This is a genomic window from Mediterranea sp. An20, assembly GCF_002160055.1.
Lineage (GTDB): Bacteria > Bacteroidota > Bacteroidia > Bacteroidales > Bacteroidaceae > Bacteroides > Bacteroides avicola.
The window spans coordinates 230,685-288,355 of the sequence record NZ_NFJV01000001.1 but is presented as its reverse complement, the minus strand read 5'-3'; the positions used below and the strand labels follow the sequence as shown (position 1 = coordinate 288,355).

General features: G+C 53.4%; 49 protein-coding genes (1 of these 49 only partly in view). 22 read left to right on the top strand and 27 right to left on the bottom strand.

Going from position 1 to position 57,671, the window contains the following annotated elements; translation table 11 throughout:
• Positions 1–428 precede the first annotated feature (428 nt).
• From B5F34_RS01200 to B5F34_RS01190, 3 genes are all read left to right on the top strand, one after another.
• Positions 429–1,379: a cation diffusion facilitator family transporter gene (locus B5F34_RS01200; RefSeq protein ID WP_087334187.1), complete on the top strand. Its 951-nt coding sequence runs from the start codon at positions 429–431 to the stop codon at positions 1,377–1,379.
• Positions 1,380–1,489: 110 nt separating this feature from the next.
• Complete coding sequence (locus B5F34_RS01195) at positions 1,490–2,500, top strand: NAD(P)-dependent oxidoreductase (protein ID WP_087334185.1); 1,011 nt, start codon at positions 1,490–1,492, stop codon at positions 2,498–2,500.
• The gene (locus tag B5F34_RS01190; RefSeq protein ID WP_087334183.1) at positions 2,491–3,477 is read left to right on the top strand and encodes a phosphatase PAP2 family protein; all 987 of its coding nucleotides are present in this window, start codon (positions 2,491–2,493) and stop codon (positions 3,475–3,477) included. Before B5F34_RS01195 ends, B5F34_RS01190 begins: the two co-directional genes overlap by 10 nt.
• 136 nt (positions 3,478–3,613) lie before the next feature.
• On the opposite strand, the gene B5F34_RS01185 is transcribed toward B5F34_RS01190, so the two are convergent.
• The 6 genes from B5F34_RS01185 to B5F34_RS01160 all read right to left on the bottom strand — a co-directional run bounded on the left by B5F34_RS01185 (position 3,614) and on the right by B5F34_RS01160 (position 9,072).
• Positions 3,614–3,925, bottom strand: a complete 312-nt coding sequence (locus B5F34_RS01185) for a hypothetical protein (protein ID WP_087334181.1) — start codon at positions 3,923–3,925, stop codon at positions 3,614–3,616.
• Positions 3,926–4,034: 109 nt separating this feature from the next.
• On the bottom strand, positions 4,035–4,703 hold the full coding sequence (locus tag B5F34_RS01180; RefSeq protein ID WP_087334179.1) for a hypothetical protein: 669 nt from the start codon (positions 4,701–4,703) through the stop codon (positions 4,035–4,037).
• A gap of 28 nt (positions 4,704–4,731) precedes the next feature.
• The gene (locus B5F34_RS01175; protein ID WP_087334177.1) at positions 4,732–6,165 is read right to left on the bottom strand and encodes a hypothetical protein; all 1,434 of its coding nucleotides are present in this window, start codon (positions 6,163–6,165) and stop codon (positions 4,732–4,734) included.
• 68 nt (positions 6,166–6,233) lie between these two features.
• The gene (locus B5F34_RS01170; protein WP_140392927.1) at positions 6,234–6,956 is read right to left on the bottom strand and encodes a hypothetical protein; all 723 of its coding nucleotides are present in this window, start codon (positions 6,954–6,956) and stop codon (positions 6,234–6,236) included.
• Between the two features lie 88 nt (positions 6,957–7,044).
• Positions 7,045–8,148: a carboxypeptidase regulatory-like domain-containing protein gene (locus tag B5F34_RS01165; protein ID WP_087334173.1), complete on the bottom strand. Its 1,104-nt coding sequence runs from the start codon at positions 8,146–8,148 to the stop codon at positions 7,045–7,047.
• Between the two features lie 33 nt (positions 8,149–8,181).
• Positions 8,182–9,072: a DUF5683 domain-containing protein gene (locus B5F34_RS01160; protein WP_140392926.1), complete on the bottom strand. Its 891-nt coding sequence runs from the start codon at positions 9,070–9,072 to the stop codon at positions 8,182–8,184.
• Positions 9,073–9,829: 757 nt separating this feature from the next.
• Between B5F34_RS01160 and B5F34_RS01150 the strand changes: the two genes are divergently transcribed.
• Positions 9,830–10,513, top strand: coding sequence for an MIP family channel protein (locus B5F34_RS01150; RefSeq protein WP_087334290.1), 684 nt, complete (start codon positions 9,830–9,832; stop codon positions 10,511–10,513).
• 95 nt (positions 10,514–10,608) lie between these two features.
• On the opposite strand, the gene B5F34_RS01145 is transcribed toward B5F34_RS01150, so the two are convergent.
• From B5F34_RS01145 to B5F34_RS01130, 4 genes are read right to left on the bottom strand one after another with little or no spacing between them, the layout of a single operon-like run.
• Positions 10,609–12,237, bottom strand: coding sequence for a S41 family peptidase (locus B5F34_RS01145; RefSeq protein WP_087334167.1), 1,629 nt, complete (start codon positions 12,235–12,237; stop codon positions 10,609–10,611).
• 33 nt (positions 12,238–12,270) lie between these two features.
• Positions 12,271–12,732: a pantetheine-phosphate adenylyltransferase gene (gene coaD / locus B5F34_RS01140; RefSeq protein ID WP_087334165.1), complete on the bottom strand. Its 462-nt coding sequence runs from the start codon at positions 12,730–12,732 to the stop codon at positions 12,271–12,273.
• Positions 12,729–13,577, bottom strand: coding sequence for a RhuM family protein (rhuM, locus tag B5F34_RS01135; protein WP_087334163.1), 849 nt, complete (start codon positions 13,575–13,577; stop codon positions 12,729–12,731). Before rhuM ends, coaD begins: the two co-directional genes overlap by 4 nt.
• A 33-nt stretch (positions 13,578–13,610) precedes the next feature.
• On the bottom strand, positions 13,611–15,557 hold the full coding sequence (locus B5F34_RS01130) for a DNA topoisomerase IV subunit B (protein WP_239448728.1): 1,947 nt from the start codon (positions 15,555–15,557) through the stop codon (positions 13,611–13,613).
• Positions 15,558–15,891: 334 nt separating this feature from the next.
• Here B5F34_RS01130 and B5F34_RS01125 point away from each other — a divergent pair, with 334 nt between their 5' ends.
• The gene (locus B5F34_RS01125) at positions 15,892–18,045 is read left to right on the top strand and encodes an alpha-galactosidase (RefSeq protein ID WP_087334161.1); all 2,154 of its coding nucleotides are present in this window, start codon (positions 15,892–15,894) and stop codon (positions 18,043–18,045) included.
• Between the two features lie 132 nt (positions 18,046–18,177).
• Here B5F34_RS01125 and B5F34_RS01120 read toward each other — a convergent pair whose 3' ends face one another.
• The 3 genes from B5F34_RS01120 to B5F34_RS01110 form a co-directional block, all read right to left on the bottom strand.
• The gene (locus tag B5F34_RS01120) at positions 18,178–19,314 is read right to left on the bottom strand and encodes an N-acetyltransferase (RefSeq protein ID WP_087334159.1); all 1,137 of its coding nucleotides are present in this window, start codon (positions 19,312–19,314) and stop codon (positions 18,178–18,180) included.
• Positions 19,315–19,775: 461 nt separating this feature from the next.
• Positions 19,776–20,714: a metallophosphoesterase gene (locus B5F34_RS01115; protein WP_087334157.1), complete on the bottom strand. Its 939-nt coding sequence runs from the start codon at positions 20,712–20,714 to the stop codon at positions 19,776–19,778.
• 152 nt (positions 20,715–20,866) lie between these two features.
• Complete coding sequence (locus B5F34_RS01110) at positions 20,867–23,674, bottom strand: TonB-dependent receptor (RefSeq protein ID WP_087334155.1); 2,808 nt, start codon at positions 23,672–23,674, stop codon at positions 20,867–20,869.
• 358 nt (positions 23,675–24,032) lie between these two features.
• On the opposite strand from B5F34_RS01110, the gene B5F34_RS01105 reads away from it, so the two are divergent.
• The 10 genes from B5F34_RS01105 (at position 24,033) to B5F34_RS01065 (ending at position 33,323) form a co-directional block, all read left to right on the top strand.
• Positions 24,033–25,169, top strand: coding sequence for an N-acetyltransferase (locus B5F34_RS01105; protein WP_087334153.1), 1,137 nt, complete (start codon positions 24,033–24,035; stop codon positions 25,167–25,169).
• A 56-nt stretch (positions 25,170–25,225) separates the two neighbouring features.
• On the top strand, positions 25,226–26,452 hold the full coding sequence (locus B5F34_RS01100; RefSeq protein ID WP_087334151.1) for a beta-ketoacyl-[acyl-carrier-protein] synthase family protein: 1,227 nt from the start codon (positions 25,226–25,228) through the stop codon (positions 26,450–26,452).
• Between the two features lie 89 nt (positions 26,453–26,541).
• Positions 26,542–26,790 carry an acyl carrier protein gene (locus tag B5F34_RS01095; RefSeq protein WP_087334149.1) on the top strand — a complete coding sequence of 83 codons (249 nt, stop codon included), beginning with the start codon at positions 26,542–26,544 and terminating at the stop codon, positions 26,788–26,790.
• Positions 26,756–27,226, top strand: coding sequence for a beta-hydroxyacyl-ACP dehydratase (locus B5F34_RS01090; RefSeq protein WP_239448726.1), 471 nt, complete (start codon positions 26,756–26,758; stop codon positions 27,224–27,226). Before B5F34_RS01095 ends, B5F34_RS01090 begins: the two co-directional genes overlap by 35 nt.
• A gap of 107 nt (positions 27,227–27,333) precedes the next feature.
• On the top strand, positions 27,334–27,708 hold the full coding sequence (locus B5F34_RS01085; protein WP_087334147.1) for a hypothetical protein: 375 nt from the start codon (positions 27,334–27,336) through the stop codon (positions 27,706–27,708).
• A 127-nt stretch (positions 27,709–27,835) separates the two neighbouring features.
• The gene (locus B5F34_RS01080) at positions 27,836–29,326 is read left to right on the top strand and encodes an NAD(P)/FAD-dependent oxidoreductase (RefSeq protein WP_087334145.1); all 1,491 of its coding nucleotides are present in this window, start codon (positions 27,836–27,838) and stop codon (positions 29,324–29,326) included.
• 28 nt (positions 29,327–29,354) lie between these two features.
• On the top strand, positions 29,355–30,083 hold the full coding sequence (fabG, locus tag B5F34_RS01075) for a 3-oxoacyl-ACP reductase FabG (RefSeq protein WP_087334143.1): 729 nt from the start codon (positions 29,355–29,357) through the stop codon (positions 30,081–30,083).
• Between the two features lie 87 nt (positions 30,084–30,170).
• Entirely contained in the window at positions 30,171–30,305 is a 135-nt protein-coding gene (locus tag B5F34_RS18040) for a hypothetical protein (RefSeq protein WP_255376940.1), read from the top strand.
• A complete protein-coding gene (locus tag B5F34_RS01070; RefSeq protein ID WP_239448724.1) occupies positions 30,302–30,733 on the top strand; it encodes a thioesterase family protein in 432 nt (143 codons plus the stop codon). Before B5F34_RS18040 ends, B5F34_RS01070 begins: the two co-directional genes overlap by 4 nt.
• Before the next feature lie 4 nt (positions 30,734–30,737).
• Positions 30,738–33,323, top strand: a complete 2,586-nt coding sequence (locus B5F34_RS01065) for a DUF5686 and carboxypeptidase-like regulatory domain-containing protein (protein ID WP_087334141.1) — start codon at positions 30,738–30,740, stop codon at positions 33,321–33,323.
• Between the two features lie 222 nt (positions 33,324–33,545).
• Here the strand turns inward: B5F34_RS01065 and B5F34_RS01060 are convergent, their stop codons facing one another.
• From B5F34_RS01060 to B5F34_RS01040, 5 genes are all read right to left on the bottom strand, one after another.
• Complete coding sequence (locus B5F34_RS01060) at positions 33,546–34,256, bottom strand: CDP-alcohol phosphatidyltransferase family protein (RefSeq protein ID WP_087334139.1); 711 nt, start codon at positions 34,254–34,256, stop codon at positions 33,546–33,548.
• 107 nt (positions 34,257–34,363) lie between these two features.
• Positions 34,364–35,578 carry a class I SAM-dependent methyltransferase gene (locus tag B5F34_RS01055; protein WP_087334137.1) on the bottom strand — a complete coding sequence of 405 codons (1,215 nt, stop codon included), beginning with the start codon at positions 35,576–35,578 and terminating at the stop codon, positions 34,364–34,366.
• A gap of 59 nt (positions 35,579–35,637) precedes the next feature.
• Positions 35,638–36,759, bottom strand: a complete 1,122-nt coding sequence (gene dprA / locus B5F34_RS01050; protein WP_087334134.1) for a DNA-processing protein DprA — start codon at positions 36,757–36,759, stop codon at positions 35,638–35,640.
• 27 nt (positions 36,760–36,786) lie between these two features.
• Entirely contained in the window at positions 36,787–37,191 is a 405-nt protein-coding gene (locus tag B5F34_RS01045; protein ID WP_087334131.1) for an acyl-CoA thioesterase, read from the bottom strand.
• Between the two features lie 19 nt (positions 37,192–37,210).
• Positions 37,211–38,488, bottom strand: coding sequence for a peptidase U32 family protein (locus tag B5F34_RS01040; protein ID WP_087334285.1), 1,278 nt, complete (start codon positions 38,486–38,488; stop codon positions 37,211–37,213).
• 77 nt (positions 38,489–38,565) lie between these two features.
• Here B5F34_RS01040 and dusB point away from each other — a divergent pair, with 77 nt between their 5' ends.
• Positions 38,566–39,588, top strand: coding sequence for a tRNA dihydrouridine synthase DusB (gene dusB / locus B5F34_RS01035; RefSeq protein WP_087334128.1), 1,023 nt, complete (start codon positions 38,566–38,568; stop codon positions 39,586–39,588).
• A gap of 594 nt (positions 39,589–40,182) precedes the next feature.
• Here dusB and B5F34_RS01030 read toward each other — a convergent pair.
• The 3 genes from B5F34_RS01030 to B5F34_RS01020 are packed head-to-tail and all read right to left on the bottom strand — an operon-like array spanning position 40,183 to position 43,659.
• Positions 40,183–40,938 (bottom strand): succinate dehydrogenase/fumarate reductase iron-sulfur subunit, encoded by a 756-nt coding sequence (locus tag B5F34_RS01030; protein WP_087334125.1) that lies wholly within the window; start codon positions 40,936–40,938, stop codon positions 40,183–40,185.
• A 34-nt stretch (positions 40,939–40,972) separates the two neighbouring features.
• A complete protein-coding gene (locus B5F34_RS01025) occupies positions 40,973–42,919 on the bottom strand; it encodes a fumarate reductase/succinate dehydrogenase flavoprotein subunit (RefSeq protein WP_087334123.1) in 1,947 nt (648 codons plus the stop codon).
• Between the two features lie 50 nt (positions 42,920–42,969).
• The gene (locus B5F34_RS01020) at positions 42,970–43,659 is read right to left on the bottom strand and encodes a succinate dehydrogenase/fumarate reductase cytochrome b subunit (RefSeq protein ID WP_087334121.1); all 690 of its coding nucleotides are present in this window, start codon (positions 43,657–43,659) and stop codon (positions 42,970–42,972) included.
• A gap of 198 nt (positions 43,660–43,857) precedes the next feature.
• Between B5F34_RS01020 and B5F34_RS01015 the strand changes: the two genes are divergently transcribed.
• Together B5F34_RS01015 and B5F34_RS01010 are read left to right on the top strand one after the other, a co-directional pair.
• Positions 43,858–44,460, top strand: coding sequence for a phosphatase PAP2 family protein (locus B5F34_RS01015; RefSeq protein WP_087334119.1), 603 nt, complete (start codon positions 43,858–43,860; stop codon positions 44,458–44,460).
• Positions 44,461–44,469: 9 nt separating this feature from the next.
• Positions 44,470–44,859 (top strand): hypothetical protein, encoded by a 390-nt coding sequence (locus B5F34_RS01010; protein ID WP_087334117.1) that lies wholly within the window; start codon positions 44,470–44,472, stop codon positions 44,857–44,859.
• A gap of 75 nt (positions 44,860–44,934) precedes the next feature.
• Here B5F34_RS01010 and B5F34_RS01005 read toward each other — a convergent pair whose 3' ends face one another.
• The 3 genes from B5F34_RS01005 to B5F34_RS00995 form a co-directional block, all read right to left on the bottom strand.
• Positions 44,935–46,710 (bottom strand): right-handed parallel beta-helix repeat-containing protein, encoded by a 1,776-nt coding sequence (locus B5F34_RS01005; RefSeq protein WP_087334283.1) that lies wholly within the window; start codon positions 46,708–46,710, stop codon positions 44,935–44,937.
• Between the two features lie 58 nt (positions 46,711–46,768).
• A complete protein-coding gene (locus B5F34_RS01000; RefSeq protein WP_087334114.1) occupies positions 46,769–48,328 on the bottom strand; it encodes an arylsulfatase in 1,560 nt (519 codons plus the stop codon).
• Positions 48,329–48,590: 262 nt separating this feature from the next.
• The gene (locus tag B5F34_RS00995) at positions 48,591–49,064 is read right to left on the bottom strand and encodes a PepSY-like domain-containing protein (RefSeq protein WP_162609264.1); all 474 of its coding nucleotides are present in this window, start codon (positions 49,062–49,064) and stop codon (positions 48,591–48,593) included.
• 378 nt (positions 49,065–49,442) lie between these two features.
• Between B5F34_RS00995 and B5F34_RS00990 the strand changes: the two genes are divergently transcribed.
• The 3 genes from B5F34_RS00990 to B5F34_RS00980 all read left to right on the top strand — a co-directional run bounded on the left by B5F34_RS00990 (position 49,443) and on the right by B5F34_RS00980 (position 54,129).
• Positions 49,443–50,018, top strand: a complete 576-nt coding sequence (locus B5F34_RS00990; protein WP_087334110.1) for an XRE family transcriptional regulator — start codon at positions 49,443–49,445, stop codon at positions 50,016–50,018.
• 64 nt (positions 50,019–50,082) lie between these two features.
• Entirely contained in the window at positions 50,083–51,729 is a 1,647-nt protein-coding gene (locus B5F34_RS00985; protein WP_087334107.1) for an AMP-binding protein, read from the top strand.
• A 75-nt stretch (positions 51,730–51,804) separates the two neighbouring features.
• On the top strand, positions 51,805–54,129 hold the full coding sequence (locus B5F34_RS00980; RefSeq protein WP_087334105.1) for a glycoside hydrolase family 20 protein: 2,325 nt from the start codon (positions 51,805–51,807) through the stop codon (positions 54,127–54,129).
• Positions 54,130–54,258: 129 nt separating this feature from the next.
• Here B5F34_RS00980 and B5F34_RS00975 read toward each other — a convergent pair whose 3' ends face one another.
• The 3 genes from B5F34_RS00975 to B5F34_RS00965 form a co-directional block, all read right to left on the bottom strand.
• Complete coding sequence (locus B5F34_RS00975) at positions 54,259–54,483, bottom strand: winged helix-turn-helix domain-containing protein (protein WP_087334103.1); 225 nt, start codon at positions 54,481–54,483, stop codon at positions 54,259–54,261.
• A 134-nt stretch (positions 54,484–54,617) separates the two neighbouring features.
• Positions 54,618–55,106 carry an S-ribosylhomocysteine lyase gene (locus B5F34_RS00970; RefSeq protein WP_087334101.1) on the bottom strand — a complete coding sequence of 163 codons (489 nt, stop codon included), beginning with the start codon at positions 55,104–55,106 and terminating at the stop codon, positions 54,618–54,620.
• Between the two features lie 238 nt (positions 55,107–55,344).
• Positions 55,345–56,064, bottom strand: a complete 720-nt coding sequence (locus B5F34_RS00965) for a 5'-methylthioadenosine/adenosylhomocysteine nucleosidase (protein ID WP_087334099.1) — start codon at positions 56,062–56,064, stop codon at positions 55,345–55,347.
• A gap of 161 nt (positions 56,065–56,225) precedes the next feature.
• Between B5F34_RS00965 and B5F34_RS00960 the strand changes: the two genes are divergently transcribed.
• Positions 56,226–57,671, top strand: the 5' portion of a protein-coding gene (locus B5F34_RS00960; RefSeq protein WP_087334097.1) for a YfhO family protein. 1,071 nt of this gene lie beyond the right edge of the window; only the first 1,446 of its 2,517 coding nucleotides appear in the window; the start codon lies at positions 56,226–56,228; its stop codon lies beyond the right edge, outside the window.

Below are 57,671 nucleotides of genomic sequence, written 5' to 3'. Positions count from 1 at the left end.
AATACGCTGCTTTGTATGGACAAGGTTGTGAAAGATGCGTGAAGGATGTATCCTTCACATCAATTCCTTGTGTTTCAGGTGTTTGAATGACGGTGAAGGCGTGAAGACTGTTTGGAGGAAAAATATTCAAGGAGGGGTGAAACCTCGGACAGGTGGCTGGAAACAGGGCGATGCATAGAAAATGCATACAGGCAGATGCCTGAAAAACTGAAAGTGAAGGTTGACTTTCTAAAGTGGATGTTTATGCCGCTAATTCTTAGGTTTACACTGCCAACCCTTAGGTTTACACTGCCCAAAAAGCTGTTTCGTGCAGATGCCGGTGGGTGCAGAGGCGGCGTTATTGTCAAAAACGCCCTGAAACCGTACCATGCAAGGCAGAATATGCTATCTTTGCACCGTCTTTATGAAGTAAAGGAGAAAAAGGACGTATGGATACAGAGAAAGTGCAAACTGAGGAAAACACCCGGCGCGAGCGGGAAATCTACCGGGTGACGCTGTCGGGCAGCGTGGTCAACTTTGTGTTGCTGCTCTTCAAATTCTTTGCAGGCATCGTGGGCCACAGTGCGGCGATGATTGCCGATGCCGTGCATTCGCTGTCGGACTTTGTGACGGACATCATCGTGCTGGTGTTCGTGCGCATTTCTTCCAAGCCGGAAGATGAGGGGCACGACTATGGTCACGGCAAATACGAAACCCTGGCTACCGCCCTCATCGGCCTCTGTCTTTTTGTGGTGGGAGTAGGCATCTTCTGGAACGGGGCACAATCCATCTGGCACGTCATCGGAGGGGGCACGCTGCCCGAACCGGGCATGCTGGCACTGGCAGCAGCCGTCATCTCTATCGTATCGAAGGAGATACTCTACCAATACACCGTCTATGTAGGACGCAAAGTGCAGTCGCAGGCCGTGGTGGCCAATGCCTGGCATCACCGCAGCGATGCGTTTTCGTCTATAGGCACTGCGTTGGGCATCGGCGGTGCCATTCTGTTGGGCGACAGCTGGCGGGTGCTCGACCCCATTGCCGCCGTTGTCGTCAGCTTCTTTATCGTGAAGGTATCGGTCAAACTGCTGGTGCCTTCGCTGAACGAGTTGCTGGAGAAATCATTGCCTGCCGAGGTGGAGAACAAAATCAACGGGATTGTCCTCTCATACCCCGGCGTCACTTCGCCCCATCATCTGCGCACTCGCCGCATAGGCAACAGCTATTCCATCGATTTGCATGTGCGCATGGACGGGCAGTTGTCTCTGGAGGAAGCTCACCGGCGCGCCACAGCCATCGAGGACCGGCTGCGTGAGGAGTTTGGCAAGGGGACATATATCAGCATTCATGTGGAACCGATTAAAAGCAATCCCCTTACCGGAGAGAGCGGCACCAGATAAAATAGCATGCAAACAGAGAGCTGAGGGTATCGGCATGGAAACGCGGTTGTCATGCTGCATCAGGGAACTTCCTCGCTTGAATAAATGATATTCAACCGTTACTTAGACAAATGAAGAAAAGTATTCTTATCACCGGCGCGAGCGGCTTTATCGGCAGTTTCCTCGTGGAGGAAGCCCTTCGCCGAGGCTTTGACACATGGGCAGGCGTGCGCCGCACAAGCAGCCGGGTTTATCTGACGGACCCGCGCATCCGTTTTATCGAACTGGACATGGGCCACCGCGATGTGCTGGAAAAACAACTGATGGAGCACCGCCGCACGGAGGGATGCTTCGACTACGTGGTGCATTGCGCCGGTGCCACCAAGTGCATCGACCAGGCAGACTTCGACCGGGTGAACCACGTGCAGACGTGCAACCTGGTGGACATGCTGGTGGAGTGCGGCATGACACCCCGGCAGTTTATCTTCATCAGCACGCTCAGTGTGTTCGGGCCTGTGCATGAACGCGACTATCGCCCCATCACCGATGCCGATACCCGCCTGCCCAATACCGCCTACGGACGCAGCAAGCTGAAAGCCGAACAGTATCTGGAAAGTCTGGAAGCGTTCCCCTACGTCATCTTCCGCCCGACCGGTGTCTACGGCCCCCGCGAGCGCGACTACTACGTGATGGCGCAGAGCATTGCCCGCCACATGGACGTGGCTGCCGGCTTCTGCCGCCAGGACCTGACCTTCGTCTACGTGGCCGACGTGGTGCAGGCCGTCTTCCTGGCCATCGACAAGGGAGTGGAGCGCCGTGCCTATTTCCTGTCTGACGGACAGGTGTACAGCAGCCGCACTTTCTCCGACCTTATTATCCGCGAACTGGGAAATCTGTGGGTTCTTCGCCTGAAGTTTCCTTTGTTTGCGTTAAAATTCGTATCTTTGTGCGCCGAATGGGGAGCGAAGCGCCGGGGAAAGACCAGCACGCTCAACCGCGACAAGTATAACATAATGAAACAACGCAACTGGCGATGCGACATCACCCCCGCTGTCCGTGAACTGGGTTATGCCCCTGCTTACGACTTGGACCAAGGTGTGCGCCTGACCATTGCGTGGTATAAGGAAAATAAATGGCTTTAGACATCTTCAAGCGTGTAGAGACCTACAAGGGACTTTTTGCGATAGAGAAAATATCTCTGATATATAACCTGCTGACATCTGTGCTGATAGTCTTCCTTTACGACCGGATGGACCATCCCGACCAGATGCTGTGGGACCGTGCGCTCATTGCCCTTGTCACTTTCGTACTGATGTATCTCTACCGGCTGGCTCCCTGTAAGTTCTCGGCCTTCGTGCGGGTGGTCATACAGATGTCTCTGCTTTCCTACTGGTATCCGGACACGTTTGAGTTCAACCGCCTTTTCCCCAACCTCGACCATGTGTTTGCCGCGGCCGAGCAGGCGTTGTTCGGTGGACAGCCAGCCATCTGGTTCAGTCATTGCCTGCCGCAGATGTGGGTAAGCGAACCGATCAACTTGGGCTATTTCTTCTATTACCCCATGATGCTCATCATCGTGTTGTGGTATTTCATCTGCCGTTACGACCTGCTGGAGAAGATATCCTTTGTCATCATCACCTCGTTCTTCATCTACTACCTCATCTATATCTTCGTGCCCGTGGCAGGTCCCCAGTTCTATTTTCCCGCTATCGGTGCCGACAACGTATCACAGGGTATCTTTCCGGCCATAGGCGATTATTTCAACCATCACCAGGAGTTGTTGCCCGGTCCCGGCTACGAGCACGGCTTCTTCTACAGCCTGGTAGAGAGTTCGCAGCAAGTGGGTGAACGTCCCACGGCCGCCTTCCCCAGTTCGCACGTAGGCATCTCCACCATCCTGATGATTATGGCGTGGCGCGGCAGCCGCTGGCTCTTTGCCTGCCTGATGCCGTTCTACCTGCTGCTGTGCGGTGCTACGGTCTATATCCAGGCACACTACGTCATCGATGCCATCGCCGGGTTCTTCTCTGCTTTTGTGCTTTATTGGGCGGTGACTTGGATGTTTAAGAAGTGGTTTGCGCGGCCGGGGGTGTGGACGGGGTATCCGGTGGTGGAGTAGGCCATTGGCATAAACCTAACAGGCATTCATGAAACAACGCGCGGACTATGCAGGCTGGTTCCGGCATAATCCGCGCGAAAATAAAGTGGGCAGTTTTAACGAGATTGTCGCTAAATGGCTGTCATAAGGTTTGCTCTCAGCTCAGGAAAGTCAAGGCTGCGCCTACCACTGCCACGATGATAATGATGCCGATGAGCGACACTACCAGTCCGGCAATGGCCAGTCCTCGTGGCTGTTTGAACACCCCGATGAACGAGAAAAGAAGTCCCAGGAACCAGATGATGAAATTAAGGACAGGCGCCCAACTTAGAATAAGCGCAGCTAAGGCAAGGATGAAACCTGCTGTACCCAATCCGTTGCTCTTGCGGGTTTCCTGGTTCACGATAACTGTTTGGTGAGTACCTCCGGTCTGTTGTTCGGTTGAACTCTGAATTTGGTTTTCTTCCATGGTGTAAGAATTTTAGTACCCTCTCCGTCCTCATAGGGCATTGTTATGAATAGATAGGCAAGCGCAGGACGGCAATGGCAGGCATTGGCGCTTGTTTGTGACATGTATCTTAATAATAGGTGATGCTGCGGGTTTCAATGAAAGGTGGATCGGTTTGGGTGGAGGTTTCCTCTGTATTATCCACGTGATTATACATTACAATTTCCCAAGTGCGGTTGACTTCACGTTGGAGCCAGTTTCCTTCTTTGTCAATTTCCAAGTAGGAAAATCGGCAGGTGAAAATATCCTGGCCATCTTCATAGCTGGCTGTGTATTTCATTTCAGAAGGATGTTTGTCTTCGCCGTCATACTTGTATTCTTCCACGATAGGCATCATACCATCAAAATGGAGATAGCGGACGACCCGTCCTTGTGCATCGAAGACATATTCCCTATCCATTTCTTCGTACCCGTTATGCTTTGCAATTACTCTTAAGGTGTCTTTGGAGCGGATTACCTGATAATGTCTGGCATAGTTGCTCCAACGCGAATCAGAGGTAATGTAGAGTTCGGGCGTAAGATAAATATAATCGGTCTCCGCATCGACTAAGACAGCTTCTTGTCTCAGTATGGAGCCTTCGGGAGAAAAGGTAGTGGTGTACATGCTGTCCGTCACACTCTTAACCTTGCCATATAGGTTCATTCCTCTCCGGTCGCTGATTTCCGGGCGGGAATCTTCGCAGGCTGCAGCCAGCAGGCAGAGTAAAATAAGAAATATAGGTTGTTTGAGCTTGTTCATACGTTTGGTATTTTATAGTGGTTTATCATTAAAAAAGAATGGCTAAGAACTGAAAGTTGTCAACATTGCACATGCCGTCGAATGCACCGACTATCTCAAACGAGAATTTTTCGCCTGCCTTGCCGTTCGGGAAGAAATAAGACCCCACGCTGGTCAGTTTTATTTTCCCTTCCTCTTTCACGCCGATAGTGACACTGCAATTGGACATACTCTGCTGGCAGTCTTTCAGGAAAGTGCCGCTGATGGTAAAGGCATATCCCCCGTTCTTATGTCCGGTGCATACCACTTTCTCCACCTTCCAATAGCTTGGGTTTTGTGCATCGAAAGCCACAGAGCCTTTCAGTTTGGAAGGGACAGGCGCAGGCTTTGTCTGGGAGGCACGTGCGCTTTCCTGATGCGTCTCTTCCGGATAATAGGAGATGTTGCGCGTGATGGTCAGTCGCCAATATTCAACAGAGTCCGAACCTTCCGGCAGTGTCTGGGGGACGTAACGAAACGTCCAATAGTGGCCGATGAAGCTGGTGCCTGCATCAGGAGTGGTTGTCATGTGCTTCTTTGTCCAGTTGCCCTGACCGTCATATTCATATTCAAAGTCAACGACTGCCTGGTTAGTTACTTCATACGGATAGACGGTCTCATCGTACGACCAGCGGGCGATGTCTCCCTGCTCGTTGTATTCATAGCGGCTGGTGCTGAAAATGGAGTCGATTATCCCGCGGGTTTCTTCGGTGGGCACGGACATATATTCCAGCTTGGAGATTCGTCCCTGCCGGTCGTAGAAAGGACGGATGTTCCGTCTGCCGGTCATTTCATGGGGAAGAGCGGTATTGCCGCACTCGATATGAGTGATGGTGCCGTTGTCATCCAAGCCAAGCGTCACAGATGCCTTGCCGCGAATGGTGGATATGGATGTGCATTGTCCGGTTTTGTTGTAGCCATATTCCTGTTCGTTAGGATAGGATTCTTCTTGGCTAAAGGCGCGGCGCAAGGGTTTGCCATCCTGGCCGAATTCATACTTGTCAAAGGCAGATATGCGATGTGTCCACTTGCTGCGGCGTCCTTCCACGAAATCTTGTCCATAATCGCTGCGCTCCACATAACCGCTATCGTTATAGTGGAACCTCCAGAAATCGCGGTTGTAATTCTGAGAATAAGGGTTGGGGCGATGAATGTCGGTCCATTCGGTCAATCTGCCGTCGCGGTCAAAAAGCCAACGCACCAACGGACCGTTGTCGTAAGTCACTTCTTTTACTTTCCCTTTTAAACCTAATTTGGTCCAATCATCGGGATAGTTCAGGAAATCGGGAATACAGAATGCTTCCCAGCCCTTTTCCGTTGTTGGGTCCAGGTAGTTGTGAACAGGCGGGGTAGCCAGACCATTGCTGCTTCCTCCCTCATGGTTGCATGAGGTAAAGAGCGTCAATGCAAAGGCCACAGCCATCAAAAGAATCTGCTTTTTCATTGTACTTCTATTTTTCAGTGAATATTATTCTCTTCCATATACCGTTTTGCCTCCTCTTCATCCTTCACTCATACCGTTTTAGTATTTGTCTTTTCGGGAGCTGAGTTCTGTTCCAGCAATCGCTGTTGTTTCCCAGAGGTAACGGCAAAGACAATCCAGCCGTAAATCACAAAAGGAAGGTGGATGAAGAGCAGCAAGCTGGAGATGAGATAGAGCCACGATCGCATTTTCTCTGTCTCGGCCGTAGGCATGAATCCTTCTATGGAACCTGCAGTTGCCGGTTCGGTGCCCATCCGGAGGAAAAGACAGGCTCCGGTCAGCAGGCTGGCAGCAATGACATATTCTTTGTAGTGGGCAAGGAAGCGATAACCTATGACGGTCCATGCAGCGATGCAGGACACCAGGCTGGCGATGAAAGCCAAATGGAAACCGATGCCAAGATGTTTGACCAAATCAAGGAACCGTTCGACATCTTTGGTCGTAGAGCCGAGTATGACCAATTCAAGGACGCAGATAAACAACGGAATACTGTTCATATAGAAGGCTCCTACGTTGGTTTTCAACAGCCACTGCCAAAGAACGTTGATGCCGCCCAAAGTGACAATTCCTAAAGGTATCAGAGATGCTAAAGGCATTTTATCAGCCAGTGAGGCCAGTTGATAAGCCGCTGCGGCAAACGATATGGAGGAATCAGAACCCAGAATCGAGACTTGTGCCCAAGGCAGAAAATAGGCTACGAAAACGACGGTGGCGCATACGCCCTGCAGAACGGATATATTTTTTTCTTTCATTGTAAGTGTGGTATTAGTGGGTTGGCGGTGAGGGAATGCCAGGGGGAATGCCGGCATCCCCTCACCAGTTTGTCTGTTTGTTTTTAAGCTATTCCCAGCGGATGCCTTGGAACGTCATGCGATCCGTAGCCGCCTTCCAGGGTTGCGAACTGGAGATGACCCAATCCCAGCGCTGCAGGTATTCGGCTTCGTCTTTCACATCGGGGATGACCACGCGGCACTTGTAGCTGACGCCCTGCAGCAGGGTGACGGCATTGCCGGTGGTGACGAACGAATCGGAATCGCCTACGTAGATTTCCGTGTAGCTGCCTCGGTAGGTATTGCCTTTGTCATCGATGGCGTTGCAGTCGGCGCGGTTGAACCATACCTGCCAGTCTTCGCCTTGGTTGGTCAGCGTAAATTGCAGTTCGACGGTGCCGGCAAATTGGGTGCAGGACAGGAACTCAAGTTCAATGTCCGGGTCGCACGAGATTATCTTGTCACATGTGCCGGCGGGTTCCTCTTCGTCTCCTCCCTCGTCTGGATTCTCCTCATCGCCGTCGCCGTCCGGTTCCTGCGGTTCGCCGGCTTGCACACTGACAGCCAGGCTCATCGACTCACCGTCGCCCTCTACCAGCAGGTTGGTGCTGACATCTTCCGTGATTTGCGTACGGTCTACGGTCACCACCACGGCACTGTTCTTGCCTTGTCCTGTGGTGCCGCTGGCCGGGTTCACACTAATCCAGGCATCTGTCTTCTGTATGCTCCACGACACATCACCCGATGAGCCAACGTTCATCACCTCAAAAGTCTTCGACGATTCTTCGGGTGCGAAGGTCAGGCTTTGTGTGTTCAGTCGGATGCGTGCCTCGCCCCGTTCCAGCACCATGTCGCCCGAAGCTTGCTGGCCTGCCACCACATTGATGCGTTTTGAGTTGGTCTTATAGCCGCTTTTGGATACCTGTACGGTGTATTGTCCCGGCTCCACGCTGCCGAATTCAAAACGTCCGTCGCTTCCCGTGTTGGCGGTCAGCCCGCCGGGATTGAGCGAAATGTGCGCGCCCGATACAGGTTCGCCGTTGTCGGCATCGTTCACAATGCCATAAATGCTTCCGGTGGTGTCCACCACGTCTTTGGCACAGCCCGTCAGGGCCAGTACCAGCACCAGACAGCACAATTGGGCTGCCGGGAGCCATTTCCTGAATAAGTTCATTTTGATGGATGGTTAATGATGATTATTGTTTGTTTAGAAGTTGACAGCCAGCCCGATACCGTTGCAGTCGCCGGCCACGGGTTGCAGGCTGAGGTAGACGCGTTTCTGGGTGACGGCCCGTTTGCGCCCGTTGGCCACCAAGGCATCTACTAAGTTGTAGACATAGAGTGCGGCGGCGGCTCCGATGCACACGTTGCGTATGTTGCACCAGTTGTCGGCGCGGTTGTTGTAGGTCTGCTGGTGCTGAGGCTGTTCAATCATCTTCTTGATGTATGAGCTACGCAGGTTTTCGGACACGATGATACCCGCAGCCAGCACGGCTTCGCCGCCCAGTATGCCCAATCCCTTGGCAGTGCTGCCCTTATACATTTGTCCCCAGCCGGGGATGATGAGCGAGCGCCACAGACCGCGGGCGCCGTATTTGCGGGTGAACCGCAGGCGGTCGAATTCGGGTTGTGCCGTGTCTGCCACCCCAAAAAGCATGTAACAGTGGTAACGCAATGCACCGTCAGGGTATCGGACACACTCCCAGTATTCGTCGTAGCAGGTGGTGGTGATGCTGACTTCCTCTCCTGCCACATTGTAGTGGTAGGTGAATACGGAACGGGAGTCTATTTCTCCGTTGGTCTGTACTTCGCGAATATCCTGTGTGCCTCCGCCGCTCACTTTCCAGGTGCGTTCCACATCTTCGGAGAGAACCACCAGGCATTGGCGCCGTGCCTCGTCGAGGGTATTTCCTTGCGCTTCTACAGTGCGGTAGTGAAAGGTGGCGTTGGTCGGGCGGGGAGTCTTGTCCGAGAGCCAGGCAGGACGCATTTTTTCCGACTGGCGCACAGTCTTCTGTGCAGATGCGGATGATGGACAGAACATTCCTCCTGCGAAAAGGCAGAGAAACAGCATCAGGGAAACCATTCGTTTTTTCATGTCTGAAATGTGTACCTATAGTCTCCCCCGATTCGGCTTTACTTGTGAGAAAATAAAAAAGGCATGGGAGTCTGTACTTCTGCTTATCCCGACTTCAGGCTCTCGCATTGCCCATCTACGAGGATAAGCAACGCAGCTAGCCCACGCCGAGATGAATATGCACTACACCATACCTAAGCATAGTGTTTGAACTATACATCTCCATGGACGCTTCCGTTGCCCTATCTTCTTGGAGATTCAAACTTGCGAGATTTGAAGTCAGAAGATAGCGTCTGGTAAACGCCTTCTTTGTTTGTAAGAAACATGACCTCTCGCTATACCCACCGGCCAGCTGGATGTCTGCGCAAAGTTAAATACTTTTATTTAAGATGCAAAGAAAAAATGTAAAAAATTGTTTTCATGTCACGCCTCCTGCCTTCACCGTTTTTCTGAAATGTGAAGTTGCTGGACCGTCTGTTTCTGTGTCTGTGGCGTATGGGGAGGGGTGAGACAGAGAAGGGGGCTTTTGACGTTTCTTTCTTATACCTTAGCAGCCGCCTGCCTGTACCTTGGGAGCCGGCTGCTTATCCCTTGGGAGCCGCCGCCGTCAGTCAGAGAGGAAAGACTGCCTTCTTTTCCCTGCGACCCTGTCCGGAAGAGCCGGTGTGGTTAAAAGGGAGCCGGTTGGGTTTCTTGCATATAAAATGCAAGCAGATTGAACAATTTGCCTGATAATTTTGTATATTTGAAGCGTACAAACTTTAAAATCATCAGGCTTATGAAAAAGTATTTAGCTGAAATGGTGGGGACTATGGTCCTTGTATTGGTGGGTTGCGGCAGTGCCATCTTTGCAGGCAACGCAGCAGGCGCAGTGAGCGCAGGTGTAGGAACGCTGGGCGTGGCTTTGGCCTTCGGCCTGGCTGTGGTAGCTATGGCTTATACCGTCGGAGGCATCTCCGGATGCCACATCAATCCGGCCATCACGTTGGGGGTGTGGCTGTCCGGCCGCATGACGGGCAAGGATGCCGGTATGTATATGCTGTTTCAGGTGATAGGCGCCGTTATTGGTTCGGCTTTGCTTTGGTTGCTGGTATCTGCCGGGACGCACAACGGACCGACGGCTACGGGCAGCAATTCGTATGCCGACGGCATGATGTTGCAGGCCTTCATTGCCGAAGCGGTGTTTACGTTTATCTTTGTCCTGGTGGTGCTGGGCACGACAGACAGCAAGAAAGGTGCCGGTAATCTGGCCGGGCTGGCCATTGGTCTGACACTGGTCATTGTGCATATTGTCTGCATTCCCATCACCGGCACATCGGTCAATCCGGCGCGCAGCATCGGTCCGGCTTTGTTCGAGGGCGGAGTAGCCTTGTCTCAGCTTTGGCTCTTCATTGTGGCTCCGTTTGTGGGAGCGGCAGTCAGCGCGTTGGTGTGGAATGCCATAGGCAATGAAAAGAAATAGCCTTTCTGCCTGAAAGGGGTGTTTAGTGATGAGGCCCGGCGGGGTGTAGTGCCTGCCAAAGACCGCTCATCACTAAACACGCCGTAGGGCATTGCTCATTCTATACTTATAGGTGTAAGTGCGGAGCGTGTCATGATTCGCTCGTACTCCCCTTCGTTCAGCACCTTCAGTGCCTGCTGCACGGTGCGGTCGGTGGTGTTCATCACCTGGAAATATTCACTCATGTCCCACAAGTCGCGGGCGATAAGAGCTTTCAGTTGGGTTTTCAGTAAGGGCAGGGAGTGTTCATACTGTTTCTCGTCGAACGTTACTTTTTCTTTTTCCGCCAGCGCCAGCACCTCGTCCATAAAATCGTTGTCTATCTTGAATTTTCTGTCGAAGGTCTTGAAATCTTTGTACTTCTTCTTCAGTTCCTGGCGGTGCTGCTCTATGTAGCCCGTGGTGCTGCGGATGACGACCCCTTTGGCCACCAGATTGCGGTGCCAGTCGGTGTAGAGCGTCGTGTCGATGGGCACGAAGAAGTCGGGCATGATGCCTCCTCCTCCATAGACAGTGCGCCGCAGCCGCTTGGTGCGGTACTTCAGCGAGTCGGGGAAGTGGATGCTGTCGGCGTGCATCAGTTCGCCGTGGTTGAAGCGGTCCAGCAGGTCGCGGTGGTACTGCTCCAGCATGTCTTCGCCGTTCTTGGCAGAGGTGTCGTAGGGTTTCTGTATGCAGCGTCCTGCTGGAGTGTAATAGCGTGCCACGGTAAGGCGTATCATCGAGCCATCGGGCAGGTCGATGGGGCGTTGCACCAATCCCTTTCCGAAAGTGCGGCGGCCGACAACCACACCACGGTCCCAGTCCTGTATGGCTCCTGTCACGATTTCGCTGGCCGAAGCCGAATACTCGTCAACCAGCACCACGAGGCGTCCGGCGGTGAGGCGTCCGTTGCCCTGCGCCAGGAAGTTGCGTCGCCGTTCAGCCCGTCCTTCAGTGTAGACAATAAGCTCTTTCTGGCTCAGAAACTGGTTGGCCAGGTCGATGGCGGCATTCAGGTAGCCTCCGCCGTTGCCTTGCAGGTCGAGGATGAGGTCTTTCATGCCCTCTCTTTGTAGTTTCGTCAGAGCTTTGGCAAATTCCTCGCCCGTGGTGGCGGCAAAGCGGTTGATGCGGATATAACCGATTTGGGGTTGAATCATATAGGCGGCGTCGAGGCTGAAGATGGGAATCTTGTCGCGCTTCACGTTGAAAAGCAGCGGGTCGGCCACGCCGCGCCGCATGACGGTAAGGTTCACTTTCGTGCCTTTGGGACCGCGCAGCCGCTTCATGATGTCGTCGGTGCTCATCTTGACGCCGGCAATGACCGTGTCGTTCACCGCGGTGATGCGGTCGCCTGCCAGGATGCCCACCTTCTCCGACGGTCCTCCGCTGACGGGCTGTATGACCAGCAGCGTATCTTCTATCATCTGAAACTGTATGCCGATGCCATCGAAGTTGCCTTGCAGCGGTTCGTTCATGGCTTTTACTTCTTCGGCATTGTTGTACGTGGAGTGCGGGTCCAGCTGAGCCAGCATCTCGATGATGGCACTTTCCACCATCTTGTTCTCGTCCACGGAGTCAACATACAGGCGGCTGATGGCGAACTCGGCCATCTGGAGTTTGCGCAGAGGCATGTTACTTTGCGCCAGGGCTTGCCATCCGAAAGCGGCAAGGCACAGGATAGATGTGATTATCTTTTTCATCAGGTCTGATTTTATGATTCGTTGTTCGTTTTCTCATTCTTGATTGAGCTGCATTCCCTCCGGCACAAACTGGCTGATGTCTTTGCCGAAGCTCAACAGTTCGCGCACAATGGTGGAACTGACGCACGTCAGTTCCGGCTCGGTGAAGAGCAGGATGGTCTCAATGCCCGTCAGCTTGCGGTTGATGTCGGCAATGGTTTCTTCGTATTCGAAGTCGCGCACCGTGCGTATGCCGCGTACGATGAGGTTGGCCCCCACCTGGCGGGCGAAGTCGGTGGTCAGCCCGTCGTAGGCCTCGACCGTGATGCGCGGTTCGTGCCTATAATAGTCGGCAATCATTCGTTTGCGCTGTTCCAAGGGGAAGTGCGTGTGCTTGCTTTCGTTGATGCCGATGGCGATGACGATTTCGTCGATGAACGTCAGCGCGCGGCGGACGATGGAGGCATGTCCGGCGGTGAAGGGGTCGAACGTGCCGGGGAAGATGGCTCGGGTCATATGCTTTCGGTTGTTTTCTGAAGTAATTCGGTGGAAGTCAAGTGCATTTTGGAGAAGGCAAACAGTTTTTTACCTAAATCTTTCAAGGATGCCCCGATGTGATACACTTCGTCGTCAATCAACAGGAAACGGTCATGTACCTTTGTGCAGATGTGCACATCAATGGGGGTATATTGTGTATTGTGGCGTTCCAGGTCAAGTCGCAGTTCTTTGTTCATTCTCCCTGTATATATGGCGGCGGTGACCCCTCTCTTTCGTTTGTCGAGCAAAGTCAGTACCGATTCGTCCACATAATTGTCTATCAAAACGACGGAACACCTGGCCGATTTAATCAGGTTAGAGGCAAAAACGTAGGCGTCGAATATCTGTCCGTCGAAGAAAATTCCTTCTACTGGCGGAAGCGCTGTGTGTATGAAGAAAGCTATTTGCTCTTCTGTCTTGCTTACCCGTTGTTCCAACCTCTCCATGCGTGTATTGAACGAATAACCTTTCAGCAGGTATTCTTTCAGGATTTTGTTGGCCCACTGGCGGAATTCGATGCCCCGCCGGGTATTTACCCGGTAGCCTACGGAGATGATAACATCAAGATTGTAATACGTGCGGTTGCGCATGATTTGCCTTCCTCCCTCGCTTTGAACTGTTCGGAATTTCCGAACAGTTGCAGCTTCGGTCAGCTCCTTTTGTTCGTAGATATGCTTGATGTGCTCGCTGATATTGGCTTTGCTGGATTGGAAAAGCTCTACAAGCTGGGCTTGCGTCAGCCACACCGTTTCATTCTCTATGCGGACTTCCAATTTGACTGTCTCGTCGGGCTGGTATATGATGATTTCATTCAATTCTTTCATGATTTCGGGCGTTGTAGTTGGCTGATGGGTCGGTCAGGCATTTTCCTCCTGCACCAAATCTTCTTCAATCACCAGGTTGTGTATGATGAAGTTCTGGCGTTCCATGGTGTTCTTGCCCATGTAGAACTCCAGCATTTCCTTGACCGAGTCTGTCTTGCGTAGGGTGACCGGCTCCAGGCGCATGTCCTTGCCGATGAAGTGTCGGAATTCGTCGGGTGAGATTTCTCCCAGTCCTTTGAAGCGGGTGATTTCCGGGTTGGGTCCCAGCTCGCCGATGGCGCGGATGCGTTCTTCTTCGGTGTAGCAATAGGTGGTCTTCTTCTTGTTGCGCACGCGGAACAAGGGTGTTTGCAGGATATATACGTGTCCCTTCTTGATAAGGTCGGGGAAGAACTGGAGGAAGAACGTAATCATCAGCAGGCGTATGTGCATGCCGTCCACATCGGCATCCGTCGCCACGATGACCTTGTTGTAGCGTAGTCCTTCCATGCCGTCTTCGATGTTGAGGGCGGCCTGCAGGAGGTTGAACTCTTCGTTTTCGTACACCACCTTCTTGGTCAGCCCGTAGCTGTTCAGCGGTTTACCCCGCAGCGAGAATACAGCCTGTGTGTTGACGTCGCGGCTTTTGGTGATGGAGCCACTGGCGGAATCGCCCTCGGTGATGAAGATACACGACTCTGCCTCCTGCTCCTTGCCTTTGCCGTCGCTCAGGTGGTAGCGGCAGTCACGCAGCTTGCGGTTATGCAGGTTGGCTTTCTTGGCACGTTCGCGGGCCAGTTTTGTGACACCGGCTATGGCTTTGCGTTCTTTTTCCGAATCCTGTATCTTCTGCAGCATCACTTCGGCCACCAGCGGGTTCTTGTGCAGGTAGTTGTCTACCTCGGTCTTCACGAAATCGCCCACATACTTGTTGATGGTCGGTCCGGCGGGTTTGTTTTCCTGCGGGATGGCAGGCCACATGTTGTTGCTGCCCAGCTTGGTTTTGGTCTGGCTCTCGAACATCGGCTCTTCCACGTTGATGGCGATGGCAGCCACCAGTCCGTTGCGGATGTCGGCGTAGTCGAAGTTCTTGTTATAGAATTCCTTGATGGTACGTGCCAAGTGCTCTTTCAGGGCCGACTGATGCGTGCCGCCCTGTGTGGTGTGCTGTCCGTTGACGAAAGAGTAATACTCCTCGCCATATTGGTTGGTATGGGTGAAGGCAATCTCGATGTCCTCGCCCTTGAGGTGGATGATGTCGTAGAGGCCCTCGCTGGTCATGTTGTCCTTCAGCAAGTCTTCCAGGCCGTGGCGTGAGAGGATGCGCTGTCCGTTGTAGACAAAGGTCAGCCCCGTGTTGAGGTAAGTATAATTGCGCAACAGGTTCTCCACGAACTGGTTCTGGAAACTGAAGTTCACGAACAGCGTATCGTCCGGTTCAAAGTAGATGTAGGTACCGGTCTCCTCGTTACTTTCCTCGGTGATGTCGCTTTGCAGCACGCCCCGTTCGAAGATGACGTCGCGCACCTTTCCGTCGCGGTAGCTGCGCACCTCAAACCTCTTGCTCAGGGCATTTACCGCCTTGATGCCCACGCCGTTCAGCCCCACACTTTTCTTGAACGCCTTCGAGTCGTATTTGCCGCCCGTGTTCAGCTTGCTCACCGCCTCCACCAGCTTGCCTTGCGGAATGCCTCGCCCGTAGTCGCGCACGCTGACGCGGCGGTTGTCTTCGATGTTTACCTCGATTTTCTTGCCTGCGCCCATCTTGAACTCGTCGATGCTGTTGTCTATCGTTTCTTTCAGCAGCACATAGATGCCGTCGTCGCTTTGCGCGCCGTCGCCCAGTCGTCCGATGTACATGCCAGAGCGGACACGGATGTGCTCCATGTCGTCTAAGTGTCGGATGTTCTCCTCGGTGTAATCTACGGCGGGCTGTTGTGCGTCCGGCGTGTTGTTTTCTTCGTCCAGCGGAAGTGTCAGGTTGTTTTCGGGTGTATCCATAATCTCAAGTCGGCAATTTGGCACAAAGATAGTGAAAATTTCGATAGGTTGGTTGCTGGCGGGTGTTTGCACTTCGTAAGAAATTGCCAGGCGCTAAGCAGTACATTGCCAAGCGCTCAGCAGACTATTGCCAGGCGCTGGGAAGCAGGGTGCTTATATATTGGAAGTAAATGCTTGATTGATAGCAGGATATACGCCTTTTGAATGCCCGTGGAAAAGGGAAGTCGGGAGGTCGGGCTGGTGCCAGGTATCGGTCCATCTCTCCAGGTTTTGCGATGTCGGTTGTTTTCTTTATATTTGTACCCTTGTATGTATCACCCTTTAAAAGCAGATTATGCGAAAAGTTATTTTATTGTGGATGTGCCTGTTGGGTATGTCTTTGTTGAGGGCCGCAGACAGACCTTTCATTCGGATTGAGACAAAGACGGCAAGTCTGATTTACCGTGTGGTTGCTGACGGCCGCCTCTATCAGTGTTATTTGGGCAAGAAACTGACGCACGAGGCCGACTTGGTGCATCTGCCGGCAGGTACGGAAGCTTATCTGACACATGGGATGAAAGATTATTTCGAGCCAGCCATCCGGGTGCTGCACAACGACGGCAACCCTTCTCTGGCACTGAAATACAAGTCGCATGAGCAAAAGGCGCTTGCGCCGGATGTCAATGAGACGGTCATCACGTTGGAAGACGAGCAATATCCGGTGACCGTAAAGCTGCATTACACGGCCTACGTGGCCGAGAATGTCATCCGGACTTATGCCGAAATCTGCCATGCGGAGAAGAAGCCGGTGACGCTCTACAATTATGCTTCTGCCATGTTGCACCTGGACCGTGCGGCGTATTATCTGACGGAATTTTCCGGCGACTGGGCTTCGGAGGCTCATGCCCAGGAACAGCCCCTGGCGTTTGGCAAGAAAGTGCTGGATACGAAGTTGGGCACCCGGGCTTCCATGTTCTGTTCGCCATTCTTTGTCTTGTCTTTGGACGGTCCGGCCAGTGAAAATGCCGGCGATGTGTTGGTCGGCACGCTGGGATGGACAGGTAACTTCCGTTTCACTTTCGAGGTGGACAACGAGCAGAAATTGCGCCTGCTGGCAGGTATCAACCCGTATGCTTCGGAATATGAGCTGAAGCAGGGCGAAGTGTTCCGCACCCCCGATTTCTACTTTACCTACAGCACCGATGGCATGGGGCAGGCATCCCGAAACTTCCACGACTGGGCCCGCAACCACCAACTGAAAGACGGAGGCAAGACTCGTATGACGCTGCTCAACAACTGGGAGGCTACCTATTTCAACTTTGACGAGCAGAAGCTCGTAACGCTGATGGATGATGCTGTCCGTCTGGGGGTGGATATGTTTTTGCTGGACGACGGGTGGTTTGCCAACAAGTATCCGCGCAGCAGCGACAAGCAGGGCTTAGGCGACTGGCAGGAGACGACCTCCAAACTGCCTCACGGCATCGGCTTCCTGACGGATGAGGCCAAAAAACGAGGCATTAAGTTCGGCATCTGGATTGAACCGGAGATGGTGAATCCCAAGAGCGAACTCTATGAACGGCACAAGGACTGGGTGATACATCTGCCCAACCGCGACGAGTATTATTTCCGTAACCAGCTGGTGCTCGACCTGAGCAATCCGGAGGTGCAGGATTATGTGTTCGGCGTGGTGGACGGCCTGCTGACTAAATATCCTGACATCGCTTTCTTCAAATGGGATTGTAACAGTCCGATTACCAACATCTATTCTGTGTATCTGAAGGACAGGCAGTCGCACCTGTATATAGATTATGTGCGCGGGCTTTATCGGGTGCTCAACCGCATTCAGGCTAAATATCCCGACCTCCCCATGATGCTCTGTTCGGGTGGCGGCGGACGTTCCGACTACGAGGCTTTGCGGTATTTCACAGAATTCTGGCCCAGTGACAACACAGACCCCATAGAGAGACTGTTTATCCAATGGGGATTCTCCCAGGTCTTTCCCGCCAAAGCCCTATGTGCGCATGTCACGACGTGGAACAGCGGGACAAGCGTGAAGTTCCGCACCGATGTGGCCATGATGGGCAAGCTGGGATTCGACATCAAGCTGTCCGACCTAAATGAAAAGGAAACAGAATTCTGTCAGGGTGCCGTGCAGAACTACAATCGCCTGAAACCGGCTATTCTGGAGGGCGACCTCTACCGGCTGGTATCTCCCTATGCAGGCAACCATACCTCGTCCATGTATGTAACCAAAGACAAGAGCCGGGCTGTGGTGTTTGCCTTCGATATTTATCCTCGTTATGCGGAAAAGACACAGCCCGTGCGCTTGCAGGGTATAGAAGCTGATAAGATGTATCGCGTGCGGGAAATCAATCTGATGCCCGGTGTGCAGACTTCATTGCCGGCCGACGGCAAGGTCTTTTCCGGTGAATACCTGATGACGGTGGGGTTGCCCCTGTTTTCTACCAGGAAGCTGAGCAGCCGGGTAGTGGAGGTGGTGGCTGAGTAGGAGCATCTCCATCGGGAGCGTGTCGGGCAGGCACCTCGCTTCCCGGCACAAGTAAAGGCTGATATGGCACCGGGGCAGATTGTGCTGCCGGTAGCCATATCAGCCTTTGGCTTAGGATGTAGTAGAGGGATGTTACTTTATCTCTTTTATAAACGCCCGTCGGCGCTTGTGCTGTTCCGTCTTGAAATACTCCCACTGCGCCTGTACCTTGCCGTTCAGTTCCAGTTCGGGATTGCTCTCGGCGTATTCGAAGCCTAATTGCTGGTAGACGGGGATGAGGTCGGAGAACAGCAGGGCGTTGACTCCCTTGTTCTGGTATTCCGGCTTGACGGCCACTAACAGCAGGTCGAGGATGTGCGAGCGTTTCTTAAAGAACAACGCCTTAATCAGGTGGTACCAGCCGAAGGGAAGCAGTCGTCCGTGTGATTTCTGCAGGGCGCGCGACAGTGAGGGCATGGAGATGCCCACTGCCACCAGCTTGTCGTCGGCGTCGGTGACGAGGGTCACCATGCGCAGGTCGAGGATGGGGAGGTACATCTTGACGTATTGGTCTATCTGTCCTTGGGTCAGGGCAGAGTAGCCATAGAGGGGCTTATAGGCTTCGTTCACCAATTCGAAGATAGACTGTCCGTATTCCTGAGCCAGTTTCTTGCCCGACTTGTATTTCTTTATCTTCAGGTTATACTTGCGCTGGATTAGTTCGGAGATACGTTTGTGCTTGTCGGGGATAGCATCGGGAATGTATATCTTATACTCCACCCAGTCGGCGTCTTTGCTGAATCCTAAGCGTTCGATGTGCGGGAGATAGTAGGGGTAATTGTAGATGGTGGACATGGTGCCCAACTGTTCGAACCCTTCTACCAGCAAGCCTTCGCCGTCCATGTCGGTGAAGCCGAGCGGACCCTGTATATGGGTCATGCCCCGTTCCTTGCCCCATTGTTCAACGGTGCGGATAAGCGCCTCAGACACCTCTGTATCGTCTGTGAAGTCTATCCAGCCGAAGCGCACTTCTTTTTTGTTCCAGGTCTGGTTGGCACGATGATTGATGATGGCTGCCACGCGTCCCACCAGCTTGCCACCCTTGTAGGCCAGAAAGTAGTCAGCCTCGCAGAATTCGAAAGCAGCATTCTTCTTCTTGTTGAAGGTGTTGAGCATATCATCATAGAGGTCGGGCACGGAATAGGGGTTGTGCTTGTATAATTCATAATTGAAGCGGATGAACCGTTTCAGTTCGCGCCGGTTGGAAACTTTCTTAATTGTTACAGCCATGTTGTTTATGATGTCTATTTGGCGGCAAAGATACAGTAAATCGTTAGGATGTGGAAGAATTGCGGGGCTTTTTTTGGCATTTTTTCATGTTTTTCCCTTGTTTGGGTCATGTTGGGCAAGCCTTCTTGTGCAGACACTTACGTTGGTAGAAATAACTTCTTATTTATACGGTGCCGGCTTCCAAGGTATCAGAAGTTTGTTGCTGATACCTTGGAAGCCGGCTTTTTATACCTTAGAAGTAGACATGTGGTAATTTGTTGAAAGATAGCAGGTTGCGTTTCGTTTGGCGAAAGCTCCATGTCATCTGCCTGCGAGGGGGCTGGTTCTGTGCTTCCCGTGCCGGGCCTTGAGCCCTGGAAGGGAGGAAGTGCCCAATCTGTATTCCATCTTCTGTCCTGGCACAACCTCCCCCTTGAAAAAGAAGCAATAATCAGACGGGATTTCCCGCAAGTTTTGTCTGTCTATTTTGTGCGTGTGATTGTATGCAATACCTTCCCGTGCTTGTCTATCATGCGCAATTCCAATGTCTTGGGTGTGGCAGAAAGGATGGAGAAGCCAGGTTCGCTGCTACAGAACACGGTACCTTCGACAGGTTGCACCTTGCGGCTGAGCGAACCGGACGAGTTCGTGATGTAGTCGATGTCGCTGCCCGGCATGCGGATGTGCTGGAAGTTGTGGATGTGTCCGTTGATGTACATATCCACCCGGTGACGGCGCAGGATGGTGTCTACACGTTGCTGCAAATTGAGTCGCTCAATCTCGTCTTTGTCCGTATCGGCGTAGATGGGATGGTGTCCGACCACAATGACCCAGTCTTCCTGCGCTGCAGCCAGGGTTGCATCGAGCCATTGCAGCTGAGTGTCGATGTCCTGGAGGCAGGCATCGGCATATTTGTCGTTTTCCTCCCGGTATTTGTCGATAAGCGGTGTGGTGTCTATCCAAATAATGCGCACCGTCGTTCCTTCTTCGCTGAAATGCTTGGTATAGTAGCGGGCGGGCATCTCCCAACGACGGCTGATGCGGCTGTAGTCGATGACGGCCTGCGTATTGCCTCGGTATTCATGGTTGCCCAAGATGGGATACCAGTCGATCATCAGTTCGGGATGGGCGTAGATGAGTTCGTAGTTGGTCATCCAGAGCGGGTCCTGCACGGAGCGGACACCCTCAAAGTGGTGTATGTCGCCGGCGGCGATAACAAATTCGGGTCCTACCTCTTCGGCCATGATTCCCATCAGCTCGGCAATGGTTTTCTGGTCGTAGTAGCCGTTGCGTCCCAGGTCGTTGGCTACATACATATTGAACTTGTCCTCGTAGACACTGTAATCAATTTTCTCTTGTGCCGTAGCCCATGTGCTAAATATCGTCAGGGCGAGGAGCAGGAATGTTTTTTTCAGTTTCATTGTTTTCGTCTTTTTTTAGGTTTATATTTCGTTTATTGACCTGCGAGGTAGGTAGCGAATCTGGAAGCTTCCAGGATTCGCTCTTCCTACCGTAGTGGCGGTACCCACATTGGATGCGGGTACCTTTTATTTTTGAAGTCGAAGGACCGGGTTTAGAACGCTACCTTGACGCCTGCGTTGAAGCGTGCTCCGTAGTACTCGGCCTGCATGGTGCGCTCCGTGGTGCCCTGGTAGTAGCGCAAGGGCTGGTTCAGCAGGTTGGTCACATCGGCATAGATGGTGGTCTTGAAGCGCTTGCCGAAGGTGTAGCTGGCGTTCAGGTCGAGGTAGTTCACCTTGTCGTAGTAGCGGTCCAGCTGGGCCACTTCACCCATTTCGTCTACAAAACTGGAGGCGAAGTTGTAGCTGAGACGCAGGTTCAGTCCCCATTTCTCGAAGAAGAGCGAGGCGTTGGCCGTGTGTTCGGGGGAGCCTATCATGTCGATGTCTTCGCCGGGCTGTACTACGCGGTGTTCAAACTTGTAGTTTTTCGTGTTGTTGGCCGTGTAGGTGTAGTTTCCGTAGAATCCCACGCATTTCAGGGCGGGGGCGATGAAGCCGAAGTCGCGCTGGTAGGCCACCTCTACGCCGTATAGGTTGGCGTCGTAGGCGTTGATGGGTTTGGAGATGTCGTAGTCATATTCGCCGGCAATGGGCAGTTCGCTGGACATGCCTTGCCAAGCTTCGTCCACGATGACGTCGCGCACGTTTTTGTAGAAGAAGCCTGCGCTGATCAGTCCGATGGATTGGAAGTAGTATTCGGCACTGAAGTCAAAGTTGTAGGACGTAGTAGGCTTCAGGTCGGGATTGCCGATGGTTGCCTCTTCGTCGGCGCTGTTGTAGTTCACGCTGGGGATAAGTGCCGAGTATTTGGGGCGTGCCAAGGTCTTGGTGAAGGAAGTGCGCAGTTTGAAGTCGTCGCTCACGTTATATTTCAGCAGCACGCTGGGCAGCCACGTGGTGTATTTGTTCTTGTGGGTGCCGGTGGGCACGAGAGCTTCGTTTTCGTCGGCATCTACCTCCCAGTTCAGGCCTCGATAGCGCAGCGAGGTGTGTTCCATGCGCAGGCCCAGCATTAGGTCGAGCTTGCGGCCCAGCTTCTGGTCGAAGCGCAGGTAGGCACTGGTGATTTGCTCGTTGGCGTGATAGTTGCCGCTCATCTCCTCGTAGTCGGGTTCGCCGGTCATCTGCGTGAAGTCGATGCGGCCCAGGTATTCCTTGCTGACAAACATGGTACCTTCGGGATAGTTGTCGCCTGCCATAAAGCCGCTGCGTATCTGTGCCGCACCGTTCTGTCTCCAGGCATCGTTGTCGTCAAATACACCATCGTATTTATACCACTCTGTCTCGCGGTCCTTGGTCTTGCTGTTATACTTACCGCCGAAGCGCAGCGTGTTGCCGAACAGGCCTTTAGCCAGCGGAAGTTCAAAATTGAGGCGGAACTTCCATTCCTTCTCGTAGATGCTCTGGTCGCTGTTGGTCAGTTCGTCCAGTTCCCAGTCTTCGTTGTCCAGTGTGGGGATGGCAAAGGTCGAATAGGGTTGCCGTCCACCCACACCCTGGAAAGTGCTGAGCAGGTTAGTGCCCGTGTTGTTGTCCATCTTCAGACCGAAATACCGTTCGTTGGGACGGTCTTCGCTGGCGCGGCTAAATGAACCAGCCCAGTCCATCGTGAGCCGTCCGAAGTGGTGTTCGCCGTCCAAGGTGAAGTCCATGGTCTGCTGGCGTTCCAGTCGGGCATTCTTGGTGTCGTGCAGGCCACCCTTGGTCTGCAGTTCGATGGATTGTTCCGAGGGGTCACTCTCGTCCAGGTCTTTGTAGACGGCACGGTAGCGGTTCTCCCAGTCGTTGCGGCGGTTATAGATGCCTTTGAAGGAGATTTTGTGGTTGGGGTTGAATTCATAGTCCAAGGCCAGTGAGTAGCTCTGGCGTTCGCGCGTCACGTAGTATTGGCGTACTTGTGCTTCCTTCAGTACCACGTTGCCGTCGTCGTCCACATCGTATTCGAACTCTGTGTTGTCCGAGCCGCCCGGTGCGTATTGGTACGAACCGGAAATCATCAGGCCCAGTTTGTCGTTGAAGAAGCGGTCGCCATAGGTCAGTCCCAGATTGAGTTGTGCCTTCTTGCTCACAGCGTTGTATCCGCTACCGGCAGTGGCGTTGAAAATGCGCTTATAGGGTGTATTCTTGGTGACGAGATTGATGCTGCCTCCGATGGCGTCGCCATCCATGTCGGCCGTCACCACCTTATTGACTTCAATGGTCTGTACCATGTCGGCAGGGATAAGGTCGAGCTGTACGTTACGCGTGTCGCCTTCAGCCGAGGGGATGCGGTTGCCGTTTATGGTAACGGAGCTGAGGTCGGCACTCGTACCTCGCACCTGTCCGAAGCGAGCCTCTCCTTGGTCATACTGTACGTTGATGCCACTGATACGCTTCAGCGCGTCGCCTATGTTGGAGTCGGGGAATTTACCCACTTGGTCGGCCGAAACAATGTTGGTGATGCCCATGCTGTTCTTCTGCGCATTGATGGCTCGGCGTTGTCCGGTGAAGGCGCCGCCCACGACTACTTCTTGCAGTTCGATGCCTTCGTTTAGCGTCACATTACGTTCTACGGTCTTTCCTTCGGGGATAGTGATGGTCATTTCTACAGGCGAATAGCCCACGTAGGACACCTTTATTTTGTAAGTGCCTGGTGTCAGGTTGGCAAGGGTGTAGAAACCATTGATGTCGCTTACCACTCCCGTGTGGAGCGATTCGATGTAGATGATGGCACCAGGCAGTGTCTGTTGCGAGTTGTCTATGATACGACCGCGAATGGTGCCTTGTTTGGTGTCGTTCACAAATTCATCGGCCAAGACGGGTAGTCCGGCCATCAGTAAGAGGAGCATGGATAAGATTGCTCGTGCAATTTGTTTCATGATGGATATGATGTTTTAATTTTTCGCCGCAAAAGTAGAACTCTGCCGTTACATAGTATTTGCACAATATTGAAGAACATTTGACAAATCTGTTACAAGTCTGTTGCGCCACCTGCCTGCTTTTCTCTTCCGCTTGTCTGTTGTGTTCCGGCTATTTTACTCGTATTTTCTGTATATTAGTGTATTAGATTGTTGCTTCGTTGGATTTTGGTCGTCATCAAACTTGTGTCGGAACACCATTGGTGGGGGACAGTCGGGGGAAGGGGGACATGGATTTGTCCTCCACTTCTTAAAAAATGTTCTTGTTGTATGCAGTTTCTTGCATGTAGAAAACTTTTCTCTACTTTTGCGTTTCGTTATGGGCAAAATTAGTATAAAAGAAGTACATACGCGGCATGAAATGGACGATTTCGTGCGTCTGCCCCGTCGGTTGTATGCGGGTAATCCTTATTACGTGCCCGACTTGGAGCAAGACATCCGCAATACGTTTGATGTGCGGAAAAATGCTGCGCTGGAGTTCTCGGATATCCGGGCTTTTGTGGCCTACGACGAATCCGGACACCCCGTGGGGCGTATTGCCGGCATTATCAACCGCCATGCCAACGAGAAGTGGAAGGTGAAGAATGTCCGCTTCGGTTTCATTGAATTTACAGACGACCCTGCGGTATCGGCCGCTCTGATAGATGCTGCCGGCAGTTGGGGAAGGGCACAGGGCATGGATACCATTGTGGGCCCTATGGGCATCTTCGATTTCGACAAGGAGGGGATGCTGGTAGAGGACTTCGACCGCATGGGCTCGTCTATCACCATCTATAATCCATCTTATTACCCGCGTCACCTGGAGGCCTTAGGCTTTGTGAAGGAAGTGGATTGGGTGCAGGCACGCATAGTGGTACCGCAGGAGGTACCCGAGCGTTATGTCCGCACCACCGCACTGGCCAAAGAAATGTTCGGCCTCACCGTGCGCAAGCTGACGGATGAAGACCTGGAGAAGCGTGACTATGGCCGAAAGGTGTTCTGCCTGCTCAACGAAGCCTATGCGCCGCTGTATGGCTACACCGAGTTGGGTGACAAACAGATAGATGAATTCCTCAGCCGTTACCTGCCTTTGATAGACCGCCGCATGGTGCCCATCGTGGAGAACGGTGAGGGCGAATTGGTGGGCGTAGCCATCACCTTGCCCAGCTTGTCCGAAGCCTTGCGCAAGAGCGGGGGACGGATGATGCCTCTGGGGTGGTTCCATCTGCTGCGTGCCCTGAAATGGAAACGGGCCGACACGGCCGACCTCTACTTGGTGGCTGTCCGCCCGGACTATCAGGGCATGGGTGTCAACGCCTTGTTCTTCTCCGACCTTATACCTATATATAATAAGCTCGGATTTAAATATGCTGAGACGGGTCCCCAATTGGAGGACAACGTGAAGGAGTTGGGCCAGTGGGCGCCCCTGCATCCCGAGATTGTGAAGCGGAGACGCTGTTATAAGAAAGCATTGTGAGATAAGTAATGGCGGTGCGGAAAGGAGTGCTGCCATGTCAATCATATAAAAGAAGTATGGAAAGAAGAGTAGTAATAACAGGCCTGGGCATCTGGTCATGCCTGGGTACCACGCTGGATGAAGTGCGTCAGTCGCTGTTTGAAGGACGTAGCGGTGTCATATTCAGTCAGGAACGTAAGGACGCCGGTTTCCGTTCGGCTTTGTGTACGTGTGTGCCGAAGCCCGATTTGAAACCTTTCGTGTCGCGCAACCTGCGGCAGTTCATACCTGAGGAAGCGCAGTATGCCTACATGGCCACACGTGCTGCCTTGGCCGATGCCGGCTTGGATGCAGATTATATCGCCGCGCACGAGGTGGGCATTATCTACGGCAACGATTCGGTGGCCGAGGCCACGATGCACAGCTTGGACAAATTCCGCGAATTTCATGATACGTCGGCCTGCGGCAGTGGCAGCATCTTCCAGTCTATGAATTCTACGGTGACGATGAACCTGGCTTGCCTGTTCGGCCTGCGGGGCATCAATCTGACTGCTTCGGGGGCCTGTGCTTCTGGTTCCCACGCGGTAGGCTTGTCGTGGCTGCTTATCCGCGACGGTCTGCAGGATTGTGTGGTCTGCGGCGGTGCGCAGGAAAACAATATGTATAGTGTGGCAGCCTTCGACGGCATCCAGTCGTTCTCCGTGCGCGAGGACGAACCCGGTCGGGCAAGCCGGCCTTTCGACCGCGACCGTGACGGACTGGTGCCCGGTGGCGGTGCCGCTACACTGGTGCTGGAAAGCCTGGAACATGCGCAAAAGCGCGGGGCTCCCATCGTGGCAGAGATTGTCGGTTGGGGATTCTCCGGCAATGGCGACCACATTTCTACACCCAATGTAGAAGGACCGGCCCGTTCTCTGGAGCTGTGTCTCCGTCACTCCGGACTGACACCGGCTGATATAGGCTATGTCAATGCCCATGCTACTTCTACCCGCATAGGTGACGCACGGGAGGCACAAGCCATCGCCCGCATTTTTGGCGACTACCGTGTGCCGGTGACCTCTACCAAGAGCCAGACGGGACACGAGATGTGGATGGCTGGTGCTTCGGAGCTCATTTACTCCGTGCTGATGATGAAGAACAACTTCATTGCCGGTAACATCAATTTCGAGAACCCCGACGATGATACTTCCTGCCTGAACATTGTGCCCGAGACGCGTACGGCGCATTTCGACCGTTTCCTGTCCAATTCTTTCGGATTTGGAGGAACTAACTCGACGCTCATCGTGCAGGATTTCAACTTATAGGATCCTCCCCGTCCAACAGATACTCTGTCTGTCGAGAACGGAATGAGCCATTGACTATTAATCATTAACCATTAACCATTATTACTGACATGACACGTGAAGAAATTGTAGAGAATGTAAACAGCCTGCTGGCTGAAGAATTTGAAGTGGATCCCGCCGGTTTTACTCCGGATGCCAACGTCCGCGATACGCTCCAACTTGACAGCCTGAGCTTGGTCGATTTGGTCGCTCTGATTCAGCAGACATATAAAATCAAGATTCCGGTGAGCGAACTGCGTACCATCCGTACCTTTGAGAATTTGTATGACTATATCCAGTCCCATCTGTCACAAGCCTGAGTTGGAGCCGGAGGGAATGCCGGAGATAGAACGCCTTATCCCGCAGCGTGCCCCGGTGCTGTTGGTCGACCGCTTGCTCCGTGCTTCTGCGGAGGAGGGGGAGACGTGCTACACGGTGGCTGCGGACGGCTTTTTCATAGACGATGAAGGTTGTCTGGCCGAGACGGGGCTGCTGGAGCACATCGCACAGTCGGCTTCGGCTCTGGCTGGTTGGCGGGCTTTGCAGGATGGAGCTTTGCATCCGCCTTTGGGCTTCATTGGCGAGGTAAAGAAGTTCTGCTGCTACGCCCGTCCTGCGGCTGGCAGTGTGTTGCATACGGTTGTCCGGCTGACGGCCGAGGCAGATGGCGTGTGGCTGATGGAGGGCGAAACCCGCAGTGGGCAGGTCGTGCTGGCTTCAACCCGTCTGAAGGTTGCGGTGCGCAGCAATGACTGACCTTGATGCCGGGTAAGTGGTAGAGATTCGTTGCTCTTTCCGCAGGAATCCCGTGCCTGGTATGGACAGATTTTCAACAGTTACTTACAAGCTTTGACAACTTACTTATGTCAGTGTTATCTTTAGAAAACCGTTATTATCGTCTGGTAAGTTCTCGTGTGGAGGGCGATTCGGGGGTGTTCCGCGTAGAGTTGTTGCCGCAGTGCACCGTTTACCAGGGACATTTTCCTGGGCGTCCGGTATGTCCCGGTGTGTGCCACATCGAACTGGTTCGCCAATGTTCGGAGATTTTGTCGGGACAGCGTCTCCGTCTGCAGGCGGTGTCGCTGGCACGTTTTCCGTCTATGGCTTCCCCTCTGGTCTGTCCGGAAGTAGAGGTTGCTGTCAGCCTTCGTCCGGAAGGTCCGGTTCGTTCTGTGTCGGCTACCATCCGTGCAGGCGAACTTACATTCCTTGAATTTAAAGGAGAAATGAGCTTATGACTGCACTTTGCCAGAAGAACGTCCGGCAATTTCGCTGCTGTGTGGTTCCTCTCCCATCGACGGCCCTTCGGCATCTGATGCCTCTGTCCTGCTTCCGTGTGTGCTTGAGACATAAAGTTGAAACGTTATGAAACACGATGTCATCATCATAGGAGCCGGACTGGGCGGTTTGGTGTGCGGGAGCATCCTGTCGCGTGCGGGATTAGACGTGCTGGTATTGGAACGGGAGGCACAGCCAGGAGGTTGCCTTCAAAGCTACCGTCGGCATGGTCTTTCGTATGATACGGGTTTTCATTACGTAGGTGGCCTGGACGAAGGACAATCGCTTCACGCTGCGTTCAGTTATCTGGGACTGCTCCGTCTGCCTTGGCACCGATTGGACACAGCTTTCGACCGCATCCGCCTGCAGGGCCGTGACTTTGCTTTTGTGCAGGGAGGTAGCCGAGCTTTTGCCGATGCCTTAGCCGAGGTCTTCCCCAGTGAGCGTGATGCCTTGCAGCGTTATGCTGCCTTGATGGAAGAAGCTACCCTCCGGCAATACGACGGGTTGAATCCCGGCAAAGGACCGGAGGATGTGTTGGCTGCCGCGTATTCCGATACCGGGGCGTGGTCTTATATCGAAGATAATTTCCGCGACCCCTTGTTGCGGCAGGTGTTGGGCGGGAATGCGCTCCGCATGGAACTGAGGCGTGAGTCGCTTCCTCTGTTCTCTTTTGTCCACTGCAACGCCGGGTATACGGAGAGCAGTTGGCGCCTGCGGGGAGACGGTTCGCTGATAGTCGGCGCCTTGTGCGAAAATATCCGTTCCTATGGAGGGAATGTGCGTTGCCGGGCCGAAGTCTGTGAATTGATAGAGAAAGACGGTCGCATTGTGGCTGTGCGCTGTAACGACGGAGAAATCTGCGAGGCACGTACGTTCATCAGCAGTGTTCATCCCAGTATTACGTGTGGATGGCTGAAAGAAAGCCGCGTGGTGAAGAAGGTCTGGCGTCGGCGTATGGCAGGTTTGGAAAACACATCGGGCATCTGTACCGTGTCTCTCCGGCTCAGGCCGCAGGCATTGGAATACTTCAATTGTAACCACTATGTCTACAACTGTCCCGATGTCTGGTCGCTTCCCTTGTCGGAGGGCAGGGTAGGAGGTGTGTTGGTAAGCTGCCGCCTGCCGGAAGACCCTGCTGACAGATATGCCCGCCAGGTAGACCTGCTTACCCCGATGTCGTGGGAGCAGTGCCGTCCGTGGGCAGATACGGTTGTCGGGCATCGGGGAGAGGATTACCTGGCCTTGAAAGGAAGACTGGCCGACGAGTGCATTGCGCTGGCCGAACAGAGTTTGCCCGGTTTGGGTCGGATGGTAGAAGATTGTTACGTCAGTACACCGCTCACGTGGCGAGATTATACCAGTACACCCGAAGGTTCGGCTTATGGTATGCGCAAGGATTACCGCGACCCGTTGCTGACGTTCCTTACACCGCGCATGCCTGTGCCCAATCTGCTGTTGACCGGACAGAGCCTGTTGCTGCACGGCGTGCATGGCGTGACGATGACAAGTCTTTTCACCTGTGCTGCCCTGTTGGGCAAGGACTGGGTGTGGCAACATATAATCAGAAATAAATAACCAGAAAATAAAGGAGGAAAGAACCGTTATGAAGTATGCGTTAGTGACCGGGGGCAGCCGTGGCATAGGCCGGGCTGTCTGCATCGGGCTGGCACGTTTGGGATACCATGTGCTGGTGAATTATGTGCACAATGCCGCCGAGGCCAAGACAACGCTGGATTTGGTGCGTGAGTCAGGTGGCGACGGCGAAGTGCTGATGTTTGACGTGGCCGACCGACAGCAAGTGGTCAAGGCTTTGGAAGCTTGGGAAAAAGAACACCCGGATGAATACATTGAGGTGTTGGTGAATAATGCGGGCATCCGCCGCGACAACATCCTGGCTCTGATGCCTGATGATGACTGGAGTCGGGTGCTCGACACTACGCTGGGTGGATTCTATAACGTGACGCAGGCTGTGCTGCAGGGTATGCTCTTCCATAAGAACGGGCGCATCATCAATATGGCCAGTGTGACGGGATTGAAAGGTATGGCAGGACAGGCCAACTATGCCGCAGCCAAAGGTGGGCTGATTGCTGCCACCAAATCGCTGGCCTTGGAAGTGGCCCGTAAGCGCGTCACCGTCAATGCCATTGCTCCCGGTTTCATTCAGACCGACATGGTAGAAGGGTTGGACGAAGAGGCTCTGAAGAAAACCATCCCGTTGGGACGTTTTGGAAAGCCCGAAGAGGTAGCAGCCCTGGTGACCTTCCTGGTGTCGCCGGCAGCGGCCTATATCACGGGCGAAGTCATCTCCATCAACGGAGGATTGTACACCTGACAGGTGTGACAGCATGTATGAATCCGGGCAAGGCATGCCTTGCCCGTCAGCTGTCATTGGTCCTTTACTCATTAATCCTTACTCATTATGAAGAAACCGATAGCATTGCGTATGGCCCTCTTGCTTTCCGGTCTGTGGATGCAGGCGCAGGAGGCCGATATAGAGTATGAACCCGGCGCCCGGCGGACTACCGACGGGGCTTTTGTCTCTGTTGCCTTATGATGCCTGTGTTGGAAGATATCTGCCGCGTGCGTGTGAAGTTCGGCGAGACGGATGCCATGCGTTGTGTATGGCACGGCTCTTACGTCAGCTATTTGGAAGACGGACGGGAGTCTTTCGGGCGGCACTATCCCGGTATCGGCTATGCCGACATCAGCCGGTCGGGTATCTATGCCCCCGTCTACGACCTGCATCTTCGCTATCTGGCACCCTTGGGTATCGACGACGTGGCCGAGATACATACGCGCTATGTCTATAAACCTGGTGCCCGCCTGGACTTTAATTACGAGATATACCGCGTGCGCGACGGTGTGCTGTGTGCTACCGCCTTTACCACGCAGCTGTTCATTGACCCTCAGGGGCTCCTGCTGACGGACAGGCCGGATTACTTTGCCCGCTGGCAAGAGAAGTTTTTGACCGAAGACCTATAAATATATGAAGTATAAAGACAAAACCTCAGACTGTAAAATCTTGTTTCTTTGCCTTCTGTTCCTGCTCCTGGCAGGAGCGGTCAGGGCACAGCGTACCGTCGTGCGGGGCACAGTGACCGACTCTATTACCGGCGAGACTCTGCCTTTCGCCTCATTGGTATGGAAGGGCACCTCGACAGGCGTGCAGACCGACCTCGACGGGGCTTTCTCCTTCGTCAGTTCCGGGCAGAACCGTGAACTCGAAGTGACTTATGTAGGCTATGAGTCCAAGCTCATCACGATTCGTCCCGGGACCACCAATGAACTGGACATCCGTCTGGCCCCCTCGTCTATGGCGTTGGACGAGGTGGTGGTGAAGACCGGTCGCGAGCATTACCGCCGCCGTGGGAATCCCGCCGTTGAATTTGTGCGCAAAGTTATTGCTCGCCGCGACGCCCACGATCCCCGCAGTCACGACTATTTCAGTTACGACCGTTACCAACGCATGGTCTTTGCCTTGAACGACTACCAACCCAAGTCGCGCAAAGAAGGGCAGAAGGCGGGGCGGTTCGACTTCGTGCGCGAGTTTGCCGACACGTTAGAGACGGGCACTACCATCTTGCCTCTGAGCGAGCGCGAGCGTATGGAACGTGTGTTCTACCGCCGCAGTCCCCGCAGCGAGAAAAGTCTGCTGGTGGCAGCCAAGTCCGATGGTGTAGACGAAGTGTTTTCGCGCGAAGGCATCCAGCAATTCCTGAACGAGGCCTTCCGTGAGGTGGACATCTTCCAGAACAACATCCCCTTGTTCCTGCAGCGGTTTGTCAGTCCTCTCTCTACGTTGGGACTGGCTTTCTATAAATATTACCTTCTGGACACGGTGCAGGTGGCAGGCGGTCCTTGCATGGATTTGGGCTTCGTGCCGTTCAACTCCGAGTCGTTCGGCTTCACGGGGCATCTGTATGTGGCGCTCGATTCTACCTACTTCGTCAAACGCGCCGTGCTGAATGTGGCCAAGGACATCAACCTCAACTTCGTTTCCTCCATGACCATCGACCAGACCTTCCGTCGCACGGCCGACAGTACGCGTCTGATTCTGAAAGACGACATCCGCGTCAACTTCAAGCTGACAGAGAAGTCGAAGGGCATGTATGCCCAAAGGCTCAACGTCTACAGCGACCACTCGTTTGCCCCGCCTCCAACCGAAGAGGCCGCCCTCTTCGACCAGCCCGCTCCCGTGGTGGAGCAGGAGGGAGCCTATCGCCGGCCGGACACGTTCTGGGCGGAAAGCAGGCCCGAAGAGGCACGCAAGAAGAATCCCAACGGTGTGGACAAGCTGATGAAGCGCCTGCGGTCTGTACCTCTTTTTTATTTTACCGAGAAGGTCATCACTACCCTGGTATCGGGCTACATTCCTACCAACAAGAATCCTGAGAAAAACAAGTTCGACCTGGGGCCCATGAACAGCACAATCAACGGTAATGCCATTGAGGGGGCGCGCTTCCGACTGGGAGGAGGAACTACGCCTGTGCTGAATAAGCACTGGTTCTTCGAGGGATATGCTGCCTATGGCACGAAGGACCGTAAGATGAAGTATGACGCTTTAGTGGAATATTCGTTTGCTCCCCGCAAGGATTTCCGGTTGGAGTTTCCGCGCCATGCGCTGACCTTCGAATATATGTACGACATCAACAAACTGGGACAGAACTACATGTACACCAGCAAAGACAATGTGATGCTTGCCATCAAGCGGCAGAAAGATACGCGTGCCACTTACTTGCGACGGGCAGAGCTGACTTACACGCGCGAACATTACAACGGCATCTCCTACGGAGCTGTCGTGCGCAACCTGCGCGAATATGCCACGCCTTATGCTCCCTTCCTGCGCATCGGGGCAGATGGCGCGCAGACCGCCATGCCTCATTATGACATGACCGAACTGGAACTGCGCTTCCGTTACGGCAGGGGCGAGAAGTTTTATCAGACGCGCACGCAGCGTATTCCCATCACCTACGATGCTTTTATCTTCAACCTGAGCCATACCATGGCACGCAAGGGACTGCTGGGTTCATCCTTCGACCTGCAGCGCACGGAGGTGGGCATGCAGAAGCGCTTCTGGTTCTCGGCCTTCGGCTACCTGGATGTCATTGTCAAGGGGGGCAAGGTGTGGACCAAGGTGCCTTATCCGCTGCTGTTGCTGCCCAATGCCAACATCACCTACACCATCCAGCCCGAGAGTTATACCAACATGAATGCGCTGGAGTTTATCAACGACGAATATCTGTCGTGGGATGTCACTTATTATATGAACGGCATCCTGTTGAACCGCATTCCTCTCATCAAGAAGCTGCGCTGGCGTGAGGTGTTCTGTTTCCGCGGCCTGTGGGGACACCTGACGGACAAGAACGACCCTGCCAAGCAGGGAGCCGAGGGGTTGTATGCCTTCCCTTCCACTACTTACCGGATGGGGCGGGAGCCCTATATGGAGGCCAGTGTAGGCATTGAGAACATCTTCAACTTCCTGCGCCTGGACTATGTGTGGCGACTCAATTACCGTGACCATCCCGGCATACAGGCCCACGGCGTGAGGGCTACCATGAAGCTCTCGTTCTGACAAGGGATTTACGCTGCGAACAGCGGATACACAGAAAAGACCGCTAAAGTCGGGTCATAAATATGTTGCTGACTTACAGACGTTTGTTACTAAGTGCTCTGAAGCAGGTTCCCAAGAAGCCTGGAAGCCGACTTCCAAGCGCTGCGAAACCTGCTTCAGAGCGCTGTGCGTAGAGGGGGATGGGTTTGCTGCCCACATTTGGAGAGGGTAGGGTAACCGGGGTCATGCCTGCGCTTTTCCGCTGGCATCGGCCGGTTTCTTCAGAGGGTCCTGCTTGCCCAGTGTACTCCGGTCTTTGAGGAACTGTGTAAGGAAGATGAGGAACAGGATGGCTGCCACGGCAAGGCCCACCAAGTCGAATACGCCCATGTCGCAGCCCAATACGCTGAAACGGTTGACGGACCACGGCGCGTAGATGTAGATTGTGTTGATGAGGATAAGCAGCAGGCGGAATTCCGTAGGGCCAAAGCATCCGTATGTCAGGCGGAACTCATCCTTCAGGATGGTGCAGATATAGGTGTAGATTGAGAGGCACAGATAACCCGACAGCCCCAGCATGGCAATGTCCATGCGCAATACGGGCGACAGTCCGGCTCCCAGGAAAATGAAGAATGTGGTGATGGCATCCAGCGTGTGGTCGATGAAGAAGCCGTAGACCGGACGTTGCGTGTTGCGTACTCGGGCCAGCGTGCCGTCCAGACTGTCGCCATACCAGTGGATGAACAGACCGAAGGACGACAGCCATAACCAGTTGAGGTTGAGGTTGGAGAGGGCACCTCCCACGACGAACAGCAGGGAGCCGAACACGCCGATGTAGGTCAGTGTGTCTGATGTCATCCACTTGGGTTGCCGTTTGGCCAGCCAGATCAAAACTTTCTTCTCTGCGTTGTTGAGAATCGAGGTCTGGATTCTCTTCGATGTTTCTTTTCCCATAAATGTCTTGTCTTTTTAGTTAATGAAAAACCAAAAGTAAGACATCTTTCGCACACCTTGGTGTTGCAGAAAGGAAAACAAATGTCCTGACAGGCTGGTAAGCCCTCTTAACGGGCCTTGACGGTACGGATTAGTACCTTTTCTCCCGCCGACAAAGTAGTGGCAAAGAGGTAGGTCTCTCCTCCGTCGGCCAGGTGCAGGCGTTTACGCAGTTCGGCTACCGTAGCCGGAAAGTTGCGCACGCTCAGGTTGGCACGTTTCTCCGGTCCCAACAGCGTTTTCAGTTCTTTTTTCCCGAAACCGCTCCAGCCTTGGATGCAGAAGATACGTCCGGGAAAGTCTTCAACCAAGTGGTCCGAAGTATAGAGGTGACTGTTGGGGTGTAGTTTTTGCATACGGCAGACCTGTGTTATTCTGCGGAAGGCCCCGGCTTTCAGCAGGGCTGCGTGGGGTTCGTAAAGGTATGTTTGCGGTTTTTCGGCCAAGGGGCATGGTGAGTTGCGCTCCTCGTTGCGTGTAAACAGGAAGGCATTGGGTTGTGGCGCATCATTACGTCCCGACAGGTTAATGCAGCTGATGGGTACATCGCCGGCTTCCGTGTTGTAGCCGCGCTCCAGCACCAGCAGCAACTCCTTGCATTCATTGTCTACTGCTACGACATGGGCACTGGCTACATGTTTCAGCTCTTGCAAGGCCTGCGCCAGGTCCAGCATGGGCGACAGTTTGAGCAAGACGTGTGGCGCTTTGTCCAGCATCAGAGGTTCCAGTTGCGTGGCATCGGGTTCGCAATGGGCTATGGCTACGGTTTTTCCGCCATGTCCGTCTCGCCGGGCAGGGTCCAGATAAATCCAGTCGATACCTTGTGTCTGTGACAGAAATTCTTCAGCTTGCGCCTGGTGTACGTTGATGTGGGGCAGTCCCAGGGCTGTGAAGTTGTGCTGTGCCAGGTTACACAGTCCTTCCTGCCGCTCCACGTAGTCCACCTGTTCGAAGAGCTGTGCCAGGAATGCACAGTCTACACCGAGTCCGCCCGTCAGGTCGGCCATCCGTTTCCGTACTCCTCCGCAGTTTCGTACGACTTCTGCCTTGTAGCGTGCCGTAGCTTCAGACGAACACTGTTCCAATGGCAGTCGTGTCGGAAACAGGAGGTCTTCGTGTGCTGTCCACGAGGGGACTTTCCCGGCCAAGGCCTGCCTTCCGGCTATCTGAATGATGGCAGCCTCCAGATCTACGCCCGGCTGCGGGGTTTGTAGCGCCAGGGTGTGTACGTCATCGCGGGCATGAAGGCGGATGAAGTGGCATGTTTCAGAGTTCAGTTTCATGTGGTTAAGTGATTGTTTGTCCCGGTCAGGTGCAGTCTTCCGTAGTCAGTTGTCCGTTTTCATCCTTGCAGGATATACATATTGCCTGCTCTGACCTTGGTGATTCCCTTCATTTCCAGTCCGAAAAGCAAAGCGCTTAATTGGTTGATGGGGAATTCCGTCTTCACAGCTATGGCATTGATGTGCATTTCGCCGTCTTTTGCCAAGACATCAACGATACGTTGTTCTTCGGCGCTCAGCTCGTAGAAGAGGCTTCGTTGGATGGCTTCAGCTTTGCGCGGAGTATCCTGTTTTTTCCAGCGCATGGCGTTCAGGAAATCTTCGGCACTTTCTATGAGGGCAGCCTTATTGTCGCGTATCAGTCGGTTGCAGCCGGCCGATGCTTCATCAGAGTTCCTTCCGGGCAGGGCGAAACACTCTCGGTTGTATCCGTTGGCGAGTTCGGCAGTAATCAGTGCTCCTCCTTTCTGCGCCGACTCCACCACAATGGTTGCCTCGGTGATGCCTGCTACGATTCGGTTGCGGCTGATGAAGTTGTAGCGGTCGGGTGTTGTGCCCGACAGGAATTCCGTCAGCAGTCCTCCGTTCTCCAGCATTTGTGCAGCTGTGTTGCGGTGCGATGCCGGATAAATGCGGTCCATCCCATGTGCCAGTACGCCTACCGTCGGCAATCCTTCGTCCAGGGCAGCCCGGTGGGCATGTATATCGATGCCGTATGCCAGTCCGCTTACAACCAGCAAATCCGGACAGAGCTGGGCTGCTTCGTGCAGGAAATCCCGGCAGAACTGCTGTCCGTAGGCTGTAGAGCGGCGGGTTCCCACCAGGCTCACCATGTGCAGGCTGTTCAGGTTGGCATTTCCTTTGAAGAAGAGCACCAAGGGAGCATCGGGGCACTGGCGTAGGCGGGAGGGATAAGCTTCGTCCTGCAAGGTGAGGCAGGCCAGTCCGTGCTTTTCGGCAAAGTCCACTTCCTGTCGGGCACGTCTGAATACTTCAGGTTGTTTCAGGGCAGCAGACAGGGCGCGCAAGGCTTCGGGACGGATGTCGGGTAGCTCGTGGAATTGTCGGAATACGGCTGTCGCACTGCCTGCCATATCTACCAGCCGTTTGGCGTTTATTGCTCCTATGCCCGGACATAAGGTCAGGGCTATGCTGCAGATGCGTTCATCGGTGTCGTTCATTGCAAAGAGAGCGGTTATGCTAAATAGTTATGCTGTCAGATAAGGGGCAAACAAACGGTCGAGCTGAGGACAGGTATCCAGCTTGCCGTTGACTAAGCAGACTGCTTCTACGATACCTTTCAATACCAACTTGTCGTCGGTGGCCCGGTAAATGTCCTGGTTGAATACGTATTTGATACTTTCTTTGCGCAGACCGAGTTTACAGACAAATTCGTCTCCGCTGTGCAGCGGGGTTTTGAATGACATCGAGATGCGTGCCACCACGGGGTCGATGCCCTGTTCGTGCAGTCCGGCAAATCCGGCTCCGGCAGAGAGCAGGAATTCGTGGCGTGCATGTTCCAGATAATGCTGGTAGTTGGCGTTGTTGACAATGCCCTGCAGGTCGCATTCATAGTCGCGCACTTTCAGTCGGAGTTCGTGAACGTACTTCATGGGAGTTGAGAATTGGAGATTAATAAATAGGCAGTCCTTTAAATCGCTTCAGTTCTTCTACAGAGACCAGTTTGTAGAGCTTGTCGCTGGGTCGTATCCTGTCACATTTTATAGAGAAGTGCTCTCCTTTGTGCACCGTGTTTACAGGTTTGAGGTCGACCCGCATCTCGTCGGCAGTGAGGAACAGCGCTCCGGTGGTTGGCCCGGTAACGAGCAGCTTGTCGCCCACATTCAGTTCGGCAGCTTCTACCAGGAATTCTGCCACGCCGATGTTCGGGAAGTATTTGACGCCTTTCCCTACGTAGATTTTTCGCTCTGTAGCTGCCGAGCCGTAGTGGTGCGTCCATTCGCCCAAGCGTTGCCCCAGGTAATAGCCGTCCCAGAAGCCACGATTGAATACCGTAGCCAGCCTACGGTTCCAGTCTTCTACCTTTTCGTCCGTGAAGGTGCCCTCCATATATGCCTGGATAGCTTCCTGGTAGCACTCCACTACGGTGCGTACATATTCTGGTCCGCGGGCACGTCCTTCTATCTTGAATACGCGCACGCCGGCATCCATCATCTTGTTGAGGAAATGGATGGTCTTCAGGTCTTTGGGCGACATGATGTACTGGTTGTCTATCTCCAGTTCGGCATCCGTCTCCTTGTCGCGCACGATATATGAGCGGCGGCATACCTGCATGCAGGCTCCGCGGTTGGCGGAGTGGTTCATCTGGTGCAGCGAGAGGTAGCACTTCCCGCTGACCGCCATGCACAGGGCACCGTGGCAGAACATCTCAATGCGCACGGGTTGTCCGGACGGGCCGCAGATGTTTTCGTCGACGATGGCTTTGTGAATTTCTGCCACCTGCTCCAGGTTGAGTTCGCGGGCCAGCACCACCACATCGGCAAACTGTGCATAAAAGCGCAGCGCCTCTACGTTGCTGATGTTAAGCTGGGTGCTGAGATGCACTTCCTGGCCGATGCTGCAGGCGTAGGTCATCACTGCCACGTCGGCAGCGATGATGGCCGAGATGCCGGCTGCGTGGGCAGCATCGACGATGGTACGCATCAGTGCGATGTCCTGGTCGTATATGATGGTGTTGACAGTGAGATAGCTTTTCATGCCATGCTCGTTGCACGTGCGGGCGATGTCTTTCAGGTCGTCGATGGTGAAGACGCTGGCCGAACGGGCACGCATGTTCAGGTTTTCAATGCCGAAATATATCGAGTCGGCACCAGCCTGTATGGCTGCCGCCAGTGATTCGCGCGAACCTACCGGTGCCATGATTTCGAATTCTTTCCTATCTGGTTTCATATTTATGTAGAGTTGCAGAATTAGAACAGGCAAAGGTAGTCTTTTTTTCCGTACCTTTGCGCCAAAAAGACAGATAAATGAAGATTGCCGCTATTGACTTGGGCGAACGCCCCGTGCTGCTTGCCCCGATGGAAGACGTTACCGATCCCGCTTTCCGCCTGATGTGTAAAGAGTTTGGCGCCGACATGGTGTACACCGAGTTCGTGTCGGCCGATGCCCTGATACGCTCGGTCAGCAAAACCGAACAGAAACTGAACATCGGTGATGCCGAACGCCCCGTGGCCATCCAAATCTACGGGCGCGACGTGGCAACAATGGTCGAAGCCGCGAAGATTGTGGAGCAGGCGCACCCCGATGTCATCGACCTCAACTTCGGCTGTCCCGTCAAACGCGTGGCGGGCAAGGGGGCGGGGGCAGGCATGCTGCGCAATGTGCCGCTGATGCTGGAGATTACCCGTGCCGTGGTTGATGCCGTGCGTCTGCCTGTCACCGTCAAGACGCGTCTGGGCTGGGATGCCGACAACAAAATCATCGTTACTCTGGCCGAACAGTTGCAGGATTGCGGCATACAAGCCCTTACCATTCATGGCCGTACCCGCGCACAGATGTACACCGGCGAGGCCGACTGGACGCTTATCGGCGAGGTAAAGAACAATCCGCGTATGCGCATCCCTATTATCGGCAACGGCGACATCACCACCCCGCAACGTGCCCGCGAGTGTTTCGACCGTTATGGCGTGGACGCTATCATGGTGGGGCGTGCCAGCTTCGGCCGTCCGTGGATTTTCAAGGAGATAAAGCATTACTTGCAGACGGGCGAGGATCTTCAGGGCCTGACTCCTGCCTGGAAGTTGGATGTGCTACGCCGTGAGGTGGACGACAGCGTGCGTCTGCTGGACGAGCGGCGAGGCATCCTGCACGTCCGCCGTCACCTGGCTGCCAGTCCGCTGTTCAAGGGCATTCCCAACTTCCGCGAGACACGCATCGCCATGCTGCGGGCAGAGACGCAGGCAGAGTTGCTGGATATTTTCCGGCAGATTGAGCCGCTGCTGGGGATTGGCTCTTCTGCTTCTGACAGACAGCCCGATTCTTTTCTTTGAGATGACCAGCGAGCAGTGCGATGACGAATGCACCGGTGTGTATTCGGCTCTTTGCCGTTAGCGGTCTTTTTTCTTATGCTTTCTTTGGAAACTGCTTGTATATTGGAAGCACGGTGCGTATAGCTTCGGAGCAGGCTTCGTCTATATAGGAAGCAAACGGTGGGCTGTGTGGCTATCCCGGCCTTCCGGCAAAGCAAGGTGGACTGGTTTGGTTTCGGACGCGGACATAAAAAAAGGGCTCCGCTGAGCCCCACCTTTGTTAACCTTAAATTTAGTGCTATGAAAAAAATCATGTGGCAAATGTAAGAGATTTTCTTGTATTGTGCAAGCTCGTTCTGTATCTTTATGCGGCTTTTAAATCTATTTAAAATATTGTGTCCGTTATTTCTTATAAACTGGTAGATAAGATGTGTGTTTTGTGATTAATTATGCTTGAACTTGTGTCGGTTCTGTTGCGGATGGGTAAACATTTCAGATAAATGTCCGTCGGCCACGGAGTCACAAAGGTCTGGAAAAGAAAGAACCCTCTCCGTCGGTTTCCCGGTGCGGAGAGGGTTCCTGTTGATATTAATCAAATGTAGAAAGGAGTCTTGATTAATCTTTCAGCTTGGCGCGGATGAAGTCGCGGTTCAGGCGGGCGATGTTGCTGATGGATACGTTCTTCGGGCACTCAGCCTCGCAGGCACGAGTGTTGGTGCAGTTGCCGAATCCTAATTCGTCCATCTTGGCGAGCATAGCCTTGGCGCGGCGCAGTGCTTCGGGCTTGCCTTGGGGCAGCAGGTTGAGCTGGCTTACCTTGGCAGATACGAACAACATGGCCGAACCGTTCTTGCAGGCAGCTACGCAGGCGCCGCAACCGATGCAGCTGGCAGCATCCATGGCCTCGTCAGCGATGGTCTTCGGGATGAGTATAGCGTTCGCATCTTGCGGGGCACCCGTGTTGACGCTGATATATCCGCCTGCCTGCATGATTTTGTCATAAGCCGTGCGGTCTACCATCAGGTCTTTAATCACCGGGAATCCGGCCGAGCGCCACGGTTCAACCGTGATTACATCGCCATCGTTGAAGCGGCGCATGTAAATCTGACAAGTCGTTGCGCCTTGTGCGGGACCGTGCGGATGTCCGTTGATGTAGAGCGAGCACATGCCGCAGATACCTTCACGGCAGTCATGGTCGAACACTACGGGTTCCTTGCCTTCGCTGATGAGTTGTTCGTTCAGAATGTCCATCATCTCCAGGAACGAGGTATCACCCGGAATGTCTTTCATCTCGTATGTTTCAAATGCGCCCTGTGCCTTCGGACCCTTCTGGCGCCATACTTTTAAAGTAAATGATATATTTTTATCCATTTGTGTGTAGTCTTTAATTGGTTCAACTTCCCGATTAGCTCTTATAGTTACGAGTCTGTACCTTGATGGCTTCATAAACGAGCGGCTCTTTGTACATCACCGGAGCCTTGTCGTCGCTGCCCTGGTATTCCCAGCAAGCCACGTAGAAGTAGTTCTCGTCGTCGCGCTTGGCTTCGCCTTCCTCCGTCTGGTATTCTTCGCGGAAGTGGCCGCCGCAGCTTTCGTTGCGGTTCAGCGCGTCGTAGGCGATCAGTTCGCCCATCGTGATGAAGTCGTTCAGGCGGATGGCCTTGTCTAACTCAACATTCATGCCTTCTTTGTCGCCGGGGATGAACAGTTCGGTTTCGAATTCCTTGCGGATTTCTTTCAGGCGTTTCAGTCCTTCCTTCAAACCTTCGGCTGTACGGCCCATGCCGACATATTCCCACATCACGCGGCCCAGTTCCTTGTGGATGGAGTCGACAGACTTCTTGCCGTGGATGCCCATCAGGTGGTCAATCTTGGCTTGTACGGCCTTCTCTGCTTCGGCAAATTCAGGCAGGTCGGTCGAGAAGCGGGGAACGGTGATTTGGTCTGCCAGATAGTTTTGGATGGTGTAAGGCAATACGAAGTATCCGTCAGCCAGACCCTGCATCAGAGCGGAAGCGCCCAGACGGTTGGCACCGTGGTCGGAGAAGTTACATTCGCCGATAGCAAACAAGCCCTTGATGGTGGTCATCAGTTCGTAGTCTACCCAGATGCCGCCCATGGTGTAGTGGATGGCCGGATAAATCATCATCGGGTTTTCGTAAGGCGATACGTCGGTGATTTCCTCGTACATGTCGAACAAGTTGCCGTAGCGCTGCTCTACTACGTCCTTACCCAAGCGTTGGATGGCTTCAGAGAAGTCGAGGAATACAGCCAGACCGGTGTTGTTCACGCCGTAGCCCTTGTCGCAACGCTCCTTGGCAGCACGGCTGGCCACATCGCGCGGCACCAGATTACCGAAGGCCGGGTAGCGGCGCTCTAAGTAGTAGTCGCGGTCTTCTTCGGGGATGTCCTTGCCTTGCAGCGTGCCTTCCTGCAGCTTCTTGGCATCTTCCAGTTTCTTCGGCACCCAGATGCGGCCGTCGTTACGCAGCGATTCAGACATCAGCGTCAGCTTAGACTGCTTGTCGCCGTGTACGGGGATACATGTCGGGTGAATCTGTACGTAAGCGGGGTTGGCAAAGAGGGCACCCTTGCGGTAGCAAGCCATAGCAGCCGAACAGTTGCAGGCCATAGCGTTGGTAGACAGGAAGTAAGTGTTTCCGTATCCGCCAGTAGCGATGACAACGGCATGGGCGGCAAAACGCTCCAGTTTGCCCGTCACCAGATTCTTGGCAATGATACCGCGGGCGCGGCCGTCGATAACAACGACATCCTGCATCTCATAGCGGGTGAAGAGCTTCACACTGCCGGCTGCCACTTGGCGGCTCAGGGCAGAGTAGGCACCCAGCAACAGCTGCTGACCGGTTTGCCCTTTGGCGTAGAAAGTACGGGATACCTGTGCGCCACCGAAAGAACGGTTGGCCAGCGTGCCGCCGTATTCGCGAGCGAAAGGAACACCCTGTGCCACGCACTGGTCGATGATATTGCAGGAAACTTCGGCCAGACGATATACGTTGGCTTCGCGGGCACGATAGTCACCACCCTTTACTGTATCGTAGAACAGACGGTATACGGAGTCACCGTCGTTTTGGTAATTCTTGGCAGCATTGATACCACCCTGCGCAGCGATGGAGTGAGCGCGGCGGGGAGAATCCTGAATGCAGAAGTTGAATACTTTGAAGCCCATTTCGCCGAGTGAGGCAGCGGCACTGGCACCTGCCAGACCCGTACCTACCACGATGATGTCCAAACGGCGCTTGTTGGCAGGGTTAACCAGTTTCTGATGAGCCTTGTAGTTAGTCCATTTCTCTGCTACCGGTCCTTCCGGTATTCTTGAATCTATCTTAGTCATATTCTTGTTTTTTAAGTGGATGTTGAAAAGGTTATTGGCCCGTCAACGTGTTAGATGAGAGATTTGATATAGAACACAACGACTACCAATGCGAAGCAGATGACTACGATGGTAGCATAGATATTGGAGATGCATTTCCAACGGTTGATCCAAACTTTGTTGTTCCAACCCAGCGTCTGCATAGAACTCCAGAAACCGTGAGTCAGGTGGAACCACAGGGCAGCCAGCCAGATGAGATAGAGAACGACGAACACGGGGTTGGAGAATGTACGCTCGATGTGATAGATACCGTCAGCGGCGTATGCCAGTGTCAGTGTGTCGGCGTGCATGCCCATGCCGTGCATCAGTTCGGGCAACATCATGTTCGACCAGAAGTTAACCAAGTGCAGAATCAGACCCAGGATGACAATCAGGCCCAGCACCAGCATGTTTTGTGATGCCCATTCCACCTCTTTGCGGCGGTCCGTTACGGCATAGTGTTCGGTTCCGCGTGCCTTACGGTTCTGCATAGTCAGCCAGAAGGCATAGATAATGTGAATGATGAACAACACGGCCAGTGCCAGCGTGGCGGCTACCGCATACCAGTTTGCTCCCAGGAACTCACAAACCGCGTTGTACCCGTTGGCGGAAACGAGCGCAACCAGGTTCATCGCCATGTGAAACGTCAGAAACAGGATAAGGGCGATACCGGTAACGCTCATCACCACTTTCCTTCCTACAGATGAATTACTTAACCACATAAATGATTGAATTAAAGTTATTTAAATTGTTAGAAAATGTCATTTGCAAGGCTGATTCTGCTAACTCCTTGCAAAAGTATATGAAAAACCTTTATCAAACAAGCGATTAAGAAAATAATTCCACCATCAATGTGCATTCGGTGCTTTTTCCAACCATATTAATTCGTATCTTTGCCGCCGGTATTTATCCATAATTATATGAAGAGGTTTTTTCTGCTTATGGCATTCCTGCTCCCTGTTGTATTGCCTTTGTCGGCGCAGAACTGGGACATCAACACCGTGCACCGTATCAATGGCTGGGACGGGAAGTTTATCCGTAATTATAATAAGGTAATATCGAAATCCGAGCCTTATCTGGCTGTAGGTGTTCCCGTGGCCATGGCTCTTACCGCTTGGATAAAAGACGACAAAGACCTGTTGAAAGACGCCTTGTATGTAGGCACCAGTGTGGCGGGTACGTTCATTGTCACTTACGGTATGAAATATCTGGTGGGGCGCGACCGTCCTTATGAGCGATATCCTGACCGGGTACACCCTTACAGCATTGAACACAGCCCTTCGTTCCCATCGGGGCATACCGCTACGGCCTTTGCCCTGGCCACATCGCTCAGCATCCGTTATCCCAAGTGGTATGTCATTGCTCCTTCTGCCTTGTGGGCTTGCTCGGTGGGCATCTCGCGCATGAACGAAGGGGTGCATTATCCTTCCGACGTGTTGGCCGGTGCTGCTATCGGAGCAGGTTTTGCCGTGGCCAATATTTACATTAACCGCTGGCTTAACCGTTGGCTTTTCGGAGAATGATACCTGCTTATGCCGCATAGACTCGACACCAACCGCCAGTTCATGATAGGCAATGGGCTGCTGGCCTTTGCCGTTATCGGCGTGGTGGTAGTCTTCACCATCCTGAGTTTGCGCACGCAGCGTGCGGGCGGAACCCGGCGGCAGCCTGCCGGAGTCTGTACGGTTCTTTTCGGACGCTCTTTATCGGGGGATACCCTTACGGTCTATCTCAACGACAGTCTGCTTTGTCATTCTCTGGCAGTGACCGACACTTCGTGTCTGCGTGTTAGCCTTCCTGCCGAACATTGTGCTCTCTTGGTGGTGGATGAGTCTACCGGTCTGCTTTCTGTCCTGTCGCTGGAAGAGGGGAATACCTGTCGCCTGGAAAAGAAAGACGGGAAGATAGTAATGAGTCCTTGAAGGCTCTCTCGTACATCTTCCCGTCGGATGCTTTTTCACGGGCGGTGTCTCTTTGGACTTGTCTCCCGCCGTGTGTTATTCTTCTATATGTACATTCGTCACCCGTTCCAGGCAGAACCGGTCGCGGTTGAAATGGAAAGGTGGATAGTCGGTGTTTTGGCAGATGATGTTGCGGCGGAACCACAGCCCGTCTACAGATTTGGCATATAGCACAGGGGCATCGAACATCTCGAATTCATTATCCTCTATGACGATGCCTTTGCCGTGCCCTCCGTGGAAGTACTGTTGCTGTCTGTCCAGTGCAGGTATCTCCGGATAGATGGAGATGACCGCATTGGTAAACTGGTACAAGCTGGTCAGTGCGTTGACAAAGCGGTTGCGCCGGATGAGCACATCGCGGCAGGCCCCCGTCTCATACCATCCGTTGCAGTCGCCGCAGAGCAGGATGGCAGTGCCCGAGGTGTGGTCGAACAGATTATCTTCCACCACAGTGCGGCGCGGCGTACTGAACAAAGCTCCGCGGGCGCGGTTGTTGCGTATGGTATTTTTAGCAAAGAGCACTTCGGGCGTCCACGTCAGGTTTTCTATTCCATAGGCCCCGGTTTCACTGATTTCCTTGTCTAAGGGAGCCTTGAAAGTGATGATGAACTCGTGTGCTCCCTCCACCGTTGGCTGGTCGTAGGGGTGGATGGAGTCGATGCAGTTGGCTGTGCCGGCAATCTCCATGGTATGAGCGCGTACAAACTGCACCGAGTCGCCCGGTTCGCCCCAGCGGAATCCCCACGACTGTCCGTGCATGTAGCGTCCCACCAGTGTGTGGTCATCTACCCGGCGCACTACCTTCAGGTACGTGCCGTGAATGTTGATGGCATCGTCCATCATGCCCTCATACAGTCCGCCGCATGAAGAGATGGCGCCTTTGCAGCCCGAAAAGTGCGTGGCATCGGCCTGGGTAGTAAAGCAGCGCGGGTCGTCTTCGCCCTTCAGGCAAACGTTGAAATTGTCCAGCGTGATGTTTTCGCAGAGTTGCGCCAGCAGTCCCATGCCCTCGGCATAATGTACACGGATGTTTTCCAGTCGGGTATCGGTGTTGCCATAGAGGAAGATGCCGGGCGTGGGGCGTCCCCATCCGCGCATGACAAAGCGCATGCCGGGTTTCAGTGCGGCATTTTTCCATTGCGGGGCATGTATCTGTCCGTCGGGAGTCTGGTAAACTCCCTTGGTGTTGCAGCCGAGGTCGCCGGTATTGTAAACCAGTCGTTTGGTATTGGCTTCGAAGGCCACTCCCCAACTGTGGCGCACGGTCCAGTCTCTGCCGTATGCCTCGAAGACCGAATCGGGCGTGATGCGCCAGCGTACCCATTCCTCCGGCCGGAAGGTGATGCCGTCTACGGTGTCACTCTGGGTGATGTGCACTTGCGCGATGTGTGGGTTTTCGAAGTCAATGCTGAAATTTTTCAGCACACATTGCCGGGAGTCCTGCAAGACGATGGGAAGCATCCGTCCGTGGAAGACGAAGCGGGCTCCTCCTCCGTCTAAAGTCACTCCCTGCAGGTCTTCCATCGCGAAACCTACTATCTTGGGGTTATCCTGGTCGTGGTTGGAGATGTAACAAGTGCGTCGGGCTGCTTTTTCCGGATAAAAGTCATAACGTCCCGGAGCGAAGCGCAGCACGATGGTTTCTCCACCGGCAGACAGCTTGCGTGCCTTGTCCAGCAGTTTCTGAACCCGGGGTGACATGTCGGTACGGGTATCCGGGCGGATGCCGTAACGGCTGGCATCAATCACTTGTTGGGCGCAAAGCCACGAACAAAACAGCGGCAGCATGAAGCTTAAACATAGTTTCTTCATAATCATAATCTTTTGATCTACTTTTTTCCGTATATCTGTCTGGAGTTATGTGAAGCCGTTAAAGCTTGCCGGCGCGGACTTTCCTCAATATCGTCTGCAGTTCGAAGAGCTTTTCGGGGTACTGGGTAGCCACGTTTTCCCGTTCGTCTCCTTTTCCTTTCATGTCATAGAGCTGCGGGATGCTGCAATTGCCGGTTTCTATCTTCGGTCCCCAGGTAATCATGGCAGGGCCGTCGTTGGGTTCAATGTATTTCCAGTCTTTGGTGCGGACAGACAGCACGTGGTTAGAAGCGAGTTCCACCACCCAGGGACGGTCGGTCGTGTCGGTTCCCAGCAGATTGCCCAGCCGTTTCTGGCTGTCGGGGGCGCTTCCTTTGGGCAAGCGTGCCTGGATAAGTTCTCCCAAGGAAGCCATCCAGTCGATTTGCGAAATCAGCACGTCAGACACCTGCCCTTTGGCGACTTTGGCAGGCCAGCGCACGATGGCGGGCACCATGGTTCCTCCTTCGAAAGCGCTGTATTTGTTGCCTCTCCAGGGGCCGGCCGGGCTGTGTCCGTTCAGTAATTCTTCTGCGCGGTCGTCATATCCGTCGTCCACCACGGGGCCGTTGTCGCTCGACAAGATGACCAATGTGTTTTCTGCCAGTCCCAGTTTCTCCAGCGCTTCCATAATCTGCCCTACACTCCAGTCAAACTGTGCGATGGCATCTCCACGCAGTCCCATCGGGTTCTTCCCGCGGAACCGTTCGTGCGGGAATCGGGGCACATGCACGTCATTGGTAGCGAAGTACATAAAGAACGGTTCGTCTTTGTGCTGTTTCATAAACTGTATGGCATGTGTCGTAATGGAATCGGCAATGTTCTCATCTTTCCAGAGCGCCTTTCCGCCCCCTTTCATATATCCGATGCGGCTGATGCCGTTGACGATGGACTGGTCGTGTCCGTGACTGGGTTTCAGGTTATAGAGTAGTTCCGGATTGTCTTTCCCTGTCGGTTCGCCGGGAAAATTCTTTTTGTAACTGACCTCGATAGGCGCACTCTCGTCGTAGTTGGCCACTTCTCCGTTTTCGATGAACACGCAAGGCACGCGGTCGGCCGTGGCAGCCATGATGTAGTGGTAGTCGAAGCCCAGGTCGGCAGGCGAAGCAGCCAGCGGTGCGTTCCAGTCCTGCGTGCCGGTTTGGTCGCCCAATCCCAGGTGCCATTTGCCGATGGCGGCGGTGGCATAGCCTGCATGTTTAAACATATCGGCCATGGTGAACTGCACGGGCCGGATAATCATTCCGGCATTTCCAGCCGCCACGTCCGTGTCTGGACGTCTCCAGGCATACTCGCCCGTCAGCAGAGAATAGCGTGAGGGAGTGCTGGTGGCAGCCACGGCATGTACGTTGGTAAACCGGATTCCTTCATCGGCCAACCGGTTCACATGAGGGGTTTCAACGTTTTTGTCGCCGTAGCATTGCAGGTCGCCATAGCCTAAGTCGTCGGCATAGATGATAATGACGTTGGGTTTTTCAGGGTCCGGGCGGGAGGTTTTGTCTTGGACTGCTTCGGCTCCGTAGGCAGTATGCCAGCATGCCAGTGACGGCAACAGAGCCATTGGGAAAAGATGTTTCATTGTCAGCTTATTGGTTTAAATGTTCTGTAATGGTTCTCTTAAAGATTAAAGGATGCTTGTAAAGATACCGCTTTGCTTTACAAACATCCTCTTTATTTAATTTCTATTCACGTAAATTAGGATTAATAATCTCTTCGGACGACAGAACAAACCTTCCGCAACCTGCCTTATAAGGGAATTGCCGCTGCCATTGCCTCTTTGGCGCGGGTTGGGAAGAGAGCCCCCTGTTACACCCTCATGGGGAAAATAGTTGTTTCGTATGTCAGCGCACCGTTCCGTCCGGACTGATGTTCAGGTAGATGTCACGTTCGCCCTTTTCCATCTCCACGCGGTAATACATATCTCCGGGCGTTTCAATGCCGTCGATGTCATCCAGCCGGTAGTCGGGGTGAGCGGCCTGTGCGGCATCCTGCACCACCTGGGGCACTTCGCTGTAGGGCGGATTGTAGTCGGTCTCCGTCATCAGCCACTCATAGCTTTGGGAGAACCAGGCCGACTTCTCGTAACGGTCTTCGTAGAAATCAGCTTCGTAGGCATTTTCCCGTCCGTTCCATTCCCATTTCACGTAATTCACGTCTACATTGGGGAACTGGGCTGTAAAGGCCGCTTGCAATTCGGGCGTTGCCACGATGTCCTTGTCGTCATCGTCATCGCAACTTTGCAATCCGAAGGTAAACACACCTGCCAGCAACAGCATAAACAAACTCTTGGTTTTCATCATTACTTCTTTTTTCATATTCCGTATATTTTTAATGTTCTCTGCATGCAAAGATAGAGGGCGATTTGGGAAAGATTTGGGAATAAAGAGAAATATGTCGGGAAAAATAGCCTGAATGGCGCCGCGAATCAGAAGGATACTTTCGCGCATGGCCATCCTTATAGCTTCTGTTGTGGCTGATAACCAGAGTCTTACTCCTTATATATAACCAGCGTGCTTCTTATAGGTTGGCAGGCTGCTTTTTATCTGTTAGCACGCTGCTTTTTATATAGAAGAAAGATTTCAATGATAAAGATGTACAAAAAACAGCGGATATAGTTGGAATACGTTAAACTTTATCTTACATTTGCGGAAAATTGAAACATCCCGATACCGGAAACACATCAGATCAGAACAATGGATACAAGCAAGATTGTGGGCGAGAAAATAAAATCGCTCCGCGAAAGCCGCAACATCACGATGGAAGAACTGGCGCAACGCTCAGGACTGGCCATCGAACAGGTAGAACGTATTGAGAACAATATCGACCTGCCCTCGCTGGCGCCACTCATCAAGATTGCGCGCGTGCTGGGTGTACGCCTTGGCACTTTTCTCGACGACCAAGACGAGACAGGGCCCACTGTATGCCGCCGGGCCGAGGCGGGTGATACCATCAGTTTCTCGAACAATGCCATACAGAGCCGCAAGCACATGGAATATCATTCGCTGGCACGCTCCAAAGCCGACCGTCACATGGATCCTTTCATTATTGATGTGTCTGCCACGGACGATATGGATTTCGTGCTTTCCTCGCACGAAGGCGAAGAATTTATCTATGTACTGCAGGGTTGCATGGAAATCAGCTACGGCAAGAATACGTACCTGCTGAACGAGGGAGACAGCATCTATTACGACTCCATCGTGCCCCATCACGTACACGGCTATCAGGGGCAGGCAGCCAGAATCCTGGCCGTGGTCTATACACCGGCGTGAAGGCCGTGCTTCCCGCGGGAAGGGAAGGAATTTGGTATAAAAAACGATAAATATTTATAGCACCGTGTTATACGAACGCACCCTCGGCCAATGGCTGGAACATTGGGCCGAAACGACACCGGACAAAGAATACATTGTCTACTCCGACCGCAATCTGCGCTTCACCTGGAGCCAGTTCAACCGGCGCGTGGACGATATGGCGCGTGGACTCATCGCCATAGGCGTCACCCGTGGCACACACGTGGGCATCTGGGCGGCCAATGTGCCCGACTGGCTGACGCTGCTTTATGCCTGCGCCAAGATAGGAGCCGTCTATGTGACGGTAAACACCAGCTACAAACAGGCTGAATTGGAATATCTCTGCCAGAATTCGGACATGCACACGCTGTGCATTGTCAACGGCGAAAAAGACAGCGACTTCGTGCAGATGACCTACCAGATGTTGCCCGAACTGCGCACCTGCCAGCGCGGACATCTGCAGAGCAAACGATTCCCTTATATGCGCAACGTGGTCTACGTGGGGCAGGAGAAGCACCGCGGAATGTACAACACGGCCGAACTGCTCCTGTTGGGCGAGAACGTCGACAACAGCCAGCTGGACAGACTGAAGGCGCAGGTTACTTGCCACGATGTGGTAAACATGCAGTACACGTCGGGCACTACGGGATTTCCCAAAGGCGTGATGCTGACACATTATAATATTGCGAACAACGGATACCTGACGGGCGAACACATGAAGTTTACGTCCGACGACAAACTCTGCGTCTGTGTCCCTCTGTTCCATTGCTTCGGCGTGGTGCTGGCTACCATGAACTGCCTGACACACGGTTGCACCGAGGTGATGGTGGAACGTTTCGACCCGCTTGTGGTATTGGCTTCGGTACACAAAGAACGCTGCACTGCCCTCTACGGCGTGCCTACCATGTTCATTGCCGAACTGCATCATCCCATGTTCGACCTCTTCGATCTCTCCAGCCTGCGCACGGGAATCATGGCAGGTTCGCTCTGCCCCGTAGAACTGATGAAGCAGGTAGAGGAGAAGATGTTCATGCGGGTGACCAGTGTCTATGGCTTGACCGAAGCCTCGCCCGGTATGACGCACAGTCGCATCGACGACCCTGCCGAAGCACGCTACAACACCGTGGGCCGCGACTTCGAACACACCGAGGTACGCGTCATCGACCCTGCTACAGGCGAGGAGTGTCCTGTCGGCGTGCAGGGCGAGATGTGTTGCCGGGGCTACAACGTGATGAAGGGCTACTACAAAAATCCTGAAGCCACTGCCGAGGTGATAGACAAGGATGGCTTCCTGCACAGCGGCGATTTGGGCGTGAAAGACGAGCAGGGCTATTACCGCATCACCGGGCGTATCAAAGACATGATTATCCGTGGTGGCGAAAATATCTACCCGCGCGAAATCGAAGAGTTCCTCTATCAGTTGCCAGGGGTGAAGGATGTGCAGGTGGCAGGCATCCCCTCGAAGAAGTATGGCGAAGCCGTAGGTGCCTTCATCATACTCAAGGAAGGAGCCGATTTGCAGGAAAGTGATGTGCGCGACTTCTGCATGGGCAAAATCTCGCGTTACAAGATTCCCAGGTATATCTTCTTCGTCAAAGAGTTCCCCATGACCGGCAGCGGCAAGATTCAAAAGTTCAGGCTCAAGGACGTAGGACTGCAACTCTGCCGGGAGCAAGGAATCGAAATCATTTGAGGCAGCACCAGTAACAACATATTTTGTATATACATATATCATTAATTATCCCAATTTACTTAACACATCAAACGTATGAAGAAACTAACCAAGTACGCCTGCCTGCTGACGGCCATAGCCGGTCTCGCAGCTTGTTCGGGCGGCAAAGTGCAGGGAAGCTACGACGTGGTTCCGCTTCCTAACGAAATGAATGAACAGGGCTCTGCTCCATTCGTGCTGACATCGTCTACTCCTATCTGTTATGCCGAGGGTGACACGGTGCTGCAACGGGTAGCCAACTATCTGGCCGGATACATCCAGGATGCTACGGGCAAGTTGCCTAAGGTGAAAGCCGGTGAAGGCGGCAGCTGCATCCATCTCTCTGTAGCTTCGGACATTGAGAATCCCGAAGGCTACCGGTTGCTTGTCTCACAAGACGGCATTGAAATTGCCGGTGGCTCGCCTGCCGGTGTGTTCTATGGTGTGCAGACACTGCGCAAGTCTATTCCTGCCAACGCAAAGGGCATGGACATCGAGCTGCCTGCTGTGCAAATCAACGACGCTCCCCGCTTCGCTTACCGCGGCTTGCATTTTGACGTATCGCGCCACTTCTTCTCTGTGGACTCTGTGAAACGCTTCATCGACATGCTGGCGCTGCACAATATGAATACGCTGCACTGGCACCTGACCGATGACCAGGGCTGGCGTATCGAGATCAAGAAATATCCCAAGCTGACCGAAATAGGCTCACAACGCAAGGAAACGGTCATCGGACATAACTCCGGCAAGTATGACGGTAAACCTTACGGTGGCTTCTACACGCAGGACCAGATCCGTGATGTTATCCGTTATGCGCAAGACCGTTTTGTTACGATTGTTCCCGAAATAGACCTGCCGGGTCACCAGCTGGCTGCCTTGGCCGCTTATCCGGAGCTGGGCTGCACGGGCGGACCGTATGACGTATGGACTATGTGGGGCATTTCGGACGATGTCATTTGTGCCGGCAACGACCAGGCTATGCAGTTCCTGGAGGATGTCTTGGCTGAAGTCATCGACCTCTTCCCCTCGGAATATATCCACGTGGGTGGCGACGAGTGTCCCAAGGTGCGCTGGGAGAAATGTCCCAAGTGCCAGGCACGTATCAAGGCTGAGGGAATCCGCGGCGACCGCGAACACTCTGCTGAGATGTATCTGCAGAGCTACGTCATCAGCCGCATGGAGAAGTTCGTGGAAAGCAAGGGACGACACATCATCGGATGGGACGAAATCCTTGAAGGCGGACTGGCTCCCAACGCTACGGTGATGAGCTGGCGTGGTACAGCAGGTGGTATTAAGGCTGCACAAATGAAGCACAATGTCATTATGACACCCAATAACTACCTCTACTTTGACTATTACCAGTCTACCGATACAGAGAACGAGCCGATTGCCATAGGCGGGTATGTGCCGGTAGAGAAGGTGTACTCTTTTGAACCCACCGATGGTATTCCCGAAGAATATCAGCAGTACATCATCGGTGTACAGGCTAATCTGTGGACTGAATACATCCCGACGTTCAGTCAAGTAGAATACATGGAAATGCCGCGTATGGCTGCCTTGGCTGAAGTGCAGTGGAGAGACAAGGACCAGAAGAAGGACTACAACGAGTTCTTGCCGCGCCTGATTCGTTTCACCGAACTGTATGACCAGCAGGGGTATAACTATGCCAAGCACATCTTCGACATCCACGCTGAGATTTCTACAGACAGCGAAAGCAACGAGGTAGTAGTGACGCTGACCACTCAGTCGAACGGCGAAATTCACTACACATTGGACGGTACCGACCCTACGGCAGCCAGTCCTAAATATGAGGCTCCCTTGCGTATCAAGCAGAATGCCGAAGTCAAGGCAGTGGTTATCCGTCCTGACGGTGGACAAAGCCGCATGTTCAGTGAGAAAATCACCTTTAATAAGGCTACAACCAAGGCTGTCACCCTGCGCGAAGCTCCGAGCAAGGGTTATGACTTCAACGGCGGTGTGGAGCTGACCGATGGTCTGACCGGTGGAGAGAACTACAAGACCGGCCGTTGGCTGGGCTTCCAGGGCAAGGACATGGACGCCGTTATCGACCTGAAGGAGCCGACTGAGTTCAGCAAGGTGTCTTTCAACACCAACGTGGTGAAGGGTGACTGGATTATGGGAACCTCTGGTATCACCGTCAAAGTGTCGGACGATGGAAAGACCTTCAAGGAAGTGTATTCCAAGGCTGTTCCTGCGCTGAACAAAGACGACAAAGACGGCATCTATCCGCAGGAAGTGACGTTTGACCCCGTTACAGCCCGTTATGTCGAGGTGATTGTGAAAAGCAGCAAGCTGCCCGCCTGGCACGGTGGAGCCGGACACCCTGCTTTTGTCTTTGTCGATGAAATCTGTCTTGAATAATAGGCTTTAGGAAATAAATAAGCACAAAAAAAGAGAAAGTCTTCGCAGGCTTTCTCTTTTTTTGTGTTCATCTTCCGTTGCCCGCTCCTTGGGAAGCCGAAGGAGGAAACAGTGCCTCTTTAGTCTGCCTTATCCGATGTAGAGATTAAGCTCCAAGTACAGGTAATCGTGCCCGTCTACCTGACTTGTCTCAAACTGAATTTTGTCTTCACGGGCAAGCCAACCGATTGCAGCGTTCAAATCGCGGTCAGACAAGCCCGTTTCCGCTTTCAGTTCATTGTACTCCCATTTGCGGTTATGGTCCAACAGACGCCATATCTTTCCCGCATTCTGTCCGATACTCAGTGCATCCATGATAGTGACTTTTTAATATGAAGGTTAATAAACTAATCAAGTTTGGTCAGCCAAAGTTAACAAAATACTTATTATCTGCCAACTTTGGGGGTGCCTTTAATAACTATTAACAACGGGCTCCGGACAACGGAACATTATTCTTCCTTTACAGGATAATTCAAGTTGGCTTCCGTGGCTTGCTCCAATACTTCATGCAGGTATTTGGCTGCTTCCCAGCGGGCCATGGGCAGGTCGTGCAGCAGGTAGTTGCCGCAATCGGCGGGAGCGGCGCCGGGCACTTCGCCCTCGTAGCTGGCAATGAATCGGAAAGTCTTTTGCATCAGCGGCAGGATGTCGGCGGGTGTCAGGTCGCCTCGCATCAGCAAGTAGTTGCCTGTCAGGCAGCCCATGGGCCCCCAGTAGACAATGCGGTCTTTCCACTCGGGATCGTTGCGCAGGTAGGTAGCTGCCAAGTGCTCGATGGTGTGCAGAGCGCCCGGATGCAGGGCCGGCTCGCGGTTCGGTTCTTTCATTCGGATGTCAAATGTGGTGACTGTCTCTCCTCCCACCTCGTCTTTGCGGGATACGTAGATGCCGCGCAACAGGTGGATGTGGTCGATGGTAAAACTGGGTATTTTATTCATTGTATGAAAATGTTTGATTAGGTTCTGCCCATCTGCCCCGGGAGGCAGGCGGGCAGGCAAAGGCAGGATAAACCGATGCCTTTGCCTGTAGCTTGTATCTGTCTTGTTATCAGGTTCTTGGTGCTTATATATTAGCAGCCTGCTTCTTATATGTCGGCAGTCTGCTTCTACTATATAGGCAATCAGCTTCTTATAGATGATGAAGGCGATTCCTTCCTGTTGCCTTGCTTTTCCGTCTTTACAGTTCGTTGGCTCTGATACCCTTCAGCCGTTCGAGGAAAAGTCTGGTCGTGCGGAAGGAGCGGTCGGCCATCGTCTTCCAGAAACCCTCGTATTGTTGCTGGTGATGGTCTGCCCCCGGTGTATCGCTGATGATGCGGAAACTGATGAACGGTATATGGGCCAGGAAACACGTCTGTGCGATGGCTGCCGATTCCATATCCACAGCCAAGGCTTGTGGGAAATGCGCCTTGATGCTGTTCAATTCGTCAAGACGTGTGATGAAGCGGTCTCCCGTGCAGATGAGTCCTGCGTGTATGCGGTTTTCCACATCGTCTTCTTCGTTCAATGCCAAGGCTTGTTCCACCCATGAGGCAGGTGCCTGGTAAAAGACCGGCAGTCCTTGCACTTGTCCGTAGGCATTTCCTTCGCCGCACCATACGTCGTGGTATGCCACTTGGGCACCTACTACCACATCTGTCACATTGAGCACATCGTCCAGTCCGCCGGCTACTCCGGTGCTCACCACGCAGTCGGGTGCGAAATGTCGGATAATGGCCGAGGCTCCCAAGGCGGCATTTACCTTGCCGATGCCGCAGCGGGTGAGGCAGAGGGTGTTGTTGCCCAGTTTTCCTTCGCTGTACTGATAGCGTCCGTGCGACAGTTCGCGAACCGAATCCAGTTCTGCGACCAGCCGTTCGTGCTCACTGTCCATGGCGCTGATTACTCCTATCTTCATAAAATTCAAAAAGAATGATTGGTTCTGGTTTTCGGGACAAATGTACGACAAATATTCCGTAATAATGCCAAATTTATTTCCGTTTGCGTGGTCTTTGCGTTATCTTTGCGGCGAAATAAAGGAAACAGACCGTTTCTCTTTCCTTATTAACAAGCATTGCAATGAAAAAATATCTTCCCGACATCCTTGTCATTGTGGCTTTCGCCGTATTGTCTTTTGTCTACTTCTTTCCGGCAGACACGGAAGGACGTATTCTTTTCCAGCACGACACGGCGGCTGGAGCCGGAGCGGGCCGTGAGGCACAAGAGTATTACGAACGTACGGGCGAGCGTACCCGTTGGACCGATGCCTTGTTTGGAGGTATGCCTACGTATCAGATTTCACCTTCTTACGATTCTACCGGCGTGCTTTCGACGGTGCAGCGCATCTATCAGTTGTTTCTGCCCAATTACGTCTACCTGACGTTCATCATGATGCTGGGTTTCTACATCCTGCTGAGGGCCTTCGGCATTCCGGCATGGTATGCGGGCATCGGCGGCGTGTTGTGGGCCTTCTCGTCTTATTTCTTTATCCTGATTTCGGCGGGACATATCTGGAAGTTCATCACCCTGGCCTACATACCGCCTACCATTGCGGGCATGGTGCTGGTGTATCGCGGACGGTTGCTGGCGGGAGGTGTGGTGACCGCGCTGTTTGTGGCGCTGCAGATTGTGTCCAATCACGTGCAGATGTCCTACTACTTCCTGTTTGTCATGCTCTTCCTGGCCATAGCCTATGGGGTACAAGCCTGGCGCACGCAGACAATGCCACAGTTTCTCCGTGCCACAGCCGTGTTGGTCGTGGCGGGTCTGGTGGGCGTAGCCATCAATCTTTCGAATCTCTATCATACCTATACTTATAGCAAAGAGACCATGCGCGGCAAGAGCGAGCTGGTGCAGACCGGTGATGCTGCCAAGCAGACCAGCGGCGGCTTGGACCGCGACTATATCACGCAGTGGAGCTATGGTATTGACGAGACTTGGACGTTGCTGGTGCCCAATTATAAGGGCGGCGCTTCGGTCCCCTTGTCGATGAGTGAAACGGCTATGGAGAAGGCCAACCCCAGGTATGCCGGTCTCTATAATTCGCTGACGCAATACTTCGGCACGCAACCCATGACGGCCGGTCCGGTTTATGTGGGTGCTTTTGTGCTGTTCCTCTTCCTCATGGGCTGTTTTGTGGTGAAGGGACCGTTGAAGTGGGCGCTGTTGGGCGGCACGGTGTTCTCTATCTTGTTGTCGTGGGGTAAAAACATGATGTGGCTGACAGACTTGTTCATCGACTATGTGCCGATGTACGACAAATTCCGCGCCGTATCGTCCATCCTGGTTATTGCTGAGTTTACTATTCCGCTGCTGGCCATGCTGGCATTGGTCAAGATACTGAAAGAGCCCGAATTGTTGCGGAAACAGTGGAAGGGATTGGTTGTATGCTTGGTGCTGACAGCGGGCGTGGCGCTTTGGATGGCTGTTCCAGGTACGCCTTCACCTGCCCATTATGTGCCTGCTCAGGAGATGCAGATGCTGCAAAGTGCTGCCGATCAGGGGTACCTGCCTGCTCAGGAGTTG

What these genes read in the sequence shown, in the direction of transcription:
- B5F34_RS00980 (WP_087334105.1), top strand. Translation starts at nt 51,805, where the DNA reads ATGAAGAAACTAACCAAGTACGCCTGCCTGCTGACGGCCATAGCCGGT.
- B5F34_RS01000 (WP_087334114.1), bottom strand. Translation starts at nt 48,328, where the DNA reads ATGAAACATCTTTTCCCAATGGCTCTGTTGCCGTCACTGGCATGCTGG.
- B5F34_RS01175 (WP_087334177.1), bottom strand. Translation starts at nt 6,165, where the DNA reads ATGAAAAAGCAGATTCTTTTGATGGCTGTGGCCTTTGCATTGACGCTC.
- B5F34_RS01105 (WP_087334153.1), top strand. Translation starts at nt 24,033, where the DNA reads ATGGGCAAAATTAGTATAAAAGAAGTACATACGCGGCATGAAATGGAC.
- B5F34_RS01005 (WP_087334283.1), bottom strand. Translation starts at nt 46,710, where the DNA reads ATGAAGAAACTATGTTTAAGCTTCATGCTGCCGCTGTTTTGTTCGTGG.
- B5F34_RS01055 (WP_087334137.1), bottom strand. Translation starts at nt 35,578, where the DNA reads ATGAAACTGAACTCTGAAACATGCCACTTCATCCGCCTTCATGCCCGC.
- B5F34_RS01060 (WP_087334139.1), bottom strand. Translation starts at nt 34,256, where the DNA reads ATGGGAAAAGAAACATCGAAGAGAATCCAGACCTCGATTCTCAACAAC.
- rhuM (WP_087334163.1), bottom strand. Translation starts at nt 13,577, where the DNA reads ATGAAAGAATTGAATGAAATCATCATATACCAGCCCGACGAGACAGTC.
- B5F34_RS01095 (WP_087334149.1), top strand. Translation starts at nt 26,542, where the DNA reads ATGACACGTGAAGAAATTGTAGAGAATGTAAACAGCCTGCTGGCTGAA.
- B5F34_RS01080 (WP_087334145.1), top strand. Translation starts at nt 27,836, where the DNA reads ATGAAACACGATGTCATCATCATAGGAGCCGGACTGGGCGGTTTGGTG.
- B5F34_RS01045 (WP_087334131.1), bottom strand. Translation starts at nt 37,191, where the DNA reads ATGAAGTACGTTCACGAACTCCGACTGAAAGTGCGCGACTATGAATGC.
- B5F34_RS01070 (WP_239448724.1), top strand. Translation starts at nt 30,302, where the DNA reads ATGATGCCTGTGTTGGAAGATATCTGCCGCGTGCGTGTGAAGTTCGGC.
- B5F34_RS18040 (WP_255376940.1), top strand. Translation starts at nt 30,171, where the DNA reads ATGAAGAAACCGATAGCATTGCGTATGGCCCTCTTGCTTTCCGGTCTG.
- dusB (WP_087334128.1), top strand. Translation starts at nt 38,566, where the DNA reads ATGAAGATTGCCGCTATTGACTTGGGCGAACGCCCCGTGCTGCTTGCC.
- B5F34_RS01090 (WP_239448726.1), top strand. Translation starts at nt 26,756, where the DNA reads ATGACTATATCCAGTCCCATCTGTCACAAGCCTGAGTTGGAGCCGGAG.
- B5F34_RS00965 (WP_087334099.1), bottom strand. Translation starts at nt 56,064, where the DNA reads ATGAAGATAGGAGTAATCAGCGCCATGGACAGTGAGCACGAACGGCTG.
- B5F34_RS01190 (WP_087334183.1), top strand. Translation starts at nt 2,491, where the DNA reads ATGGCTTTAGACATCTTCAAGCGTGTAGAGACCTACAAGGGACTTTTT.
- B5F34_RS01125 (WP_087334161.1), top strand. Translation starts at nt 15,892, where the DNA reads ATGCGAAAAGTTATTTTATTGTGGATGTGCCTGTTGGGTATGTCTTTG.
- B5F34_RS01180 (WP_087334179.1), bottom strand. Translation starts at nt 4,703, where the DNA reads ATGAACAAGCTCAAACAACCTATATTTCTTATTTTACTCTGCCTGCTG.
- B5F34_RS01025 (WP_087334123.1), bottom strand. Translation starts at nt 42,919, where the DNA reads ATGACTAAGATAGATTCAAGAATACCGGAAGGACCGGTAGCAGAGAAA.
- B5F34_RS01130 (WP_239448728.1), bottom strand. Translation starts at nt 15,557, where the DNA reads ATGGATACACCCGAAAACAACCTGACACTTCCGCTGGACGAAGAAAAC.
- B5F34_RS01040 (WP_087334285.1), bottom strand. Translation starts at nt 38,488, where the DNA reads ATGAAACCAGATAGGAAAGAATTCGAAATCATGGCACCGGTAGGTTCG.
- B5F34_RS00975 (WP_087334103.1), bottom strand. Translation starts at nt 54,483, where the DNA reads ATGGATGCACTGAGTATCGGACAGAATGCGGGAAAGATATGGCGTCTG.
- B5F34_RS01020 (WP_087334121.1), bottom strand. Translation starts at nt 43,659, where the DNA reads ATGTGGTTAAGTAATTCATCTGTAGGAAGGAAAGTGGTGATGAGCGTT.
- B5F34_RS01085 (WP_087334147.1), top strand. Translation starts at nt 27,334, where the DNA reads ATGTCAGTGTTATCTTTAGAAAACCGTTATTATCGTCTGGTAAGTTCT.
- dprA (WP_087334134.1), bottom strand. Translation starts at nt 36,759, where the DNA reads ATGAACGACACCGATGAACGCATCTGCAGCATAGCCCTGACCTTATGT.
- B5F34_RS01100 (WP_087334151.1), top strand. Translation starts at nt 25,226, where the DNA reads ATGGAAAGAAGAGTAGTAATAACAGGCCTGGGCATCTGGTCATGCCTG.
- coaD (WP_087334165.1), bottom strand. Translation starts at nt 12,732, where the DNA reads ATGACCCGAGCCATCTTCCCCGGCACGTTCGACCCCTTCACCGCCGGA.
- B5F34_RS01185 (WP_087334181.1), bottom strand. Translation starts at nt 3,925, where the DNA reads ATGGAAGAAAACCAAATTCAGAGTTCAACCGAACAACAGACCGGAGGT.
- B5F34_RS01015 (WP_087334119.1), top strand. Translation starts at nt 43,858, where the DNA reads ATGAAGAGGTTTTTTCTGCTTATGGCATTCCTGCTCCCTGTTGTATTG.
- B5F34_RS01065 (WP_087334141.1), top strand. Translation starts at nt 30,738, where the DNA reads ATGAAGTATAAAGACAAAACCTCAGACTGTAAAATCTTGTTTCTTTGC.
- B5F34_RS01115 (WP_087334157.1), bottom strand. Translation starts at nt 20,714, where the DNA reads ATGAAACTGAAAAAAACATTCCTGCTCCTCGCCCTGACGATATTTAGC.
- B5F34_RS01160 (WP_140392926.1), bottom strand. Translation starts at nt 9,072, where the DNA reads ATGAAAAAACGAATGGTTTCCCTGATGCTGTTTCTCTGCCTTTTCGCA.
- B5F34_RS01110 (WP_087334155.1), bottom strand. Translation starts at nt 23,674, where the DNA reads ATGAAACAAATTGCACGAGCAATCTTATCCATGCTCCTCTTACTGATG.
- fabG (WP_087334143.1), top strand. Translation starts at nt 29,355, where the DNA reads ATGAAGTATGCGTTAGTGACCGGGGGCAGCCGTGGCATAGGCCGGGCT.
- B5F34_RS00995 (WP_162609264.1), bottom strand. Translation starts at nt 49,064, where the DNA reads ATGAAAAAAGAAGTAATGATGAAAACCAAGAGTTTGTTTATGCTGTTG.
- B5F34_RS01120 (WP_087334159.1), bottom strand. Translation starts at nt 19,314, where the DNA reads ATGGCTGTAACAATTAAGAAAGTTTCCAACCGGCGCGAACTGAAACGG.
- B5F34_RS01030 (WP_087334125.1), bottom strand. Translation starts at nt 40,938, where the DNA reads ATGGATAAAAATATATCATTTACTTTAAAAGTATGGCGCCAGAAGGGT.
- B5F34_RS01150 (WP_087334290.1), top strand. Translation starts at nt 9,830, where the DNA reads ATGAAAAAGTATTTAGCTGAAATGGTGGGGACTATGGTCCTTGTATTG.
- B5F34_RS01200 (WP_087334187.1), top strand. Translation starts at nt 429, where the DNA reads ATGGATACAGAGAAAGTGCAAACTGAGGAAAACACCCGGCGCGAGCGG.
- B5F34_RS00990 (WP_087334110.1), top strand. Translation starts at nt 49,443, where the DNA reads ATGGATACAAGCAAGATTGTGGGCGAGAAAATAAAATCGCTCCGCGAA.
- B5F34_RS01170 (WP_140392927.1), bottom strand. Translation starts at nt 6,956, where the DNA reads ATGAAAGAAAAAAATATATCCGTTCTGCAGGGCGTATGCGCCACCGTC.
- B5F34_RS00970 (WP_087334101.1), bottom strand. Translation starts at nt 55,106, where the DNA reads ATGAATAAAATACCCAGTTTTACCATCGACCACATCCACCTGTTGCGC.
- B5F34_RS01145 (WP_087334167.1), bottom strand. Translation starts at nt 12,237, where the DNA reads ATGAAAAAGATAATCACATCTATCCTGTGCCTTGCCGCTTTCGGATGG.
- B5F34_RS01195 (WP_087334185.1), top strand. Translation starts at nt 1,490, where the DNA reads ATGAAGAAAAGTATTCTTATCACCGGCGCGAGCGGCTTTATCGGCAGT.
- B5F34_RS01010 (WP_087334117.1), top strand. Translation starts at nt 44,470, where the DNA reads ATGCCGCATAGACTCGACACCAACCGCCAGTTCATGATAGGCAATGGG.
- B5F34_RS01165 (WP_087334173.1), bottom strand. Translation starts at nt 8,148, where the DNA reads ATGAACTTATTCAGGAAATGGCTCCCGGCAGCCCAATTGTGCTGTCTG.